The sequence below is a fragment of the Pseudomonas sp. FW305-70 genome (assembly GCF_058783925.1).
This window is the reverse complement of the sequence record NZ_JBYSYZ010000002.1, coordinates 229554-287224: the sequence shown is the minus strand read 5'-3', so window position 1 is coordinate 287224 and position 57671 is coordinate 229554. Positions and strand designations below refer to the sequence as shown.

At 61.7% G+C, this 57671-nt stretch carries 48 protein-coding genes (1 of these 48 only partly in view); 18 read left to right on the top strand and 30 right to left on the bottom strand.

Annotated elements, in window-relative coordinates:
- The 4 genes from hslV to AC3WN7_RS02740 all read right to left on the bottom strand — a co-directional run.
- Positions 1-12 carry the 5' portion of an ATP-dependent protease subunit HslV gene (gene hslV, locus AC3WN7_RS02755; RefSeq protein ID WP_007975582.1) on the bottom strand. Its footprint begins 519 nt before the window's first position, so the window shows 12 of its 531 coding nt (coding positions 1-12); the start codon lies at positions 10-12; its stop codon lies off the left edge, out of view.
- Between the two features lie 247 nt (positions 13-259).
- Positions 260-967 (bottom strand): SPOR domain-containing protein, encoded by a 708-nt coding sequence (locus AC3WN7_RS02750; protein ID WP_095964609.1) that lies wholly within the window; start codon positions 965-967, stop codon positions 260-262.
- Position 968: 1 nt separating this feature from the next.
- On the bottom strand, positions 969-2705 hold the full coding sequence (gene argS, locus AC3WN7_RS02745) for an arginine--tRNA ligase (RefSeq protein WP_102673221.1): 1737 nt from the start codon (positions 2703-2705) through the stop codon (positions 969-971).
- Between the two features lie 238 nt (positions 2706-2943).
- Complete coding sequence (locus tag AC3WN7_RS02740; protein ID WP_102673220.1) at positions 2944-5163, bottom strand: primosomal protein N'; 2220 nt, start codon at positions 5161-5163, stop codon at positions 2944-2946.
- A gap of 280 nt (positions 5164-5443) precedes the next feature.
- Here AC3WN7_RS02740 and rpmE point away from each other — a divergent pair, with 280 nt between their 5' ends.
- The 3 genes from rpmE (at position 5444) to AC3WN7_RS02725 (ending at position 7938) form a co-directional block, all read left to right on the top strand.
- Positions 5444-5662 (top strand): 50S ribosomal protein L31, encoded by a 219-nt coding sequence (gene rpmE, locus AC3WN7_RS02735; protein ID WP_008047849.1) that lies wholly within the window; start codon positions 5444-5446, stop codon positions 5660-5662.
- 35 nt (positions 5663-5697) lie between these two features.
- Positions 5698-6489: a thermonuclease family protein gene (locus tag AC3WN7_RS02730; protein WP_102673219.1), complete on the top strand. Its 792-nt coding sequence runs from the start codon at positions 5698-5700 to the stop codon at positions 6487-6489.
- A 180-nt stretch (positions 6490-6669) separates the two neighbouring features.
- A complete protein-coding gene (locus AC3WN7_RS02725; protein ID WP_008047852.1) occupies positions 6670-7938 on the top strand; it encodes a malic enzyme-like NAD(P)-binding protein in 1269 nt (422 codons plus the stop codon).
- 265 nt (positions 7939-8203) lie between these two features.
- Here AC3WN7_RS02725 and AC3WN7_RS02720 read toward each other — a convergent pair whose 3' ends face one another.
- Positions 8204-10642 (bottom strand): penicillin-binding protein 1A, encoded by a 2439-nt coding sequence (locus tag AC3WN7_RS02720; RefSeq protein ID WP_409077337.1) that lies wholly within the window; start codon positions 10640-10642, stop codon positions 8204-8206.
- Between the two features lie 217 nt (positions 10643-10859).
- On the opposite strand from AC3WN7_RS02720, the gene AC3WN7_RS02715 reads away from it, so the two are divergent.
- The 11 genes from AC3WN7_RS02715 (at position 10860) to hemE (ending at position 26759) form a co-directional block, all read left to right on the top strand.
- Positions 10860-11924, top strand: a complete 1065-nt coding sequence (locus AC3WN7_RS02715) for a pilus assembly protein PilM (RefSeq protein WP_102673217.1) — start codon at positions 10860-10862, stop codon at positions 11922-11924.
- Positions 11924-12490 carry a PilN domain-containing protein gene (locus AC3WN7_RS02710; RefSeq protein ID WP_102673216.1) on the top strand — a complete coding sequence of 189 codons (567 nt, stop codon included), beginning with the start codon at positions 11924-11926 and terminating at the stop codon, positions 12488-12490. Before AC3WN7_RS02715 ends, AC3WN7_RS02710 begins: the two co-directional genes overlap by 1 nt.
- Positions 12487-13110, top strand: coding sequence for a type IV pilus inner membrane component PilO (locus AC3WN7_RS02705; protein ID WP_102673215.1), 624 nt, complete (start codon positions 12487-12489; stop codon positions 13108-13110). The genes AC3WN7_RS02710 and AC3WN7_RS02705 overlap by 4 nt, the downstream gene beginning before the upstream one ends.
- Entirely contained in the window at positions 13107-13634 is a 528-nt protein-coding gene (locus AC3WN7_RS02700) for a pilus assembly protein PilP (RefSeq protein ID WP_102673214.1), read from the top strand. Before AC3WN7_RS02705 ends, AC3WN7_RS02700 begins: the two co-directional genes overlap by 4 nt.
- Positions 13635-13647: 13 nt before the next feature.
- Entirely contained in the window at positions 13648-15711 is a 2064-nt protein-coding gene (locus tag AC3WN7_RS02695) for a type IV pilus secretin PilQ (RefSeq protein ID WP_102673213.1), read from the top strand.
- Between the two features lie 4 nt (positions 15712-15715).
- A complete protein-coding gene (aroK, locus tag AC3WN7_RS02690) occupies positions 15716-16234 on the top strand; it encodes a shikimate kinase AroK (protein WP_015093141.1) in 519 nt (172 codons plus the stop codon).
- A gap of 150 nt (positions 16235-16384) precedes the next feature.
- Positions 16385-17485, top strand: coding sequence for a 3-dehydroquinate synthase (gene aroB, locus AC3WN7_RS02685; RefSeq protein ID WP_095964619.1), 1101 nt, complete (start codon positions 16385-16387; stop codon positions 17483-17485).
- Between the two features lie 10 nt (positions 17486-17495).
- On the top strand, positions 17496-19097 hold the full coding sequence (locus tag AC3WN7_RS02680; RefSeq protein ID WP_102673212.1) for an AAA family ATPase: 1602 nt from the start codon (positions 17496-17498) through the stop codon (positions 19095-19097).
- Between the two features lie 349 nt (positions 19098-19446).
- Positions 19447-23892, top strand: coding sequence for a glutamate synthase large subunit (gene gltB / locus AC3WN7_RS02675; protein WP_102673211.1), 4446 nt, complete (start codon positions 19447-19449; stop codon positions 23890-23892).
- A 125-nt stretch (positions 23893-24017) separates the two neighbouring features.
- Positions 24018-25436 carry an FAD-dependent oxidoreductase gene (locus AC3WN7_RS02670; RefSeq protein ID WP_095964622.1) on the top strand — a complete coding sequence of 473 codons (1419 nt, stop codon included), beginning with the start codon at positions 24018-24020 and terminating at the stop codon, positions 25434-25436.
- A gap of 255 nt (positions 25437-25691) precedes the next feature.
- On the top strand, positions 25692-26759 hold the full coding sequence (hemE, locus tag AC3WN7_RS02665; RefSeq protein WP_095964623.1) for a uroporphyrinogen decarboxylase: 1068 nt from the start codon (positions 25692-25694) through the stop codon (positions 26757-26759).
- A 149-nt stretch (positions 26760-26908) separates the two neighbouring features.
- On the opposite strand, the gene AC3WN7_RS02660 is transcribed toward hemE, so the two are convergent.
- The gene (locus AC3WN7_RS02660) at positions 26909-28213 is read right to left on the bottom strand and encodes an MFS transporter (RefSeq protein WP_219735700.1); all 1305 of its coding nucleotides are present in this window, start codon (positions 28211-28213) and stop codon (positions 26909-26911) included.
- Positions 28214-28302: 89 nt separating this feature from the next.
- Between AC3WN7_RS02660 and AC3WN7_RS02655 the strand changes: the two genes are divergently transcribed.
- From AC3WN7_RS02655 to AC3WN7_RS02645, 3 genes are all read left to right on the top strand, one after another.
- Positions 28303-29205, top strand: a complete 903-nt coding sequence (locus tag AC3WN7_RS02655; protein ID WP_102673209.1) for a LysR family transcriptional regulator — start codon at positions 28303-28305, stop codon at positions 29203-29205.
- 98 nt (positions 29206-29303) lie between these two features.
- A complete protein-coding gene (locus AC3WN7_RS02650; RefSeq protein ID WP_102673208.1) occupies positions 29304-29687 on the top strand; it encodes a type II toxin-antitoxin system PemK/MazF family toxin in 384 nt (127 codons plus the stop codon).
- A 747-nt stretch (positions 29688-30434) separates the two neighbouring features.
- Positions 30435-30650 carry a DUF6124 family protein gene (locus AC3WN7_RS02645; protein WP_015093148.1) on the top strand — a complete coding sequence of 72 codons (216 nt, stop codon included), beginning with the start codon at positions 30435-30437 and terminating at the stop codon, positions 30648-30650.
- A 139-nt stretch (positions 30651-30789) separates the two neighbouring features.
- Here AC3WN7_RS02645 and AC3WN7_RS02640 read toward each other — a convergent pair whose 3' ends face one another.
- From AC3WN7_RS02640 to AC3WN7_RS02545, 20 genes are all read right to left on the bottom strand, one after another.
- A complete protein-coding gene (locus AC3WN7_RS02640; RefSeq protein WP_102673206.1) occupies positions 30790-32016 on the bottom strand; it encodes a beta-ketoacyl-ACP synthase in 1227 nt (408 codons plus the stop codon).
- On the bottom strand, positions 32016-32744 hold the full coding sequence (fabG, locus tag AC3WN7_RS02635; RefSeq protein ID WP_095964628.1) for a 3-oxoacyl-ACP reductase FabG: 729 nt from the start codon (positions 32742-32744) through the stop codon (positions 32016-32018). Before fabG ends, AC3WN7_RS02640 begins: the two co-directional genes overlap by 1 nt.
- Positions 32741-33202: a hotdog family protein gene (locus AC3WN7_RS02630; RefSeq protein WP_095964629.1), complete on the bottom strand. Its 462-nt coding sequence runs from the start codon at positions 33200-33202 to the stop codon at positions 32741-32743. The genes fabG and AC3WN7_RS02630 overlap by 4 nt, the downstream gene beginning before the upstream one ends.
- Positions 33199-34395, bottom strand: coding sequence for a beta-ketoacyl-[acyl-carrier-protein] synthase family protein (locus tag AC3WN7_RS02625; protein ID WP_102673205.1), 1197 nt, complete (start codon positions 34393-34395; stop codon positions 33199-33201). Before AC3WN7_RS02625 ends, AC3WN7_RS02630 begins: the two co-directional genes overlap by 4 nt.
- Positions 34392-35009, bottom strand: coding sequence for a hypothetical protein (locus AC3WN7_RS02620; RefSeq protein ID WP_095964631.1), 618 nt, complete (start codon positions 35007-35009; stop codon positions 34392-34394). Before AC3WN7_RS02620 ends, AC3WN7_RS02625 begins: the two co-directional genes overlap by 4 nt.
- Positions 35009-35734, bottom strand: coding sequence for a class I SAM-dependent methyltransferase (locus AC3WN7_RS02615; RefSeq protein WP_102673204.1), 726 nt, complete (start codon positions 35732-35734; stop codon positions 35009-35011). Before AC3WN7_RS02615 ends, AC3WN7_RS02620 begins: the two co-directional genes overlap by 1 nt.
- Positions 35731-36978: an NAD(P)/FAD-dependent oxidoreductase gene (locus AC3WN7_RS02610; RefSeq protein WP_095964633.1), complete on the bottom strand. Its 1248-nt coding sequence runs from the start codon at positions 36976-36978 to the stop codon at positions 35731-35733. Before AC3WN7_RS02610 ends, AC3WN7_RS02615 begins: the two co-directional genes overlap by 4 nt.
- Positions 36965-38122: a sodium:proton antiporter gene (locus tag AC3WN7_RS02605; RefSeq protein WP_102673203.1), complete on the bottom strand. Its 1158-nt coding sequence runs from the start codon at positions 38120-38122 to the stop codon at positions 36965-36967. The genes AC3WN7_RS02610 and AC3WN7_RS02605 overlap by 14 nt, the downstream gene beginning before the upstream one ends.
- Positions 38122-40461, bottom strand: coding sequence for an MMPL family transporter (locus AC3WN7_RS02600; protein ID WP_102673202.1), 2340 nt, complete (start codon positions 40459-40461; stop codon positions 38122-38124). Before AC3WN7_RS02600 ends, AC3WN7_RS02605 begins: the two co-directional genes overlap by 1 nt.
- Positions 40445-41149 carry an outer membrane lipoprotein carrier protein LolA gene (locus AC3WN7_RS02595; RefSeq protein ID WP_102673201.1) on the bottom strand — a complete coding sequence of 235 codons (705 nt, stop codon included), beginning with the start codon at positions 41147-41149 and terminating at the stop codon, positions 40445-40447. Before AC3WN7_RS02595 ends, AC3WN7_RS02600 begins: the two co-directional genes overlap by 17 nt.
- Positions 41146-41571: an acyl-CoA thioesterase gene (locus AC3WN7_RS02590; protein ID WP_095964637.1), complete on the bottom strand. Its 426-nt coding sequence runs from the start codon at positions 41569-41571 to the stop codon at positions 41146-41148. Before AC3WN7_RS02590 ends, AC3WN7_RS02595 begins: the two co-directional genes overlap by 4 nt.
- Positions 41564-43108, bottom strand: a complete 1545-nt coding sequence (locus AC3WN7_RS02585) for an HAL/PAL/TAL family ammonia-lyase (protein WP_102673200.1) — start codon at positions 43106-43108, stop codon at positions 41564-41566. The genes AC3WN7_RS02590 and AC3WN7_RS02585 overlap by 8 nt, the downstream gene beginning before the upstream one ends.
- Positions 43089-44030: a lysophospholipid acyltransferase family protein gene (locus tag AC3WN7_RS02580; RefSeq protein ID WP_095964639.1), complete on the bottom strand. Its 942-nt coding sequence runs from the start codon at positions 44028-44030 to the stop codon at positions 43089-43091. Before AC3WN7_RS02580 ends, AC3WN7_RS02585 begins: the two co-directional genes overlap by 20 nt.
- Positions 44027-44761, bottom strand: a complete 735-nt coding sequence (locus tag AC3WN7_RS02575; protein WP_102673199.1) for a glycosyltransferase family 2 protein — start codon at positions 44759-44761, stop codon at positions 44027-44029. Before AC3WN7_RS02575 ends, AC3WN7_RS02580 begins: the two co-directional genes overlap by 4 nt.
- A gap of 149 nt (positions 44762-44910) precedes the next feature.
- On the bottom strand, positions 44911-46590 hold the full coding sequence (locus AC3WN7_RS02570; RefSeq protein ID WP_102673198.1) for an acyl-CoA synthetase family protein: 1680 nt from the start codon (positions 46588-46590) through the stop codon (positions 44911-44913).
- On the bottom strand, positions 46587-47132 hold the full coding sequence (locus AC3WN7_RS02565; RefSeq protein ID WP_102673197.1) for a COG4648 family protein: 546 nt from the start codon (positions 47130-47132) through the stop codon (positions 46587-46589). The genes AC3WN7_RS02570 and AC3WN7_RS02565 overlap by 4 nt, the downstream gene beginning before the upstream one ends.
- On the bottom strand, positions 47129-47383 hold the full coding sequence (locus AC3WN7_RS02560; RefSeq protein ID WP_007972204.1) for an acyl carrier protein: 255 nt from the start codon (positions 47381-47383) through the stop codon (positions 47129-47131). Before AC3WN7_RS02560 ends, AC3WN7_RS02565 begins: the two co-directional genes overlap by 4 nt.
- Positions 47384-47392: 9 nt before the next feature.
- A complete protein-coding gene (locus AC3WN7_RS02555; RefSeq protein WP_095964643.1) occupies positions 47393-47668 on the bottom strand; it encodes a phosphopantetheine-binding protein in 276 nt (91 codons plus the stop codon).
- Positions 47646-48458 carry a lysophospholipid acyltransferase family protein gene (locus tag AC3WN7_RS02550; RefSeq protein ID WP_095964644.1) on the bottom strand — a complete coding sequence of 271 codons (813 nt, stop codon included), beginning with the start codon at positions 48456-48458 and terminating at the stop codon, positions 47646-47648. The genes AC3WN7_RS02555 and AC3WN7_RS02550 overlap by 23 nt, the downstream gene beginning before the upstream one ends.
- Positions 48434-49159: a beta-ketoacyl synthase chain length factor gene (locus AC3WN7_RS02545; RefSeq protein WP_102673196.1), complete on the bottom strand. Its 726-nt coding sequence runs from the start codon at positions 49157-49159 to the stop codon at positions 48434-48436. The genes AC3WN7_RS02550 and AC3WN7_RS02545 overlap by 25 nt, the downstream gene beginning before the upstream one ends.
- A 355-nt stretch (positions 49160-49514) precedes the next feature.
- On the opposite strand from AC3WN7_RS02545, the gene AC3WN7_RS02540 reads away from it, so the two are divergent.
- A complete protein-coding gene (locus AC3WN7_RS02540; RefSeq protein ID WP_007972195.1) occupies positions 49515-50285 on the top strand; it encodes a ParA family protein in 771 nt (256 codons plus the stop codon).
- Positions 50286-50414: 129 nt separating this feature from the next.
- Here the strand turns inward: AC3WN7_RS02540 and trxC are convergent, their stop codons facing one another.
- From trxC to AC3WN7_RS02520, 4 genes are all read right to left on the bottom strand, one after another.
- Positions 50415-50849 carry a thioredoxin TrxC gene (gene trxC / locus AC3WN7_RS02535; RefSeq protein ID WP_102673195.1) on the bottom strand — a complete coding sequence of 145 codons (435 nt, stop codon included), beginning with the start codon at positions 50847-50849 and terminating at the stop codon, positions 50415-50417.
- A gap of 72 nt (positions 50850-50921) precedes the next feature.
- Positions 50922-52385, bottom strand: coding sequence for a protein adenylyltransferase SelO (gene selO / locus AC3WN7_RS02530; protein WP_095964647.1), 1464 nt, complete (start codon positions 52383-52385; stop codon positions 50922-50924).
- A gap of 48 nt (positions 52386-52433) precedes the next feature.
- Positions 52434-55802 (bottom strand): mechanosensitive channel MscK, encoded by a 3369-nt coding sequence (mscK, locus tag AC3WN7_RS02525; RefSeq protein WP_095964648.1) that lies wholly within the window; start codon positions 55800-55802, stop codon positions 52434-52436.
- 34 nt (positions 55803-55836) lie between these two features.
- The gene (locus AC3WN7_RS02520) at positions 55837-57579 is read right to left on the bottom strand and encodes a potassium/proton antiporter (protein ID WP_102673194.1); all 1743 of its coding nucleotides are present in this window, start codon (positions 57577-57579) and stop codon (positions 55837-55839) included.
- Positions 57580-57671: the final 92 nt, after the last annotated feature.

The following is a 57671-nucleotide window of genomic DNA, read 5'->3' as shown; positions in this document are numbered from 1 at the left end:
GATGGTGGTCAAGGGGAGAGTCTCCACGCAGCGGGGCGAAAATGCCTTATGCCCATTCATATGGGGGTGGTGGAGGGTTTTTCAACTGTAAGGCGAGAGAGGGGACGAGTGGTGTGAGCCAGATGGGAGCGCTGGTGTTTGCCAAGGCCCCTTCGCGAGCAAGCCCGCTCCCACATTGGATCGCGGTCGAATGTGGGAGCGGGCTTGCTCCGGGCGGCGTTCCGACGAAGAACGATGACACGGTGCCTGTGGCAGTCGATCAGCGGTTCTGGCGTTGTTGTAACAACAGATTGCTGAAGCCGGCGCCGGCCAGTTGTTTCTGTGCCGTGGTCAGTTGCTCACGGTTGCTGAACGGACCCACTAATACCCGATACCAGGTTTCGTCCTTCACCGTACCGGACTCAACCGAAACGGCTTGGCCCAGCAGGATGATCTGCGCCCGAACCTTGTCCGCATCGGTCTCTTTGCGGAACGAGCCCGCCTGCAGGAAAAACTTCGTCACAGGCGCAGCCTTGACCGGTGGCGCTGGTGGCGGCGTGATCCCGGCCAATGCAGCCTGGGCGCGAGCCGTGTCGATCTTCGCCGCTTCGGCCGGGGTGACCGGCGTTGTCGGGATGGCCGGCACTTGCGGCGTTGGCAGGGTTTTTTCCGGCACGGCATCCGGCGGCACGATGACTTCCGATTCCGGCAGCAAGGTGTAGAAGTCGTACTTCGGCTTCACCGGTTGCGTCGGGCTCGGCGGGGTCTTGTTGGCCTCGGCGATCTTGCTGGCTTTCTGCTGTTGCTCGACCTTTTCACGCTTGACCGTGTCGCTGCCCTTGCCCGGTTCCAGCTTCATCAGGAACACGATGAACGCGCCGACCGTCAGGCCGATGACCATCCACAGCCAGCCCGGGATCGGTTGCTTTGCAGGAGCTTGGTAACGGCTGGCGCCACGCTTGGGTGCAGGTTTTTTCTTGGCAGCCAACTTACATACGCTCCAGAGTTTCCAGGCCCAAGAGTTCCAGGCCTTGCTTGAGGGTGCGTCCGGTCAGCGCGGCCAGGCGCAGGCGGCTCTGCATTTGTGCCGGGGTGTCGGCGGCAAGGATCGGGCAGTTCTCGTAGAAGCTGGAGAACAGGCCGGCGACGTCGTACAGGTAAGTGCAGAGGATGTGCGGGGTGCCTTTTTCGGACACGTTGTTCAGGATTTCACCGAACTGCGCGAGCTTCGCTGCCAGTTCGTGTTCGTGCGTCGCTTCGAGCACGATCTGGCCGTCGACTTCGCTGAAGTCCTTGCCGAGTTTGCGGAACACGCCGGCCACGCGGGTGTAGGCGTACAGCAGGTAGGGCGCGGTGTTGCCTTCGAAGTTGAGCATCAGGTCGAAGTTGAAGCTGTAGTCGCTGGTGCGGTGCTTGGACAGGTCGGCGTATTTCACTGCGCCGATGCCCACGACCTTGGCGATGTTGCGCAACTCGGCCTCGGCCAGCTCCGGGTTCTTGTCCTTGACCAGGGTGTAGGCACGCTCCTGGGCTTCGGTCAGCAGGTCGATCAGCTTCACGGTGCCGCCGTCACGGGTCTTGAACGGACGGCCGTCAGCGCCGTTCATGGTGCCGAAGCCCATGTGTTCCATTTCCATCGGATGGGTCACGAAACCGGCTTTGCGCGCCACGGCGAACACCTGCTGGAAGTGCAGGGCCTGACGCTGGTCGACGAAGTACAGCGCACGATCGGCCTTGAGCTTGCCACTGCGGTAACGCACGGCCGCCAGGTCGGTGGTGGCGTAGAGATAGCCTCCGTCAGCCTTGACGATGATCACCGGCAGCGGGTCGCCGTCGGCGTTCTTGAACTCGTCGAGGAACACGCACTGGGCGCCGTTGCTCTCGACCAGCAGGCCAGCGGCCTTCAAATCGTTGACCACGTTGATCAGGTCGTCGTTGTAGGCACTTTCGCCCATCACGTCGGCCATGGTCAGTTTGACGTTGAGCAGTTCGTAGATCTTCTGGCAGTGCGACAGCGAGATGTCCTTGAACTTGGTCCACAGTGCCAGGCAGTCGGCATCGCCGGCCTGCAGCTTGACCACCAGGCCACGGGCGCGGTCGGCAAACTCTTCGGATTCGTCGAAGCGTTGCTTGGCGGCGCGGTAGAAGTTCTCCAGGTCCGACAGCTCGTCGCTGGTGATCGGGTTTTCCTGCAGGTAAGCCATCAGCATGCCGAACTGGGTGCCCCAGTCGCCGACGTGGTTCTGACGGATCACGGTGTCGCCGAGGAATTCGAGAACGCGGGCCACGCCGTCGCCGATGATGGTCGAGCGCAGGTGGCCGACGTGCATCTCCTTGGCCAGGTTCGGTGCCGACAGGTCAACCACGGTGCGCTGTACCGGGCCGGCCTTGCGCACGCCGATGTGGTCATCGGCCAGGGCAGCGTCCAGGCGGGTCGCCAGGGCGTCGGTGTTCTGGAAGAAGTTCAGGAAGCCGGGACCTGCGATTTCGGTCTTGGAAACGTTTTCGTCAGCCGGCAGCGCGGCGATGATTTTTTCCGCCAGATCGCGGGGCTTCATGCCGGCCGGTTTGGCCAGCATCATGGCAATGTTGCTGGCGAAGTCGCCGTTCTTCTTGTCGCGGGAGTTTTCCACCTGGATCGCCGGCGACAGGCCTTCAGGCAACACACCTTCGTTGACGAGTTGGGTGATGGCTTGTTGGATCAGCTGGCGAATGGTGTCTTTCATGGTCTTCTCTTTCGACCGCAGGCGCGGCGGCGCATCATGCGCTGGTGGAAAAACTGGGCATTATCCGTTGCGAAGACGGGCTTGCCAACCTTAGCAGGCAGGTTGTGGATGTGTGGTGACAATTAGGGCCTCTTCGCGAGCAAGCCCGCTCCCACAGGTTTCGAGGTGGATACAAAATGTAGTTCCCCCCCGGAGATCCACTGTGGGAGCGGGCTTGCTCGCGAAGGCAGTCCCAAAATTAATACAAATCGACCGGGTCAACATCGAGCGACCAACGCACCGCTCGACCGCTCGGCATCTGCTCCAGCACCAACAACCAACCGGCCAGCAACCGATGCAACGGCGCCCGCGCCGTAGCCTGCAACAACAGCTGGGCCCGATAACGCCCTGCCCGTCGCTCCATCGGCGCCGGCACCGGCCCCAACAGTTCGATCCCGGTCAAGCCCTGTTCAGCCAGCAAACGCTCGGCCTCGCTGCACGCCTCATCGAGAAAACCTTCGGCCTGGCCCGGTTTATGCGCCTCGGCCCGCAACAACGCCAAATGGGCAAACGGCGGCAAGCCAGCCGCACGGCGTTCGCTCAGGGCCTGTTCCGCGAAAGCGAAATAGCCTTGCTCGGTCAGTTGCACCAGCAGCGGGTGGTCGGCCAGGTGCGTCTGGATAATCACCTTGCCCGGCTCTTCGGCGCGGCCTGCGCGGCCGGCGACCTGGACGATCAACTGCGCCATGCGCTCGCTGGCGCGGAAGTCGCCGGAGAACAGGCCGCCGTCGGCGTCGAGGATCGACACCAGCGTCACCCGGGGGAAGTGGTGGCCTTTGGCAAGCATTTGCGTGCCGATCAGAATGCACGGCTGGCCTTTCTGAATGGTCGCGAACAGCTGGTTCATCGCGTCCTTGCGCGATGTGCTGTCGCGGTCGACCCGCAGCACCGGATAGTCCGGGAACAGAATCGCCAGGCGCTCCTCGGCCCGCTCGGTGCCGGCGCCGACGGGGCGCAGATCGACCTTGTTGCATTTCGGGCACTGGCGCGGCACGCGTTCGACGTAGCCGCAGTGGTGGCAGCGCAGCTCGCCGTAACGCTGATGGACGGTCATTCGCGCATCGCAGCGCTGGCACTCGGACATCCAGCCGCAATCGTGACACAGCAGGGTCGGGGCGAAACCGCGGCGGTTGAGGAACACCAGTACCTGCTGCCCGGCAGCCAGGGTCTGGCCGATGGCCTGTTGCATCGGCCCGGAAATGCCGCTGTCCAGCGGGCGGCTTTTCACGTCCAGGCGCAGGAAGCGCGGCTGTTTGGCCCCACCGGCCCGCTCATTCAGGCGCAGCAGTCCGTAGCGGCCGGTGTAGGCGTTGTGCAGGCTTTCCAGGGAGGGCGTGGCGGAGCCGAGGACGATCGGGATGTTTTCCTGTCGCGCCCGCACCAGCGCCAGATCGCGGGCGTGGTAGCGCAAGCCTTCCTGCTGTTTATAGGAACCGTCGTGCTCTTCGTCGATGATGATCAGGCCGGGGTTCTTCATCGGCGTGAACAGGGCCGAACGGGTGCCGATAATGATGTCGGCCTCACCGTCCCGGGCGGCCAGCCAGGCATCGAGGCGTTCGCGGTCATTGACCGCCGAATGGATCAGCGCGATGCGGGCATTGAAGCGCTGTTCGAAGCGCGCCAGGGTCTGCGGGCCGAGGTTGATTTCCGGGATCAGCACCAGTGCCTGCTTGCCGGCCTCGAGGGTTTCGCGGATCAACTGCAGATAGACTTCGGTCTTGCCGCTGCCGGTGACGCCGGCCAGCAGGAACGCGTGGTAACTGTCGAAGCCGGCTCGAATGGCCTCATAGGCGGCGCGCTGCTCCGGGTTCAGTGGCAGTTCCGGTTGCGCCAGCCAGTGTTCGTGGCGTGCACCGGGGGCGTGGCGACGGATCTCGACCTGCACCAGCTCCTTGGCCAGCAGCAAGTCCAGGCTGTCCTTGCTCAGCATCAGTTTGCTCAGCAACTGATGGGCGACGCCGTGGGGATGCTGGGCCAGCGTGGCCAGGGCTTCACGCTGGCGCGGGGCGCGGGCGATGCGCGGATCATCGAGGCTGGCGCCTGGCGTGGCAGACCAGAAGCGTTCCTGTCGCGCTTCTGCCAGCTCACCTTGGCGCAGCAGCACCGGCAATGCCCAGCTCAAGGTGTCGCCGAGGCTGTGCTGGTAATACTGGGAGGTCCACAGGCACAGCTTGAACAGCGCAGGCGGCAGCGGTGGCGTAGCGTCGAGCAAGGCCAGGGCCGGCTTGAGTTTCTCGGCCGGCACTTCGCTGGTATCGGTGACTTCCACCAGAATTCCGATCATCTCGCGCCGGCCGAACGGTACCCGCAGGCGCATGCCGGGGTGCAGTTGGGCACGCAGGACGCCGGCCGGAGCGCGGTAGTCGAACAGGCGGCGCAGCGGCGAAGGCAGGGCGAGGCGCAGAATGGCGTCGGGCACGCGGGGATCTCGATCAGCGGAATAAACAGCAGGGCTACGACCTGTGGGAGCGGGCTTGCTCGCGAAGACGGGGTGTCAGTCAGCATTAAGTAGCCTGACACACCGCTTTCGCGAGCAAGCCCGCTCCCACAGGGGCGGCGATTTGGCCGGGAGCCTAGCAGACGACTGGTTTGAGCGACAGCTTGCGTGAACAGGATTGTCTGGTAGAATCCGCGGCCTAATTACGTGCGGTATTCAACAATAGTGTTGGGTGGCGGCACGCTAGCCCGAGGAAAACACCATGAAAGCTGATATCCATCCAGAATACCCGGCAGTTGCTGTTACCTGCAGCTGCGGCAACAAGTTCGAAACCCGTTCGACCTTCGGCAAAGCCCTGGCGATCGACGTTTGCAACGAATGCCACCCGTTCTACACCGGTAAGCAGAAGACTCTGGACACTGGCGGCCGCGTTCAGCGTTTCGCAGACCGTTTCGGTGCTTTCGGCGCGAAAAAGGCCTAAGGCCGATCAACTTGGGAAGCCGCTGCGGTTTTTCCATGCTGATGAAAAAGGCGTCCCTCGCGGGCGCCTTTTTTGTGTCCGCGATTTGGCTGCCTGGCGCGCAGGCCATTTGTCCGACACCAGGCGGCCTGACGTCCGTCGCGGTGCAGCGGGTGGTGGATGGCGACACCCTGCGTCTGAGCGATGGCCGCAATGTGCGCATGATCGGCTTGAACACGCCGGAGCTGGGCAAGCAGGGCCGTTCCGACGAACCCTTCGCCGTGGCCGCACGCAAACGCCTTGAAGCATTGGTGGCGGCGAGTGACGGGCGAGTCGGGTTGGTGCCCGGCAAAGAAAGCAAGGATCATTACGGCCGCACGCTGGCCCATGTCTATGGCGCGGATGGCGCCAACCTGGAAGCGCAAATGCTCGCCGAAGGCTTGGGTTTCCAGGTGGCCGTGGCGCCGAATGTCGATCTGGTCGCCTGTCAGCAAGCTGCAGAGCGCAACGCTCGACAGGCGGGGCTCGGTGTGTGGCGCCAGTCGCCTGTACTGAAAGCGGAGCAGATCGTCACTTCCGGTTTTGCCGTGCTCAGCGGTCGTGTGAGCAAGGTGCAGCGCAATCGGGGTGGGGTTTGGATCGAGTTGCAGGACTCGGTTGTATTGCGCGTTGCACCCAATCTGCTGGCGCGTTTCGATGTGAATTCGCTGGAAAGCCTCAAGGGCAAGCAGATCGAGGCGCGCGGCTGGGTGCTGGATCGTTCGCGACGTGGCGGACTGAAAGAAGGGCAGGCGCGCTGGATGTTGCCCTTGACCGACCCGGCGATGCTTCAAGTGGTGCAGCGATAAAAAATTGTAGACATTTTTTAAGTCGATTGTGAACAGTCTAGCCCTTGTGAGCCGTGGCTCTTGGCCCAAAGTCGTAAGGGCGGGCGCTTGACAGGGGTGACCAGTCAGTCTTGTGGGGACTTTGCGAGGCGCGTATCCTCGCTGACCAGTCTGTCCAACAGTAAAAAGCGGAATGCCAAAATGTCTGATCTGAAAACTGCCGCTCTCGAATATCACGCCAATCCTCGTCCAGGGAAGCTGAGTGTCGAGCTCACCAAGGCCACTGCTACCGCTCGCGACCTGTCGCTGGCCTACAGCCCGGGCGTAGCCGAGCCAGTACGCGAGATCGCCCGCGATCCCGAGCTGGCCTACAAGTACACCGGCAAAGGCAACCTGGTTGCAGTCATTTCCGATGGCACCGCGATTCTCGGCCTGGGTAACCTCGGCCCATTGGCCTCCAAGCCAGTGATGGAAGGTAAAGGCGTACTGTTCAAGCGCTTCGCCGGCATCGACGTTTTCGACATCGAAGTCGACTCCGAAAGCCCGCAGGCCTTCATCGACACCGTCAAGCGCATCTCCATCACCTTCGGTGGCATCAACCTGGAAGACATCAAGGCACCCGAGTGCTTTGAAATCGAACGCGCTCTGATCGAGCAGTGCGATATTCCGGTATTCCACGATGACCAGCACGGCACCGCTATCGTGACCGCGGCCGGCATGATCAACGCCCTGGAAATCGCTGGCAAAACCCTGCCGGAAGCCAAGATCGTCTGCCTGGGTGCCGGCGCCGCCGCCATCTCCTGCATGAAGTTGCTGGTGAGCATGGGCGCCAACATCGAAAACATCTACATGGTCGACCGTACCGGTGTGATCCACTCCGGCCGTGACGACCTGAACCAGTACAAGGCTGTGTTCGCTCACGCGACCGACAAACGCACCCTGGCTGACGCCCTGCAAGGCGCTGACGTGTTCGTAGGCCTGTCCGGCCCGAACCTGTTGAGTGCTGAAGGCCTGCTGTCGATGGCGCCGAACCCGATCGTGTTCGCGTGCTCCAACCCTGATCCGGAAATCTCCCCGGAGCTGGCACACGCCACCCGTAGCGACGTGATCATGGCGACCGGTCGTTCCGACTACCCGAACCAGGTCAACAACGTACTGGGCTTCCCGTTCATCTTCCGTGGTGCCCTGGACGTTCGCGCCAAGCGCATCAACGAAGAAATGAAAGTGGCTGCGGCCAACGCCCTGCGTGAACTGGCCAAGCTGCCAGTGCCTCAGGAAGTGTGCGACGCCTATGGCGGCATCAAGCTGGAATTCGGTCGTGAGTACATCATTCCGAAGCCAATGGATGCCCGTCTGATCACCCTGATCTCCGATGCCGTGGCTAAAGCCGCCATCGAGACCGGCGTGGCAACCCTGCCGTATCCGAAGAACTACCCGCTGAAAAGCGTGGATGACGTGTTCAACGGCTAAGCCGTTGTAGTGCTTCAACCGATAGCCCCGGCTCATTTGAGTCGGGGCTTTTTATTGCCTGCTGCTTATGTGTTGTCTGTACAGGCCTCTTCGCGGGCAAGCCCGCTCCCACAGGGTCGGAGGCGTACATAAAACCTGTGTTCACCATCGCCCACTGTGGGAGCGGGCTTGCCCGCGAAGAGGCCGTACCAGACAACATCAAAACCGGCAGGCAAAAAAAGCCCCGCTCTTCTTTCGAAGGCGGGGCTTTTCATCATTGCTGTAATCAGAACAAATCGATCGGCGCAGCCTCATCCGCTGGCAATGGACTGCCCGGCGCATTGCCGTTACCGAGCTCGTTGCCCGACGGCGGCGTATCTTCGGCCTTGAACAGCTCGAAGTAGGCGCCTGGCGTGCCCGGGCTGGCCGCGCGGCCGCTGACCGGGTCGACCCGCAGGCTCAGAAGGCCTTCCGGCTCCGCTTGCGTATGCGGCGGCTTGTCTTTGAGTGCTGCGCCCATGTAGTTCATCCAGATCGGCAGCGCGACGGTGCCGCCGAATTCCTTGCGGCCCAGGCTTTCCGGCTGGTCGAAACCGGTCCATACGGTGGTCACGTAATCGGCGTTGTAACCGGAGAACCAGGCGTCCTTGGATTCGTTGGTCGTACCGGTCTTGCCGGCGATGTCCGGGCGGCCCAGGGCCAGTGCGCGGCGACCGGTGCCGAGCTTGATCACGTCCTCAAGCATGCTGTTGAGGATGTACGTGGTGCGCCCGTCAACGATGCGTTCGGCCACGGCGGGTGCCTGTGGCGTCGGTGCAGCGCCCGGGGTCTCGCCCGGCGTTGCATTGACCGTGAAGGCTTGAGGTGCCGGTGCGGCAATGCCATCGCTGGCAGCGCCGCCCTGAGGCACGCTCGGCGGATTGGCGACGAACAGCGTGTCGCCGTTGCGGCTTTCAATCCTGTCGATGATGTACGGGGTGATCTTGTAGCCGCCGTTGGCGAAGGTGCTCCAGCCGGTGGCGATCTCCATTGGCGTCAGGGTCGCGGTGCCCAGCGCCAGGGACAGGTTGGGTGGCAGGTCCTGTTTGTTGAAGCCGAAGCGAGCGATGTAGTCGATGGTCTTGCCAACGCCCATCGCTTGCAGCAAGCGGATCGACACCAGGTTGCGCGACTTGTACAGCGCTTCACGCAGGCGGATCGGGCCGAGGAACGTGTTGGTGTCGTTTTTCGGCCGCCAGACTTTGTCCAGATACTCGTCGACGAACACGATCGGGGCATCGTTCACCAGGCTGGAGGCCGTGTAGCCGTTATCCAGTGCGGCGGCGTAGACGAACGGTTTGAAGCTCGAACCCGGCTGGCGCTTGGCCTGCAATGCGCGGTTGTAGTTGCTCTGCTCGAAGGCGAAACCGCCGACCAGGGCGCGAATGGCACCGTTCTGTGGGTCCAGGGACACCAGCGCGCCTTGGGCCTGCGGGATCTGGCTGAACTTCAGCGAGTTGTCCGGCTGACGCTGAACGCGAATCAGGTCGCCGACCTGGGCCACGTCCGAAGGCTGCTTCGGGTTGGCGCCCATGCTGTTGGTGTTCAGGAACGGACGGGCCCACTTCATGGTGTCCCAGCTGACGTGTTCCTGGCCGGTGCGGGTCAGCACCTGCAGGCCGCTCTTGTCGACCTGGGTCACGATGGCCGGTTCCAGGCCGCTGATGGTGCGTTGCTTGGTCAACTCGGTTACCCAGGCTTCACGCGTCTTGCCCGGAAGCCGCGACTCGGGGCCGCGATAGCCGTGGCGCTGATCGTAGGTCATCAGGCCTTCGTGGACGGCGGTGTTGGCCAGTTCCTGAAGGTCGCTCGGCACCGTGGTGGTGACGCGGAAGCCTTCGGTATACGCGTCGCTGCCATAACGCCCGACCATTTCGGCACGGGCCATTTCGGCGATGTACGGCGCGTTCACTTCCGGAGTCGGTACGTGATAGCTGGCGTTCAGCGGCTCGTTGATCGCGGCGGTGTAGTCGGCCTCGCTGATTTTGCCGAGTTTGTACATGCGCCCCAGGATCCAGTCGCGACGCTCCTTGCTGCGCGCCGGGTTGGCCAGCGGGTTGAAGCGCGATGGTGCCTTCGGCAGGCCGGCAATCATTGCCATCTGCGCCAGGCTGACATCGCGGATCGATTTGCCGTAATAGACCTGCGCCGCCGCCTCGATGCCGTACGCACGGTTACCCAGGTAGATCTTGTTGACGTACAGCTCGAGGATCTCGTCCTTGGTCAGCTGTCGTTCGATCTGCAGGGCCAGCAGGATCTCGGTGGTCTTGCGCGAAAAGCTGCGTTCGCTGGTCAGGAAGAAGTTCTTCGCCACCTGCATGGTGATCGTGCTGCCACCGGACTGGATGTGTCCGCTTTTGATCAGTTGGGTCGCGGCACGCATCAGGCTGCTGGGATCGACGCCATAGTGGTTGGCGAAATTGTCGTCCTCAGCACTTAGTAACGCATTAATGAAATTGGGGGGAATATCGGCGAAACGGATCGGTGTGCGGCGCATTTCGCCGAACTCTGCAATCAACTTGTTATCGCTGCTGTAGACCCGCAAAGGAATCTGCAACTGGATGCTTCTCAGCGCCTCCACGGACGGCAGCCCGGGACTAAGGTAGAGGTACGCCCCGCTCAGACCCAGAAGGAGTCCGCAGAAAACCGCGACGATGGACCAACCGAAAAACTTCAGCAGACGAATCAAGGCTTTTGGATATCCAGGGTAAAAATGAATTGGGCAACAGGGTTCAGGCTAAATGAGAACGACCCGCGCTTGAGCAAATGCGGAAAAAAAACGCTGGGCATTATAAGCATTTTTCTGATCGGGAGCGCGGTTGGCGCTGCTGTCAAGACGGGCGGATTGAACGCAATGGACATTGCAGAGTCCGTAACTCACGGAAAGTCATAGGGAATTGGTAGTGCCAGGACTCTTCAACAAAAAATCCAGTACGCTCCTCGGAATCGATATCAGCTCTACCTCGGTAAAGCTTCTGGAATTGAGCCGTCAGGGCGAACGCTTCCGGGTCGAGGCTTATGCGGTCGAGCCTTTGCCCGTCGGCGCGGTGATCGAAAAGAACATCGCTGACCTCGAGGGCGTGGGGCTGGCCCTCGCGCGCGCGCTGACCAGGGCCAGAACCGGCCTCAAGGGTGTGGCCGTGGCTGTGGCAGGCTCGGCGGTGATCACCAAGATCATCGAGATGGATGCCGCTCTTTCCGAAGACGAAATGGAAAGCCAGCTGAAGATCGAGGCGGATCAATACATTCCTTATCCCCTGGATGAAGTCGCGATCGACTTTGAAGTCCAGGGCACCTGCGCGCGCAACCCGGAGCGGGTCAACGTGCTGCTCGCGGCTTGCCGCAAGGAAAACGTCGAGGTCCGCGAGGCAGCCCTGGCTCTGGCCGGACTGACCGCTCGCGTAGTCGATGTCGAGGCCTATGCACTGGAGCGTTCATTTGGGTTGCTGGCCAGTCGGCTTGCGGTTTCCGAGGAACCTTTGACGGTCGCAGTGGTGGATATCGGCGCCACCATGACCACCCTGAGCGTGCTGCACAACGGGCGGATTATCTACACCCGTGAGCAACTGTTCGGCGGTCGGCAGTTGACCGGGGAAATCCAGCGTCGCTATGGCCTGACGCTGGAGCAGGCGAGTCTGGCGCAAAGGAAGGGCGGCCTGCCGGAAGACTATACCGGCGAGGTCTTGCAGCCCTTTCAACAGGCACTGGTGCAGCAGGTGTCGCGCTCGTTGCAGTTCTTCTTTGCCGCCGGCCAGTACAGCGCCGTCGACCATATCCTGCTGGCCGGCGGTACCGCGTCGGTTCCGGGGCTGGACCGTTTGATCGAGCAGCAATTGGGCGCGCCGACCCTGATCGCGAACCCTTTTTCCGACATGACGCTGGGCAGCAAGGTCAATGGTGCCGCCCTGACGAGTGATGCCCCGGCGTTGATGATCGCCTGTGGTCTTGCCCTCAGGAGCTTCGACTGATGGCACGGATCAACCTTTTACCCTGGCGAGAGGAGCGGCGTGAAGTTCGCCGCAAACGCTTCCTGCTGGTCCTGGTGGCCGCTATGGCGGGTACGATGGGTGCGGTGCTGGTTGCCAACCAGGCCATCAGCCGTGCCATCGACCGGCAAATCGCCCGTAACGATTACATCGGCAGGCAAATCGCCGTGGTCGATGAGCGGATCACGCAGATCAATGATCTCAAGGAGCGCCGCCAGCAACTGATCGAGCGCATGCGCATCATTCAGGGCCTGCAGGACAACCGCCAAATCAGCGGGCGAATATTTGACCAGTTGGCGCAGGCACTGCCTGACGGTGTGTATTTCACCGAAGTGAGAATGACCGGAAAAACCTTGTCCATCACCGGTGCTGCGCAATCCAACAACCGTGTTTCAGACTTGATGCGCAACCTCGAGGCATCAGACTGGTTTGATGCGCCAAGCCTGACCGAAGTCAAGGCCGCAGCTGCCGGTCAGGTGGAGCAGGCCAACGTCTTCCAGTTGACCGTTCGCCAGACTCAACCCGCAGCCCCGGAGGGAGGCAAATGAGCCTGTCCGAATGGTTCGAAGGGCTGCGCAAGATCGACATCAATGAGCTGGACACCAGCAACATGGGAGCCTGGCCGCCGGCGATCAAGTGTCTGGTGGCCGGTTTGCTGATGCTTGTGGTGCTGGCCTTGGGCTACAACTTTTCCACTCGCGACCTCGAGAGCCAGCTCGATCTGAAGCGTGAGGAAGAGTCGACGCTCAAGGAGCAGTTCGCCGGTAAAGCGCGCATGGCGGCGAATCTCGATCTCTACACCCAGCAGCTCAAAGAGATGGAGAACGCTTTCGGCGTGCTGTTGCGGCAACTGCCCGGCGACACCGAAGTGCCCGGCTTGCTGGAAGACATCACGCGTACAGGTCTGGGCAGTGGCCTGGAGTTCGAGGAGATCAAGCTGCTGCCGGAGGTCGTCCAGCCGTTCTACATCGAGTTGCCGATCCAGATCACGGTCACCGGGGGGTACCACGACCTGGCCACCTTCGTCAGTGGCGTGGCCGGGTTGCCGCGAATCGTCACCTTGCACGATTTTGACCTTGTCCCCGTCAGTCCCCAGGGGGCTCCGAAACTGCGCTTGAGCATCCTCGCCAAGACCTACCGCTACAACGAAATGGGGCGGCATCCATGAATCCGGCACGTTGTTTTCCGATGGTGCTGTTGCTGTCTGTTCTGTCCGGTTGCGGCGCTGGCGATGACTACAGCGATCTGGACGCTTACCTGAGCGAAATACGCCTGCGCGGGCCGGGCAGTATTGAACCAACGCCGGTATTCCGGTCTTACCCGGCATTCACCTACGACGCAGCGGACCTGCGCAGTCCGTTTTCACCACAGATCAGTGCTGATCTGGCGGCCCATCGGCGGGGTTCGCGCAACGTCAAACCCGACCCTGACCGGGTCAGGCAATACCTCGAAGGTTTCAACATCGAGCAGTTTGAAATGGTCGGCACCCTTTCCAATGCGACAGGTTCCTTTGCCCTGTTGCGCGGGGCGGGTGGCGTTCACCGCCTGAAGGTCGGTGATTACCTGGGGCGTAACGACGGACGAATCGTTGCGATCAGTGGTTCGCAAGTCGATGTGGTTGAAATTGTCCCTGATGGTCAGGGTGCGTGGCTGGAGCGTCCCCGGACCATCCCTTTGAAAGAGCACTCATAGTGGAACCCGAATAATGAACAGGATTTTTTCCGCCTTCGGCCTTTCGCTATGGATAGCGATGTTGTCGCCGATGGTACAAGCGGCCAATCTCAAGGCGCTGGATGTCGCCGCACTGCCGGGAGACCGGGTCGAGTTGAAGTTGTCGTTCGATGCACCGCCCCCGCTGCCTCAGGGTTACATGACGGAGTCGCCGGCCCGGATTGCGCTGGATTTGCCAGGTGTCGCCAGTCAACTGGCCAGCAAGACTCGCGATCTCGGTAGTGGAAATGCCCGTAGTGCAACGGTGGTGGAGGCCGGGGGACGTACGCGATTGATCATTAACCTGGCTCAGTCGGCCCCGTACGACTCGCGAATTGAAGGCAACAATTTGCTGGTGGTTGTCGGGCAGGGCGTCAAACCGTCGACACCCAGGCCGACGGCCCCGGCAATGCCGGCACGCGCCGCTGCGACGCCAGGCAAGGCCATTCGGGGTGTGGATTTTCAGCGAGGGACGCAGGGCGAGGGCAACGTGGTGATCGACTTGTCGGACCCATCGATTGCGCCCGACATACAACAGCGCGAGGGCAAGATTATTGTCGGGTTTGCCAAAACCCGATTGCCCGAGCCGTTGCGCGTGCGTCTGGATGTGAAGGATTTCGCCACCCCCGTGCAGTTCGTCAAGGCCAGCGCGAGCGGCGATCGAGCCATCATCAGCATCGAGCCCGGTGGTGCGTTCGATTACTCGACCTATCAGACCGACAGCAAGCTCACGGTCAGCGTTCGCCCGGCGACGGTCGACGACCTGCAAAAGCGCAATGCCGGGCCACAGGCTTACAGCGGCGAGAAGCTTTCGCTGAACTTCCAGGACATCGATGTGCGGTCGGTGCTGCAATTGATCGCCGATTTCACCAACCTCAATCTGGTGGCCAGCGACACGGTGCAGGGTGGCATCACGTTGCGTCTGCAGAACGTGCCGTGGGATCAGGCGCTGGATCTGGTGCTGAAAACCAAGGGGCTGGACAAGCGCAAGGTCGGTAATGTCCTGCTTGTTGCGCCGGCCGATGAAATTGCTGCCCGTGAGCGACAGGAACTGGAATCACAAAAGCAGATTGCCGATCTGGCGCCGTTGCGCCGGGAACTGTTGCAGGTGAATTACGCCAAGGCGGCGGACATCGCCAAGCTCTTCCAGTCGGTGACCAGTGCCGAAGCGAAACCCGACGAGCGGGGGTCGATCACTGTCGACGAGCGCACCAACAACATCATTGCCTACCAGACCCAGGACCGGCTTGATGAGCTGCGCAGGATCGTCACGCAGCTGGATATCCCTGTGCGTCAGGTCATGATCGAGGCGCGCATTGTCGAAGCCAACGTCGACTATGACAAAAGCCTCGGGGTGCGTTGGGGCGGATCGATACAGAACCGGGGAAACTGGAACACCTCCGGTGTCAGCAATGGACTCAACGGGTCGTCGACCATTGGCACGCCCGGCAGTACCAGCACCAACTCGCCGTTCGTCGACATGGGCGTAGCCAACAACACCTCGGGAATCGGCATCGCGTTCATCACCGATAACGTCTTGCTGGACCTGGAACTGACGGCCATGGAGAAAACCGGCAACGGGGAAATCGTCTCGCAACCCAAGGTGGTCACGTCCGACAAGGAAACCGCCAAGATCCTCAAGGGCACCGAGATTCCCTATCAGGAGGCCAGTTCCAGTGGCGCGACTTCGGTGTCGTTCAAGGAGGCTTCGCTGTCGCTGGAGGTGACGCCGCAGATCACGCCCGACAACCGGATCATCATGGAGGTCAAGGTGACCAAGGACGAGCCGGACTACCTGAACAAGGTCCAGGATGTACCACCGATCAAGAAAAACGAGGTCAACGCCAAGGTCCTGGTCAACGATGGCGAGACCATCGTCATTGGCGGCGTTTTCTCAAATACTCAGAGCAAGGTCGTAGATAAGGTGCCATTTCTTGGCGATGTGCCGTATCTTGGCCGCCTTTTCCGGCGTGATGTGGTTTCGGAGAAAAAATCCGAGCTGCTGGTATTCCTCACTCCGCGTATCATGAACAATCAGGCGATTGCTGTGAGTCATTGATTCTGTGCGAAATTTGATTCTTGTAGGACCGATGGGTGCTGGAAAAAGCACCATCGGCCGGTTGCTGGCCAAAGAGCTGCGCCTGCCATTCAAAGATTCCGATAAGGAAATTGAATTGCGCACGGGCGCCAATATCCCTTGGATCTTCGATAAAGAAGGCGAACCGGGCTTTCGTGATCGCGAGCAGGCAATGATTGCCGAGCTGTGCGATTACGACGGAGTGGTGCTGGCGACAGGTGGTGGCGCGGTCATGCGCGAAGCCAATCGTCGGGCACTGCATGCCGGTGGGCGGGTGGTTTATCTGCATGCGTCGGTCGAGCAGCAGGTCGGCCGCACGGCCCGTGACCGCAATCGACCATTGTTGCGAACTGCCGATCCGGCCAAGACCCTTCGGGATCTGTTGGCGATCCGCGATCCGCTTTACCGGGAAATTGCCGACCTGGTGGTCGAAACCGATGAGCGACCACCACGAATGGTCGTACTCGACATTCTAGAGCGCCTGCAGCAGTTGCCACCCCGTTAAAGCGCCGCGCGAAATGCGCTATCCTCGGCGTTTGGCCATGACCGCTCAAGGTTGTGGCAGATGGCTACCGAACGGCGTCACACCAGCAGATGCCGTGGATATTCGTTAACTCAAGGCAGGACGCCTGATTCATCTTCACTGTGGGGACACATGCAGACACTCAAGGTTGATCTAGGCGAGCGCAGCTACCCGATTCATATTGGCGAAGGTTTGTTGGATCAGCCCGAGCTGCTGGCCCCGCACATTCGCGGACGGCAAGTGGCGATCGTCTCCAACGAGACTGTTGCACCGCTCTATCTTGAGCGTCTGACCCGCAGCCTGGCGCAGTACTCGGTGATTTCCGTGGTGCTGCCCGACGGTGAAGCCTTCAAGACCTGGGAAACCCTGCAGCTGATTTTCGACGGTCTGCTGACCGCGCGACATGACCGCCGCACCACGGTGATCGCCCTCGGTGGCGGTGTGATCGGTGACATGGCCGGCTTTGCCGCCGCCTGCTACCAGCGCGGCGTCGATTTCATCCAGGTTCCGACCACGCTGCTGTCGCAGGTCGACTCCTCGGTGGGCGGCAAGACCGGGATCAACCATCCGCTGGGCAAGAACATGGTCGGCGCCTTCTATCAGCCGAACGTGGTGCTGATCGATACCGCCAGCCTCAATACCCTGCCGGCGCGCGAACTGTCCGCCGGTCTGGCTGAAGTCATCAAGTACGGGCTGATCTGTGATGAGCCGTTCCTGACCTGGCTCGAAGACAACGTCGACCGCCTGCGCAACCTGGATCAGCAAGCCCTGACCTATGCCATCGAGCGCTCTTGCGCAGCCAAGGCCGCGGTGGTCGGTGCCGATGAGAAAGAGACGGGCGTTCGTGCCACGTTGAACCTGGGCCACACGTTTGGCCACGCCATCGAAACCCACATGGGCTATGGTGTCTGGCTACATGGAGAGGCGGTGGCTGCCGGCACCGTGATGGCGCTGGAAATGTCCGCGCGACTGGGCTGGATCAGCGAGCAGGAGCGTGATCGCGGCATTCGTCTGTTCCAGCGTGCAGGGCTGCCTGTCATCCCGCCAGAAGAGATGACAGAAGCCGATTTCCTCGAACATATGTCCATTGATAAAAAAGTGATCGACGGTCGTTTGCGCCTGGTGCTGCTGCGCCGCATGGGTGAAGCGGTGGTGACCGACGATTATCCGAAAGAGGTTCTACAGGCCACGCTGGGGGCAGACTACCGCGCCCTGGCTCAGCTTAAAGGTTAATAAGAACACGATGACTAGTTTGCATGCCGACGAGGCTTTCCTCGGCCATTACCAGTTGAGTCATGACCCTTTTGCTCCACGGGTGCCTGGCTTCAAATTTTTCCCGGCCCAGCGCAAACCCGTGCTGGGGCAGTTGCATCACCTGGCCCGCTACAGTCAGCTGTTGCTGGTGGTCACCGGTCCCGAGGGCAGTGGCAAGACCCTGCTGCGTCAGGCCCTGGTCGCCAGCACCAACAAGCAGTCGGTACAAAGCGTGGTGGTGTCCGCCCGTGGCGCCGGCGATGCGGCCGGCGTGCTGCGTCAGGTGGCCCAGGCGCTGAATGTCGCCCAGGCGGATGCCGACGCTATTCTGGCCCAGGTGGTGCAGCTTGCACTCACCGGCCAGGAAGTCTATTTGCTGGTCGATGATGCCGAACAGCTCGATGAGTCCGGCCTTGAAGTTCTGATGGTCCTGGCGGCCGGTGCGCCTGAAGGTCGCCCGCATGTGTTCCTGTTCGGCGAGACCTCGCTGATCGCTCAGCTTGAGGCTTTGCATCTCGAGGAAGAGCGATTCCACGTCATCGAACTGCAGCCCTATACCGAGGACGAAACCCGCGAGTATCTGGAGCAGCGGCTCGAGGGCGCTGGCCGCGGCATCGAACTTTTCACCGCGAATCAGATCTCTGATATTCACGAAAGCTCCGAAGGTTGGCCTGGCAGCATCAATCAGGTCGCCCGCGATGCGATGATCGAAGCCATGATCGCCAGCCGCTCTGCGGTCAAGCGTCCAAAAATGGGGTTCAATATGCCGAAGAAACACGTATTGGCGATTTCCGCCGTAGTCGTGGTTGCGGTAGCTGCCGCCTGGATGATGCCGGGTCGCAACAAGGCACCGACCACCGGTGCGCCCGCCAATGAACAGGCGCAACTGCCGCTTGGCCAGGGCCAGCCAACCGCGAATGGCGGTGCTCCGGCCGTCGAATTCGCCGGCAACACGCAGCCGATGCCGTTGCCGTTGGTCGGCAACTCGCAACCGGTCATGCGCGCCCCGCTGGCTGAGGCCGCAGGCGGCATTACCGAAGGCGACGACGGCGTTCCGGTTGAAGGCTCCAGCGCCACACCGCCGACGGTGACCACCACCGCGCCGCCTGTGGGCGTTCCTGCCGGCCCTGCGCCGACGCCGGCTGCCAAACCGACACCTGCGCCGGCACCTGCGCCGACTCAGGTCGCCACCGCCAAGCCAGCCCCTGCTCCAGTGGCCAAGCCTGCTCCAGCGCCAGCCAAGCCAGCCGTTGCTGCGGCGGCCAAGCCTGCCGAGAAACCGGCTCCGGCGGCCAAAGCGGCTGGTGGCACCTGGTACGCCGGTCAGGCACCGGGCAACTACGTGGTGCAAATCCTCGGCACCAGCTCCGAAACGGCCGCGCAAAGCTTCGTCAAGGAGCAGGGCGGCGAGTACCGCTATTTCAAGAAAGTCCTCAATGGCAAGCCGCTCTACGTGATCACCTACGGCAACTTCGCCAATCGTGATGCAGCCGTTTCCGCCATCAAGGCCTTGCCAGCGAAGGTTCAGGCTGGTAAACCTTGGCCTCGCACTGTCGCCAGCGTCCAACAGGAACTGGCAACAACTCGCTGAAGATTCGGCGGCCTTACCCAGGCCGCCTCTCCAAGCACCTCAAAATTTCTACAAGTGCGCGCTGCCTTCCAGGCCGCGTGCCTTGTGGTGTCTGCGTCACAGTAGTCTTTGAGTCGTTGCGGTCAAAATTAAAAAAGTTTTGACTAGCACAGCAGATCGCTTTAAACCTTTCACAAATGCGACATGGATTTGCGACATTTCGTCGTCAAATTTGTGAGGCCAAGTGTCGGTGTGTACAATGACCTCCCTTTTGTCCCCGCAAAGCTGGCGTACGTTCGGCGCGGATGGCAAGTGGTTGAATTGAAAAGAAATTTGCCTCGATCAGAGGCAGCCTGGTGAGAAAGTGTCTATGAAAGCAGGTCTGTACCAACCAGATGAATTCAAGGATAACTGTGGTTTCGGCCTGATAGCCCATATGCAGGGCGAGCCCAGTCATACCCTTTTGCAAACGGCCATCGAGGCCCTGACCTGCATGACCCACCGCGGTGGGATTAATGCCGACGGCAAGACCGGTGACGGTTGCGGTCTGCTGATTCAAAAGCCGGACGTGTTCCTGCGAGCCATCGCCCAGGAAACCTTCGGCGTCGAAATGCCCAAGCAATATGCGGTGGGCATGGTCTTCTTCAACCAGGACCCGGTCAAAGCCGAAGCCGCTCGCGAGAACATGAACCGCGAGATCCTGGCCGCTGGCCTGCAACTGGTCGGCTGGCGCAAAGTGCCGATCGACACCAGCGTCCTCGGCCGCCTGGCCCTTGAGCGCCTGCCACAGATCGAGCAAGTGTTCATCGGTGGTGAAGGCCTGAGCGACCAGGACATGGCCGTCAAGCTGTTCACCTCCCGTCGTCGCTCGTCCGTGGCCAACGCCGCCGACACCGACCACTACGTCTGCAGCTTTTCGCACAAGACCATCATTTACAAAGGCCTGATGATGCCGGCGGACTTGACCGCCTTCTATCCGGACCTGAGCGATGAGCGCCTGCAAACGTCGATTTGCGTGTTCCACCAGCGCTTCTCCACCAACACCCTGCCCAAATGGCCGCTGGCTCAACCGTTCCGCTTCCTGGCGCACAACGGCGAGATCAACACCATCACCGGCAACCGCAACTGGGCCGTGGCCCGTCGCACCAAGTTCACCAACGACCTGATGGACCTGGAAGAGCTCGGCCCGCTGGTCAACCGCGTGGGTTCGGACTCCTCGAGCATGGACAACATGCTGGAGCTGATGGTCACCGGTGGCATCGACCTGTTCCGTGGCGTGCGGATGATCATTCCGCCAGCGTGGCAGAACGTCGAGACCATGGACCCGGATCTGCGTGCGTTCTACGAATACAACTCGATGCACATGGAACCGTGGGACGGCCCGGCTGGCGTGGTAATGACCGACGGTCGCTACGCGGTGTGCCTGCTCGACCGTAACGGTCTGCGTCCGGCGCGTTGGGTCACCACCAAGAACGGTTTCATCACCCTGGCTTCGGAAATCGGTGTCTGGAACTACCAGCCTGAAGATGTGATCGCCAAGGGTCGTGTGGGCCCGGGCCAGATCTTTGCCGTGGACACCGAAACCGGTCAGATCCTCGACACCGATGCGATCGACAACCGCCTGAAGTCCCGTCATCCGTACAAGCAATGGCTGCGCAAGAATGCCCTGCGCATCCAGGCGACCATGGAAGACAATGACCACGGTTCGGCGTTCTACGACGTCGATCAGCTCAAACAGTACATGAAGATGTACCAGGTCACGTTCGAAGAGCGCGACCAGGTGCTGCGTCCACTCGGCGAACAGGGCTACGAAGCCGTGGGCTCGATGGGCGACGATACGCCGATGGCCGTGCTGTCCCAGCGCGTGCGCACGCCGTACGACTATTTCCGCCAGCAGTTCGCGCAGGTCACCAACCCGCCGATCGACCCGCTGCGTGAAGCCATCGTCATGTCGCTGGAAATCTGCCTCGGTGCCGAGCGCAACATTTTCCAGGAGTCGCCGGAACACGCCTCGCGCGTGATCCTCAGCTCGCCGGTCATTTCCCCAGCCAAGTGGCGCTCGCTGATGAACCTCGATCGTCCGGGCTTCGAGCGCGCGATCATCGATCTGAACTACGACGAAAGCGTCGGCCTCGAAGCGGCCATCCGCAACGTCGCCGATCAGGCCGAAGAAGCCGTGCGCGCCGGTCGTACCCAGGTTGTGCTGAGTGACCGTCACATTGCCCCGGGCAAGTTGCCGATCCACGCTTCGCTCGCCACCGGCGCGGTGCACCACCGCCTGACCGAAAAAGGCCTGCGCTGCGACTCCAACATCCTGGTGGAAACCGCGACCGCTCGTGACCCGCATCACTTCGCCGTGTTGATCGGTTTCGGTGCCTCTGCCGTTTATCCGTTCCTGGCTTATGAAGTGCTGGGTGACCTGATCCGTACCGGTGAAGTACTGGGCGACCTCTATGAGGTGTTCAAGAACTACCGTAAAGGCATCACCAAGGGCCTGCTGAAGATCCTGTCGAAGATGGGCATCTCGACCATCACTTCGTACCGCGGTGCGCAGTTGTTCGAGGCCATCGGCCTGTCCGAGGAGGTCTGCAACCTGAGCTTCCGTGGCGTGCCGAGCCGTATCAAGGGTGCGCGTTTCGTCGACATCGAAGCCGAGCAGAAAGCCCTGGCCACCGAAGCCTGGAGTCCGCGCAAGCCGATCCAGCAAGGCGGCCTGCTGAAGTTCGTCCACGGTGGCGAATATCACGCGTACAACCCGGACGTGGTCAACACCCTGCAGGCGGCTGTGCAGCAGGGCGACTACAGCAAGTTCAAGGAATACACCTCGCTGGTGGACAACCGCCCGGTGTCGATGATCCGCGACCTGCTGAAAGTCAAAACCCTCGACACTCCGTTGGATATGAGCGAGATCGAACCGCTGGAATCGGTGCTCAAACGCTTCGACTCCGCTGGTATCTCCCTGGGCGCCCTGTCGCCGGAAGCTCACGAAGCCCTGGCCGAAGCCATGAACCGCCTCGGTGCGCGTTCCAACTCCGGCGAAGGCGGCGAAGACCCGGCACGCTACGGCACCATCAAGAGCTCGAAAATCAAGCAGGTTGCCACTGGCCGCTTCGGTGTGACTCCGGAATACCTGGTCAACGCTGAAGTGCTGCAGATCAAGGTCGCCCAGGGCGCCAAGCCGGGCGAGGGTGGTCAACTGCCGGGCGGTAAAGTGAACGGTCTGATCGCCAAGCTGCGTTACGCAGTGCCAGGCGTGACCCTGATCTCGCCTCCACCGCACCACGACATCTACTCGATCGAAGACTTGTCGCAGCTGATTTTCGACCTGAAACAAGTCAACCCGAAAGCGCTGGTCTCGGTGAAGCTGGTAGCGGAAGCGGGCGTCGGCACCATCGCCGCCGGTGTGGCCAAGGCCTACGCGGACCTGATCACCATCTCCGGCTACGACGGTGGCACCGGTGCATCGCCGCTGACCTCGATCAAATACGCGGGCGCGCCGTGGGAACTCGGCCTGGCCGAAACCCACCAGACCCTGCGCGGCAACGACCTGCGCGGCAAGGTCCGGGTACAGACCGACGGCGGCCTGAAAACCGGCCTCGACGTGATCAAGGCGGCCATCCTCGGCGCTGAAAGCTTCGGCTTCGGCACCGCGCCGATGATCGCCCTGGGCTGCAAATACCTGCGCATCTGCCACCTGAACAACTGCGCCACCGGCGTCGCGACCCAGAACGAGAAGCTGCGCAAGGACCACTACATCGGTACCGTCGACATGGTGGTGAACTTCTTCACCTACGTCGCCGAAGAAACCCGTGAGTGGCTGGCCAAGCTGGGCGTGCGTTCCCTCGAGGAGCTGATCGGCCGTACCGATCTGCTGGAAGTCCTCGAAGGCCAGACCGCCAAGCAGCATCACCTCGACCTGACTCCGTTGCTGGGCAGCGACCACGTGCCGGCGGACAAACCGCAGTTCTGTGGCGTGGACCGCAACCCGCCGTTCGACAAAGGCCTGCTGGCCGAGAAAATGGTCGACATGGCCACCTCGGCGATCAACGACCTGAGCGGCGCTGAATTCGCCCTGGATATCTGCAACTGCGACCGTTCCATTGGTGCACGGATCTCCGGCGAAATCGCGCGCAAGCACGGCAACCAGGGCATGGCCAATGCGCCAATCACCTTCCGCTTCAAGGGCACTGCGGGCCAGAGTTTCGGTGTGTGGAACGCCGGCGGCCTGAACATGTACCTGGAAGGCGACGCCAACGACTACGTCGGCAAGGGCATGACCGGCGGCAAGCTGGTGATCGTGCCGCCGAAGGGTAGCGTCTACCGCACCCAGGACAGTGCCATCATCGGCAACACCTGCCTGTACGGCGCTACCGGCGGCAAGCTGTTCGCCGCTGGCACCGCGGGCGAGCGCTTCGCCGTGCGTAACTCCGGTGCCCACACCGTGGTGGAAGGCACTGGCGATCACTGCTGCGAGTACATGACCGGTGGTTTCGTCTGCGTGTTGGGCAAGACCGGTTATAACTTCGGCTCTGGCATGACCGGTGGTTTCGCCTATGTGCTCGACCAGGACAACAGTTTCGTTGACCGGGTCAACCACGAACTGGTGGAAATCCAGCGGATCAGCGGCGAGGCGATGGAAGCCTACCGTAGCCACCTGCAACGCGTGCTGAACGAGTACGTCGAGGAGACCGACAGCGAGTGGGGTCGTGAACTCGCCGAGAACCTCGATGATTACTTGCGTCGTTTCTGGCTGGTCAAACCTAAGGCGGCGAGCTTGAAATCTCTGCTCTCCAGTACTCGTGCGAATCCGCAGTAACGACGCAGCTGCAAGCGGCAAGCTTCAAGCCGCAAGTTAACAGCAGAGCGCGTTGTGCCTGCCATCGTGATTGTCTTGCAGCTTGAAGCTTGTAGCTTGAAGCTGTCGTGTAAGAGGTTTTGAAGATGGGCGAACGTCTCAGCAACGACTTCCAATTCATCGAGGTCGGGCGCAAGGATCCGAAGAAGAAACTGTTGCGTCAACGCAAGAAAGAGTTCGTGGAAATCTACGAACCCTTCAAACCCCAGCAGTCGGCCGACCAGGCCCACCGCTGCCTGGGTTGCGGTAACCCGTATTGCGAATGGAAGTGCCCGGTGCACAACTTCATTCCCAACTGGCTGAAGCTGGTGGCCGAGGGCAACATCCTCCAGGCCGCCGAGTTGTCGCACCAGACCAACACCCTGCCGGAAGTCTGCGGCCGGGTGTGCCCGCAAGACCGTCTGTGCGAGGGTGCCTGCACCCTCAACGACGGCTTTGGCGCGGTGACCATCGGTTCGGTGGAGAAGTACATCACCGACACCGCGTTCGCCATGGGCTGGCGTCCGGACATGTCCAAGGTCAAGCCGACCGGCAAGCGTGTCGCGATCATCGGTGCCGGGCCTGCGGGCCTGGGTTGCGCCGACGTGTTGGTGCGTGGCGGCGTGACCCCGGTGGTGTTCGACAAGAACCCGGAAATCGGCGGTCTGCTGACCTTCGGCATCCCCGAGTTCAAGCTGGAAAAGACCGTGTTGAGCAATCGCCGCGAAGTCTTCACCGGCATGGGCATCGAGTTCCGCCTCAACACCGAGGTGGGCAAGGACGTGACCATGGAGCAACTGCTCGAAGAATACGATGCCGTATTCATGGGCATGGGCACCTACACCTACATGAAGGGCGGTTTTGCCGGTGAAGACCTGCCAGGCGTGTACGACGCGCTGGACTTCCTGATCGCCAACGTCAACCGCAACCTGGGCTTTGAAAAGTCGCCGGAAGATTTCGTCGACATGAAAGGCAAGAAGGTCGTGGTCCTGGGCGGTGGCGACACGGCGATGGACTGCAACCGTACGTCGATCCGCCAGGGCGCCAAGTCGGTGACCTGCGCCTATCGTCGTGACGAAGCGAACATGCCGGGCTCGCGCAAAGAGGTGAAGAACGCCAAGGAAGAAGGCGTGAAGTTCCTCTACAACCGCCAGCCGATCGCGATTGTCGGCGAAGACAAGGTCGAAGGCGTGAAGGTGGTTGAGACCCGTCTCGGCGAGCCCGACGCCCGTGGCCGTCGCAGCCCCGAGCCGATCCCGGGTTCCGAAGAGATCATCCCGGCCGACGCCGTGGTCATCGCCTTCGGTTTCCGCCCTAGCCCGGCGCCGTGGTTCGAGCAGTTCGAGATCCAGACCGACAGCCAGGGCCGCGTTGTGGCACCGGAGCAAGGCCAGTACAAGCACCAGACCAGCAACCCGAAAATCTTCGCCGGTGGCGACATGGTGCGCGGTTCTGACCTGGTGGTGACGGCGATCTTCGAAGGCCGTAATGCTGCTGAAGGGATCCTGGATTACCTGGGCGTCTAAGCACCCGATCCAGACTTGAAATGCAGTAAACATGTGGGAGCGGGCTTGCTCGCGAAGAGGGAGTGTCAGTCGACAGTTTTGTTGCCTGACAAACCGCATTCGCGAGCAAGCCCGCTCCCACAGTTGTTTCGCGGTGTTGCTAAACTCTTTATTTCATTGCGACAAATTGACCCGATAGACAAAAGCCTCCGCTCTTGCCGTGCCTTTTGCGCCCGGCTCTGAGAAAATGCCCGCACTTTTTTTCCGGATGCCGACATGACTGCCCTGAAGAACGACCGTTTCCTGCGCGCCCTGCTCAAGCAACCCGTAGACGTCACTCCCGTGTGGATGATGCGTCAGGCCGGTCGCTACCTGCCTGAATACCGCGCCAGCCGCGCCAAGGCCGGCGATTTCATGAGCCTGTGCATGAACCCGGCGTTCGCTTGCGAAGTCACGATGCAACCGCTCGACCGTTATCCGCAACTGGACGCGGCGATCCTCTTCTCCGACATCCTGACCATCCCCGATGCCATGGGCCAGGGCCTGTACTTCGAAACCGGCGAAGGTCCGCGCTTCAAGAAGGTCGTCAGCACCCTGGCCGACATCGAAGCCCTGCCGATTCCCGATCCGCAGAAAGACCTCGGCTACGTGATGGATGCGGTCAGCACCATCCGTCGTGAACTGAACGGACGTGTACCGTTGATCGGCTTCTCCGGCAGCCCATGGACCCTGGCGACCTACATGGTCGAAGGCGGCTCGTCGAAAGACTTCCGCAAGACCAAGGCCATGCTCTACGACAACCCGCAAGCCATGCACCTGTTGCTGGACAAGCTTGCGCAATCGGTCACCAGCTACCTCAACGGCCAGATCATGGCCGGTGCGCAAGCGGTGCAGATCTTCGATACCTGGGGCGGCAACCTGTCGGCAGCGGCGTACCAGGAGTTCTCCCTGGCCTACATGCGCAAAATCGTCAGCGGCCTGATCCGCGAGCACGAAGGTCGCAAGGTGCCGGTCATCCTGTTCACCAAGAACGGCGGCCTGTGGCTGGAAAGCATCGCCGATGCCGGTGCTGATGCATTGGGCCTGGACTGGACCTGCGACATCGGCAACGCCCGTGCCCGTGTTGGCGACAAGGTCGCGCTGCAAGGCAACATGGACCCGACCGTGCTCTACGCCAAACCGGAAGCCATTCGCGCTGAAGTCGGACGCATTCTCGCCAGCTACGGCAAAGGTAGTGGCCACGTGTTCAACCTTGGTCATGGCATTACGCCGGAAGTCGATCCGGAACACGCCGGTGCATTCCTGCGTGCCGTGCATGAATTGTCGGCGCAATATCACGAGTGATCGTGATCTGACAAAACCCTCGGCTTTTCTGTGGGAGCGAGCTTGCTCGCGATAGCGGTCGATCAGTCAACAGAAATGTTGAGTGTAAAGCCCTTATCGCGAGCAAGCTCGCTCCCACAGTTACATGTGGATAGCAGGAAAAAGTGGCTTCAAGCTTTTACACCGCCTAATGGCAGCAACTTCGCCAGCTTCAGCGCGATCAGCAGCGCAATCACCAGCAGCGTGCCGATAAACAGCCCGATCCCGTTCCAGCCACCCAGGTGCCAGAACACGCCACCCGCCGTACCGGCAATGCTCGACCCGACGTAGTAGCTGAACAGGTACAGCGATGACGCCTGGCCCTTGGCCTTGGTGGCGCGGCGGCCGATCCAGCTGCTGGCCACCGAATGGGCACCGAAGAAACCAAAGGTGAACACCAGCATGCCGATGATCACCAGCGACAGCGGTGTGAACATTGTCAGCGCCAGGCCGGCGATCATCAGCGCGATGGTGCTCCAGAGCATTTTGCGTCGACCGAGCTTGTCGGCCAGGGCGCCGATTTTCGCCGAGCTGTAGATACCCGACAGGTACACCACCGAGAGCATCCCGACGAACGCCTGTTCCATGTGATACGGCTCGGCCAGCAGGCGATAGCCGATGTAGTTGAACAGCGTGACGAACGCCCCCATCAGCACAAAGGCCTCGAGGAACAGCAGCGGCAAGCCGGCATCGCGAAAGTGCATGGTGAAGCCGTCGAGCAGGCTGCGCGGGTGCAGCGAGCGGGAACGGAAGTTGCGCGATTCGGGGAGGATTTTCCAGAACACCGCCGCCGCAATCAGGGCCAAGCCGCCGATCACCAGCATTGCCGTGTGCCAACTGACGAAGTCGATCAGTACCCCGGTGATCAAGCGCCCGCTCATCCCGCCAATCGCGTTGCCGCCGATGTACAGGCCCATCGCCAGGCCGATGTGTTGCGGATGGATCTCTTCGCTCAAGTAAGTCATGGCGACCGCCGCCAGCCCGCTCAATGACAGGCCCACCAGCGCCCGCATCGCCAGCACCGCGTGCCAGCTCGGCAGCATCGCGCTGGCAAGGGTGCACAGGGCGGCGGCGAACAGCGCGGCAACCATCACCGGTTTGCGCCCGACGCGGTCGGAGATGGGGCCCGTGATCAGCAGGCCGAAAGCGAGCATGCCGGTGGCGACAGAGAGGATCAGGCTGCTTTGCGCCGCGTTGATGGAATATTCGTCGGACAGCAGCGGCATCATCGGTTGCACGCAATACAGCAGGGCGAAGGTCGCGAAGCCGCCGCAGAACAGCGCCAGCACCGTGCGCATGAACGCTGGCGTGCCTTTTTCGATGTAGATCTCCGCCAGCTCAACGGCGATAGCGTCCGTCGCTAAGGGAGGCACTTCATGGGCGAGTGGGGCGACAGCAGTTTTCACGGTGGGACCTCGGAGGACGCAGCCGGTCAGGCAATGAAAAAAGCATATAGCTGGCTAATGATTCAATCCAATATATTGTTCGACCTGTTTGATAGCTTTTACGACCTAATGGGGTTTCCATGGAATTGCGTCATCTGCGCTACTTCATCGCCGTCGCCGAAGAACTGCACTTCGGCCGCGCCGCACAGGTGCTGGGCATCTCCCAGCCGCCGCTGAGCCAGCAAATCCAGGCACTGGAACAGGAAGTCGGCGCGCGGCTGTTCGAGCGTACCAATCGTCGGGTCGAGCTGAGCGAGGCCGGTCGGCTGTTCCTGGAAGAGGCGCGGCTGGTGCTGGCGCAGGTTGATAAAGCGGCGGATGTCGCGCGACGGGCGCAACTGGGTGAGTTGGGTGAATTGAAGATTGGCTTCACCTCATCCGCCCCGTTCAACTCGACCATTCCCCAGGCGATTTTCTCTTTCCGTCAGCGTTTCCCGGCGGTGCATCTGAATCTGCGGGAAATGAGCAGTACCCAGGTGGCCGATGCGCTGGTGGACGAGTCGATTGAGGTCGGCATCATGCGCCCGCTCGGGCTGCCGGACTGCCTCAGCGTAGTCGAGCTGATGCGTGAGCCGCTGGTCGCGGTGCTCAGTTCCAAGCACCCGTTGGTAGAGGGGAGCGAAGAGGGCCTGTTTCTGTCAGCCCTGGCCCTTGAGCCTTTCGTGTTCTTTCCACGCAGCTATGGCAGTGGTCTGTATGCACAACTGCTCAGCCTGGCCCGGGACGCAGGCTTCAGCCCGCACTTTGCCCAGGAGGCCGGAGAGGCGATGACCATCATCGGGCTGGTGGCGGCGGGGCTCGGCGTTTCGGTGTTGCCGGCGTCTTATCAGCGGATGCGTATTGATGGCGTGGTTTATCGCCCGTTGCTTGATCCGGCGGCGGTGTCGGCGGTTTGGTTGGTGCAGCGCAAGGACCAGAAGTCGGCGATGGCCAAGGCGTTTGTTGAACTGCTGACGCGTAAGGTTGAAGGAGTGAAGTCGTAAGTAAGTCGTTGCACTCGGGACATTTTAAGTAATGGATTGAACTTAGTGGTTTTCCCGATTCTTGCGCAGAATCGATTTCTTTAGCTGAGTGCCATTGGATGCCACTTCAATATCAACCCAAGGAAGGCAGTGTGCTGATATGCGACTTCAGGGGCTATGAAGTTCCGGAGATGGTCAAGGTCCGACCTGTTGTCGTGATACGAAAGCACAGGAGCAACCGCTTGTTGGTAACAGTTGTTCCGCTGAGTACAACCGCTCCGGACTGTATGCTTGAACACCATCTGGAGCTAGCCAGTCATTTGCAGGGAGCGAGCCCGACCTGTTGGGCGAAATGCGATATGGTCGCGACAGTAAGTCTCTCCAGACTAGATCGAATCAAGAGTCGTGATCGCCAAGGAAATCGTGTGTACGTCATTTCACAACTTGAAACAGATGAGTTCCATGCCATCAAAGTCGCGGTGCGCAGGGCGTTGGGCTTGTGATTTCGCCGAGCTTGTCGAAAATAGGTGAGTTGCCATCTGTTGTCCGAGACTCCATTTCGGGCAATACTGATCGTGTTCCCGAAAGGGGCTTGTGAGACTCTGAGGATCCTGGTCAACCAGCAGTCGCAGAGCCGGACAGATAAGGGCGATGACAAGCCGATCTGTCTGTGAAGGGGCGCCGAAAGGCGCCCTTTGTCGTTTCTGGTGTTAGGGCCAACGCCTGAAAATCAGCGAAGTATTCACCCCGCCAAACGCAAAATTATTGTTCATCACGTATCGATTACTCATCTGCCGAAACTCGCCAGGTAGGTAGTCGAGCCTGCTCGCGAAAGCGTTTGCAAAAAACCCTAAAAAAACCAGCTATCTGGAACGAGGATGTATCGCTCCCTTCGGAAGGCTTGACCATCCGCTGTGGGACATTTCCGAAATCCATCGAAGAGGCTACAGCGCCTTGCGGCCTTGCCTACAACTACTCCAGAATCCGCCGGCTTGTGCGCTTTGAGGGCCATCGCTAACTTGATTCGCGTCACTGATTGTCAGTGATCGGGTTTAGCAGCCCGTATCGAAGTAAGCGCATTTGCGCTCCTGATAGGCAGGTATGTCCATACCTGCCCTTGACGGTGGCTGTGCGCAGGGCGCCTTAGGGCGCGCCGGTTTACTTCGTCCGGTCTGCTAACCTGCGTACAGCTGCCACCCTTATGATCTGCAACGATTCGGCGTGGCCGCCCATTTTCAGGACGCTGAATCATGACCAGTACAATCTTCCTCATCGCCCCCGACATCGACAACCGCACCCTGCTGGAATACGCCTGCGTGTCGCTGGCCTCGGCAAGCGTCATGGCGAGTGACTTCGCCAGAGACTTGAAGGGATCGCAGGGCCACACCCTGCTGGGGATTCAGCAATCGATCATGCTGGGGGAAATGGCGGTGAATCGGGTACTGGATAACCTTGATCCACCGTGATCGTCCGGGGAGGCGAGAACCCTTGTGGGAGCGAGCCTGCTCGCGAAAAACGTCCAGACAACGCGGTCATTCAGGCACCGCGCGTTATCGTTGACGTCCATCGCGAGCAAGCTCGCTCCCACAGGGAAAATATTCCAGGTTACGACCAGCGCTTGAAAATCAGCGAAGTATTTACCCCGCCAAACGCAAAGTTGTTGTTCATCACGTACCGGTTACTCATCTGCCGAAACTCGCCGCGCAGGTAGTCGAGCTTGCCGCAATGCGGGTCGACTTCGTTGAGGTTGAAGGTGTGGGCGTAGAGGTCGCGGTTCATCATTTCGATGCTGAACCAGGACTCCAGTGCACCGCAGGCGCCGAGGGTGTGGCCGAGGAAGCTCTTCTGCGAGCTGATCGGCATGTGTTCGCCGAACAGGCTGCTGGTGGCCAGGGTTTCGGCGATGTCGCCCTGTTCGGTGGCGGTGCCGTGGCCGTTGACGTAGCCGATGTCCGAAGGTGTCAGCCCGGCGTCTTCCAGGGCCAGTTCCATGGCCCGGCGCATGGTGACTTGCTCCGGACGGGTGGTGTGCTGGCCGTCGGCGTTGCTGCCGAATCCGACGATCTCGGCATGGATGTGCGCGCCACGGGCCAGGGCGTGTTCCAGTTCTTCGAGCACCAGCATGCCGCCGCCTTCGCCGATCACCAGGCCGTCGCGAGCGGTGTCGTAAGGGCGCGGGCTGCGTTGTGGGGTGTCGTTTTTCAGGCTGGTGGCGTAGAGCGCGTCGAAGACCATGGCTTCAGTCGGGCACAGTTCCTCGGCGCCGCCGGCGAGCATCAGCGGCAGGCGGCCGAACTTGATCGCCTCGTAGGCATAGCCGATGCCCTGGCTGCCGCTGGTGCAGGCGCTGGAGGTGGGAATCAGGCGGCCGGTGAGACCGAAGAAGATGCTGATGTTCGCCGCTGTGGTGTGCGGCATCATGCGCACGTAGGAATTGGCGTTCAGGCCTTCGGCCACCGAGTTGAGCAGCATGTTGCCGAACGCCTTGATCTCGTCGGTGCTGCCGGTCGAGGAACCGCAGGCGACGCCCATGCGCCCGTCCTTGATCGATTCGTCGCCCAACAGGCCGGCATCGGCCAGCGCCATCTCCGCCGCGCCCACCGCCAGCCGCGAGACCCGGCCCATGCTGCGCAGTTGCTTGCGGGTCCAGTGGCTCGGCACCTTGAAGTCATCGATGGGGGCTGCCAGGCGTGTGTTGAGTTCGGTAAAGCGATCCCACTCGTCCATCCGGCGGATGCCGCTGCGGTTGGCCGCGAAGTTGCCGGCGATGGTGTCCCAGTCGCTGCCCAGTGAGGTGATGCCGGCCATGCCGGTGACGACGACGCGCTTCATCAGCACAGGCCTCCGTTGACGGCCAGAACCTGCCGGGTGATGTACGAGGCTTCCGCCGACATCAGGAAATTCACCGCGCCGGCCACCTCTTCAGGGGTGCCCATGCGTTGTGCGGGGATCATTTTCATCAGTTCTTCCACCGGCACGTTTTCATCGAGCATGGCCGTGTCGATCAGGCCGGGGGCGACACAGTTAACGGTGATTTTGCGCTTGCCCAGCTCGATCGCCAATGCCTTGGCCGCGCCGATCAGCCCGGCCTTGGAAGCGCTGTAGTTGACCTGGCCACGGTTGCCGATCAGCCCGGACACCGAGGTGATGCAGACAATCCGCCCGGCGGCGCGACGCCGGATCATCGGCATCATGACCGGGTGCAGCACGTTGTAGAAACCGTCGAGATTGGTGCGCATCACCACATCCCAATCGTCCTCGCTCAGGGCCGGAAAGGCACCGTCGCGGGTCAGGCCGGCATTGAGCACCACACCGTAATAGGCGCCGTGGGTTTCCACGTCGGCTTCGAGAATTTCCTTGCAACGGGCGCGGTCGGCCACGTCGAACTGCAGGATGCGCGCACGACGGCCCAAGGCCTCGACTTCGGTCTTGACGGCTTCGGCGTCCGTCAGGCCGCTACGGCAATGCAGCACGATATCGTGCCCGGCCCGGGCCAGGCGCAAGGCGATGGCGCGGCCGATGCCACGGCTGGAACCGGTGACCAGTACGGATTCAGTCATGACTGGACTCCTTCGGGTTCATGAAGATATTGAGCGGCCTGGGGTGGGCGGTACACGTTCAGACGGGCGGTGGCGTGAATGCCGGGGGCGTTGATGTGGCACTCGAACACGCCCATGCCGTTGTCGTCCTCCAGGGAGCGAATCCCGTGGAGGGTCAACTCGGTGCCCGCCGGGAAGCTTTCAACGTTGCATTCGAATTTGCGGCTGCCGAGCAGGAAGCCCAACTCCACCGCATCGCCGCGCTGACGCGCATGGCAACCGGCAAAGGCGGCAACACTTTGCGCCATCAGTTCGATGCCGACCCAGGCCGGCAGGCTGCCGTCGGGGAGGTTGAACAGGCCATCGGGCTTGACGGTCAGGCGGGTGTGAATCTGCTCTTCATCGAACGCCAGGACCTGATCGATCAGGATCATGTCGCCGGCGTGGGGCAGCAGTTCGGCGAGCGGCCAGTCAATCATGGGGCGTCTCCGATAATCAGGCTGACGTTATTGCCACCGAAGGCAAAGGAATTGCTCATCAGGTAACGGGGTGCAATGGACGTCAGGCGAGTGGCCGGGGTCACCCATTGCAGCGGCGGCAATTCGGGATCGGGCTGTCCGTCCCAGACGTGCGGCGGCAGGGCATGCTCGCGATTGTCGGCGCTCAGGCTCAACCAGCAGAATGCCGCTTCCAGCGCCCCGGCTGCACCGAGGGTGTGGCCGGTCATGGGTTTGCTCGACGAACAGGGCACGCCGGCCGGGAACAGCGTTGCCACGGCCAGGCTTTCCATGGCGTCGTTGTGCTGGGTGGCAGTCCCGTGCAGGTTCAGATAAGCGATCTGCTCCGGTTGCAGGTTGGCGCGGCTCAAGGCTTTGCGCATGGCTTGCAGGGCGCCTCGACCCGTCGGCTCGGGGGCGGAAATGTGATGAGCATCGGAGCTGGCGCCGCTGCCGAGCAAGGCAATCGGCGGGCTGTCGCCTACGTGTCTGGTCATCAGGAACAGCACCGCCGCTTCGCCAATGTTGATGCCGTTGCGGTTCAGCGAGAACGGATTGCAACGTTGTTCCGAGACCGCTTCCAGCGCCGAGAAACCGTTGAGGGTCAACTTGCACAAGGTATCGACACCGCCACACAGCACCGCGTCGCAGACGCCCAGGTCCAACAGGCGCTGGGCACTCATCAGGGCTCGGGCACTGGAGGTGCAAGCCGTGGAAATGACATAGGCCGGCCCGCTCAATTGCAGCCATTCGGCGAGGAAGTTTGCCGGCGCACCCAGTTCCTGTTGCTGGTAGTCGTACTCGGGCGGGAACTGCTTTTCGCGCAGGTAGTGCGCCAGGCCCTGGCTGGCCTCGTCGATACCCGAAGTACTGGTGCCGAGCACGACACCGATGCGATCGCGGCCGTAAGTCTGGATCGCGCTGTCGATGTCCGGGCGGATTTGCAGCGTGGCTTCCAGTAACAGCTGATTGTTGCGACTGTGATGGCGCGACATGTCGGCTGGAAGGGTTGCCAGGTTGCCCTGGACCGCGCCGACCGGCAGCGTGCGTTGCGGCACCCAGCCGGCTTGTTCGTGCATGCCGCCGCAGTCGCCGGCAAACAGGTGGCGGGCAACCTCCTGCTTGTCGCGGCCCAGCGCGCAGACCAGTCCGAGGGCATTGAGGTAAGCCGTCATGGTGTTTCACCGCTCAGGGGCGTGACTTGATAGGTCGCACCGTTCGCAGTCATCAATTCAAAATTCTGCGGTTGTGCGTAGCGGACGTCCCAGCGCTCGGGCAGGGACCGTTGTCTGCCGTGCTGCCAGGCGCCGGGATAGTTGGCCGCCAGTTCATCATTTGGCGTCAGTGCAAACAGCAGCGCCGCGAACAGTTCCCGGGCTTGCGGGTTGGGTGGCAACAGGCCGTCGGCGTGCCAGGTTTTATCGTTCAATAGCTGGCGGGCCTGGGGAATGCCCAGCAGGTCCATCATCGACCAGCGAATGCCCGTCTCTTCGCGCTGGATCACCACTATCCAGTCCAGGCGGTCGTCGGGCTTCAATAGCTGGATATGCAATTGCAGCGGCAACGGCAGCTCCGGATTTTTTTCGGGCAATGGCGCCCGGCTGGTGCAGGCGCTCAGAAGCAGTGCCGCGGCGACCAACAGAAATCGCAACACACTGGCGACCCCTGTGGGAGCGGGCTTGCTCGCGAAGGCGGTAGTGCTTTCAACACTGATGTCGGCTGACCCACCGCTTTCGCGAGCAAGCCCGCTCCCACAGGTTGGGTATTTCAAGCGGTTGGCAATGAACATCACATAGTTCCTTCAAAAGGTTTGCGCGCCACCACATTGACCAGGGTTTCTTCCCGTTGGCCAAAGGGTTTTGGCTTGCACACACCCAAGTATTCGAGCAGGCCGAAATCCTTGGCGCGACTCCACCACAGGTACGGATAAGACACGTTTTGCGCGGTAAATTCGAAACCCTGTTGTCGGATCATGTGCAGATACTGCGCCGCGCTTTTCTGCACGTGCATCGGGTGGCGAAACAACCAGCGAATCACCCAGGTATCAATGTAGGCCTCGGTGGACTCGGCGAACAGCAGATAACCGCCCGGCTTGAGCACGCGGTAAAACTCGGCCAGGGCCTGTTCCTGCTGCACCAGGTGATGGAACGTCTGGTGACAGAACAGCAGGTCGATACTGGCGTCCGCCAGCTTGAGGTTCGCGCAGTCGCTGCCGATCAACTCCACGTCCATGCCCTGGCGGGTTGCTTCTTCGGCGCTCTGGGTGAGGCTCTGCGGGTCGGCATCGATGCCGATCAGGCGAGCGGGCGCAAAGGCCTGGCGCAGCAGCGCGAATGACTTGCCCTGACCACAGCCGGCATCCAGCAGTACCGGGTCGGCAGGCGGCGCTTCGCTGAACAGGCCGCGCAAATCGTTCACCGCCAGCCGCAGCACATAGTGTTGCCAGATCCGGCTGCGCAGGAACCACAAACCGAAACGGGTTTCTTCGACGTAGTGGTCGCTCAAGTGGTTCATGACGCATCCCTTGCGCAGAACTCCGATATCACCTTCAACCGGCGCCGGGCTTCGCTGACGAACGGGTTGCGTGGGTCCCAGGCATACCCTGCAAGGATGGAGCTGATCATTCCGCGAATTTCCGGCGAGCTGCTCTCATGGAAAATCACATCCTGGAAGGTTCCGGCGTACCAGCCTTCGACGTAGCAACGGAAGGTGTCGACGCCGCGCTTGAGCGGCTCGGCGAACTCGGTTTGCCAGTCGACGGCTTCGCCCTGCAACTGGCGGTGCAACACCCCGGCCGCCATGCTCGCCGAACGCATGGCGATGGTCACTCCGGAGGAAAACACCGGGTCGAGGAATTCCGCGGCATTGCCCAGCAGCGCGAAGCCCGGACCGTGCAAGGTTTTGACGTTGGCCGAGTAACCGCCGATGGTTCGGGCTGCGGTATCCCAGCGCGCGTTGGTCAACACGCTGGCCAGGCTTGGCGTCTCGCCGATAAAGCCGCGCAGGCATTCGTCCAGATTGTCGCTGCGGCCGGCGAAACGTTCCTCGGCGGCGACCACGCCGACCGAGCAGCGCCCGTTGCTGAACGGAATGGTCCAGAACCACACGTCTCGTTGGGTCGGATGAGTGGTCACCAGGATCTTGCTGCGGTCGAAGGCCGGGTGGTCGATACGGTCTTCGACGTGGGTGAACACGGCCTGGCGCACCGGGAAGTTCGACGGCGCCTCGAGGTCGAGCAATCGCGGCAGCACGCGACCGTAGCCACTGGCATCGAGCAGGAAGCCAGCCTCGATGCGGTACTCGCTGCCGTCTTCGCGGCGCACGCCGAGCTGCGGTTTTTCCGGGTCGATGTCGACGCTGACGATGGTTTCGCCATAGCGGATCTCCACGCCTTGCAGCGTGGCCTGATCGGCCAGCAGCTTATCGAAATCGGCGCGCTGGACCTGAAATGTCGTTGATTTGCCGTGGCTGAACGTCTCGCCGAAATCGAACGCGCTGTAACGCTCACCCCAGGCAAAGGCGGCGCCGGTTTTCACCTGGAAGCCGGCCGCATTGACGGCGTCGAGCATGCCCGCTTCTTCGACGAAATCCAGGCAATGGGCCAACAGGCTTTCACCAATGGAAAAACGTGGAAAATGCTGACGCTCGATCACCAGCACATCGTGTCCCTTGCGCTTGAGCAACGCGGCGGCGATGGCACCCGAAGGACCGGCACCGATGACCACGACCTGGCGGCATTCCATTTCAACGGTTGGCATGAGGGCTCCTTGCCGGGACAGCGGCTTTCAGGGGGATTCGGTGCATACCGGTCAGGGCTGGCAGCAGTGTAGCGATCAGGCCCATCAGCATCAGCGCAAAGTACAGCGGCGGGCTGATGAGTTGCTGTTGCAGCAACAGGTTGAGAAAGACGATCTCGCTCAAGCCGCGGATGTTCAGCAGCACACTTTCCCGCCAGCGGCTGGCGCCCTTGAACGAGGCCCCGGCCCAGCCGAGGCCGAGCCAGTTGCCCAGCAGTTTGCTCAGCATCGGCAACAGCAGCAGGGCCACCAGTTGCACCCAGCCGAGGCTGTCCATCGCGCTGTGCACGTTGATCTGCACGATGCCGAACGTGAGGATCAAGGGGATGGCGATGTACGTCTGCAAACGGCTCATCCAGATGGCCGGCAACGGCAGCACCAACGGCGCTTTCAACGCGGCCATGATCAATACATAGCCGATGCCGAAAATCAGCGCATTGAGCTTGTAGTGCTCGGCGACGATCAGCAGGGCGAAAAAACACAGGCTGTAGAGCCACGCCTGGCGCAAGCCAAGCAGCCGCAGCAGCACCGGCAGGCAGGCGCCGGCCAGTGGCAGCAACAGGCTGCTCAGGTACAGGCTGCCTTGGGCGAGGCCGAACAATGTCCAGCAGGCGAGGTCGATGAGGATCGCGGTTTGCACCAGGCGCCGGGTGGCAGCGGGCGGGTAATCGATGTGCCGCAGGTACAGGTACAGCACCGGAATCGCGGTGATGGCGAACAACAGGCCGACGGCCAGCGAGCTGATCCAGGGTTGCGCCGGCAATAACCAGACGGCCGTGGCCAGGCCACAGGCAAACGGAATGCAAAAGCTCGGCAGGGCGATTTTCAGGCTCTGGCGATCCAGTTGCAGGTCGATCACATCGCTGAGGATGTAGCCCAGCAACAGGGCAAAGCTCAGGCTGTAGAGGTGCTTCAGCCAGCCCGGCGACACCAGCTGCGCACCGCTCAGCTGCCATTGCGGCTCGATCCAGAAATACATCAGCAGCGGCAAACCGAGGGTTGCCAGCAACAACTGGCTGACGATGGGAATCAGGCCAAAATGCCGGCCGACACGGGTCGCCAGTGCGAACAGCGCCAGGGCCATCGCCCAGAACACAACGATCATCACGCTGCACGCTCCGCGGCCGTGGACTCATGCACCTGTCGACCGGCCCAGGGTGCCAGCAGGAAGCTGAAGACCAGGCCGAGGCTCACCGACAATCCGAAGTTGCTCACCGCCGGGGTGCTCGACACCGCCAGCAGACCGAACGACAACCAGGTGGTCAACGCCGCCAGCAGGGTGCCCAACAGGCTCACGGCCGCACCGCCGACCTGTTCGCGCATCAGGATCGCGTAATCGACGCTGATCGCCGTCACCAGCAGCAGGCCGAACAGGCTGAACAGGGTCAACGGCTGCCCCAGCCAGCCGAGGCTGGCCAGGCTGCACAACGCCGCCAGCAGCGGCAGGGAAACGATGCGCAACGCACCGCCGAGGCCGAACGGCAGGATCAGCACCAGCACGATCAGCACGCAGGAGGCGAGTTTCAGTTCGGCGGCACTGATTTGGGTGGCGGCGAAGACGGTGTTCAGTTCACCCAGTCGATCCACCAGTGTCACGCCGGGTAAGTCCTCGCCCTGGAGCCGCAGCAGGGCCGGGTTGCTGATGCCTTGCAGGCTGACTATCGCCGCCACGCCGTCTTCGGTAGGCCCCAGCCACAGGGGGCGGTAGGGCTCTGCCAGCGGGCCGCTGAGCGCTGCGTCGATGTCCACGGCCGGCAGTGCCTGTAGCTTCGTCAGCTCGGCTTGCAACGCCTCGCCCGGTACGCCGATGTCGAGCAACGGTTGCCAGAACGCCGGCAGTTTGTTCAACGCTTCGCGCACCTGCTGCTGTTGGTTCGGCGGGCTGACCAGTTGATTGAGCGACAGATAACCCTGGAGCTTTTCCAGGCCAATCAATTGATCCAGTCGTTCGCTCAGGGCGGTCTGGCGTTCAAGCAGTTGCTGCTGGTTGGCGGCGCGTATCAGGAAGAACTGGCTGGTGGGTTGATAGCCGGTGATCCGTGCAATGGTCCGGGCTTCGTCGGTCAATTGTTGCGGTGCGCTGATCCACTGGCGGATGTCGTTTTTGCTGCTCAGCTGCAACAGCCCGCCCACGCAAAAGGCGATCAGCAGCGCCAGCAGGACTGGCGTTTTCACCTGATTGAGCAGCGCTTCACGACAGCTCAGCAAAAGCGTGCAAACACGCAATGGCCACTGCGCCGGACGCAGCTCCACGCCCTTGAGCAAGGCCGGCAGCAGGCACACGGCGGACAAATAAGCGCCGAGCAGACCGGCGGCAGAGAACACGGCAATCTGGGTCAGCGCCGGGAAGGGCGTCCAGGCCAGGGCCAGGTAGCCGATACCGCTGGTGATCAGGCTCAGGGTCAACCCTGGCAGGGTCAGGCGCAGGGCAGGCCAGCTGTGCCAGGGTTTCAGGCTCCAGCTTTTGGACAGGTAGTGCAGCGGGTAGTCGACCGCCACACCGATCAGGCTCGAACCCAGTACCAGCGTCATCACATGCATATGGCCGAACAACGCCACGCAGGCCACCGCACCGAAGAGCATGCCCACCAGCACCGGCACGAACGCCAGCAACACGCGCCAGCGCCGGAAGGCCAACAGCAGCAGCAACAGAATCCCGACGGTGGCACCGCCGCCGACCCAGGTCATCTCCCGGGCGGCCTGTTGTTGCCCGCTGGCTGCGTACAACAGGCCGCTGGCGGCGAGCAGTTGCACGTCGTGCTGCGCAGCTTGTTCGCGGCTGTGCTCGAGCAGGTCGGCCACTTGCAGCGGCAGGTTCATGTCGAAGGCGTTGCCGGTGGTGCGTGCGCGCAGCAGGACCCAGCTCTTGCCATCGACATCGGCGACCAAGGTGCCGCTGCCGATGTCCAGTTGCACCGAACCGCGTTGCGGCTGGCTGTTCTGGATGCGCCCGGTCAGGCCCAACCAGTCATCCTGGCTCGGCACCAGGCTGTAACCGTTGAACGGGTCGAACAAGGCTTGCACCCGTTGCTGGATAAAGGTGTCGGGGTGTTCGATCAGCAGTTGTCGGTCCACTGCCGAGAGCATCGCCAGGCGACCTTGCAGCAATTGCGTGCGCAGCGCCGGCAAGTCGGCTTGCAGGGTCCACTGGACCTTTTCGAACAGTCCGCTGGCCTGCCATTGCTCGCCGAGGGTTTGCGCCATGGCGACGGCTTGCTGGCGATCGGTGTGGCCCACCAGCACCAGCATTTCGCGGTTCAGCGGTTCTTGCATGCGTTGTTCGGCGCGCAGCTCCAGGGCATCGGGCGCCGTGCCGGGCACCAGTTCCATCAGGTTCGCCGACAGTGGCGCGCCGTCACGCCATTGCCAACCGGCGAGCGCCAGTACGGCCAGCAGCAGGATCAGAAACAGCCGCGGCAGTAACCGTTCACTCGGCAAAGTCATGTTGCTCCGCGTCGCTCAACGGTTGGGCGCTGGTGCTGTCCTGCATGCGCAACAACGTACTGTCGCCCTGGGTTTCGAGCAGTTCGATGCTCTGCACCAATGCTGCGCCGGTAATGTTGATCTGGTTGAACACCTGCTTGAGCAGCATCGAACGCGGCACCAGCGTGAGCTTCCAGTTCTGTGCATCGCCGCTCAGGGACAATTCGAAATCCCTTTGCAGCCCGCTGCTGTCGCCTTGCAGCACGGCGAGGAACAAACGGTTCTGCTCGGCACCGGCGCTTTTGCCCGGCAGCATTTGCCAGACACTGCCGTCTCGCCGGGCAATGCCTTTGGCGGTGATGCGATAGTCCTGTTGCAACGGCGTTTTGAGCAGCCACAACAAGCCGTGGTTTTTTGCCAGCACGAACGAGCCCTTGCTGGTCAGCGGTTGGGGCAGGGCGCGCAGGTGTTTCTCCTGGATGAAGTTGCCGTGGATCACCTCGGGTTTGGCCAGTTGCTCGCTGAGTTGTTGCAGGTCGAAGGCCTGGGCCAGTCCAGGAATACCCAGTAGCACGCAGAACACTGTAGGAGCGAGCTTGCTCGCGAAAAGCCTGAGAGCACCGCGGGGTGTCAGGTGCCCGGTGTCATCGTTAACGACCATCGCGGGCAAGCCCGCTCCCACAGGGGAACATGGGTGGCAGAAAATCATGGCAGGGCCCTCTCTACCGCGTCGGTGAAGACCTTCGGGGAGGCCAATTGCATCTCGCGGCTGGCTAGGTCGACGGCGACCTGTACCGTCATGGCCCGGGTCAGGCGTTCACCGGTTTGCAGATCGCTGATCAGGTAGTTGATCTTCAAACGGTTCTCCCACTCCACCAGGTTGGCGCGCACGTTGAGTTTCTGGCCGAACACCGCGCCGCGCACGTAGCGCAATTGCAGGTCGATCACCGGCCAGGCGTAGCCGGATTCGTTCATCGCCGTGTAGTTGTGGCCGATCTGGTCCAGCAGCGCGCAGCGGGCGACTTCCAGGTATTTGACGTAATGGCCGTGCCAGACCACGTGCATGCTGTCGACGTCAAAGAAGGGCACGACGATTTCCGTGTCGGTGTGCAGATGTCCCTTGCTACGCATGCAGCCTCCAGTGTTGTTCGGCGATGCGCTGCAGGCACAGGCGCAACTCGCCTTCCAGTGCGCGGTCTTCGATGACCGGTGGGAAGTCCCCGGCCAAGGCTTCGTGCATGGCGGCCAGTGCGGGTGGCAGTGGGCGCGCATCTTCGGCCTGGCCGCGCAGCCAGACGCCCTGATTGGCCGCCAGCAGCGTGGCGGCTGCCACTTGTTCGGTGAGTTCCAATACGCGGATCGCATCCCGGGCGGCGATGGTGCCCATGCTCACTTTGTCCTGGTTGTGGCATTCGGTGGAGCGCGAGAAGACGCTGGCCGGCATGGTGTTTTTCAGCGCTTCGGCGGTCCAGGCGCTGGTGCCGATCTGCACGGCCTTGAAGCCGTGGTTGAGCATGGCGCGGTCAGCCGTAGCGCCGGACAGGTTGCTCGGCAAACCATGGTTGTAGCGCTCGTCCACGAGCAGCGCGAGTTGCCGGTCCAGCAGGTCGGCGACGTTGGCCACGAGGTTTTTCAGGCTGTCCATGGCGAACGCGATGTGCCCGCCGTAGAAGTGCCCGCCGTGCAGCACGCGCTCGGCTTCGGCATCGATGATCGGGTTGTCGTTGGCGCTGTTGAGCTCAATCTCGATGAACGAACGCAGCCAGTTCAGGCTGTCGGCCAGTACGCCCAGCACATGGGGCGCGCAGCGCAGGGAATAGCGGTCTTGCAGGCGATGCAAGGGGGCGGTCGGCGCGTCGATGGCCAGGTCCTTGCGCAGCCACGCGGCGACCTGCATCTGCCCCGGATGTGGCTTGGCGGCGAACAGGCGCTCGTCGAAGTGCTCCGGATTGCCCTGCAGGGCGACCACGTTCAGCGCGGTGATGCGCGTGGCCAGTTGCAGCAGGTAATCGGCACGGGCGAATGCCAGGCAGGCGAGGCCGGTCATTACGGCAGTGCCGTTCATCAGTGCCAGGGCTTCTTTCGGCCGCAGCACCAGCGGCTGCCAGCCGAGTTCGCGGTGCACATCGGCAGCTTGCCGGCGTTCGCCGCGGAACATCACTTCGCGTTCGCCGGACAGCGTGGCGGCAACGTACGAAAGCGGCGTCAGGTCACCGCTGGCGCCGACCGAACCTTCCTCCGGAATCAGCGGCAGGATGTCGTGTTCAAGGAACGCCTGCAGGCGTTCCAGCAACTCCACGCGCACCCCGGAAACACCGTGGCACAGCGACTGCAGACGCGCCGCCAATACCGCGCGGGTGGCCTGGGCGTCGAGCAGTTTGCCCAGCCCGCAGCCGTGGAAGGTGTACAGATGCTGCGGCAGCGCTTCGACGTGATGCAGCGGCACCGCGACCACGCAGGAATCGCCATAACCGGTGGTCACGCCGTAGATCACGCCTTCCTTGTCCAGCAGCGAGTCCAGAAAACGCGCGCCCTTGGCGATGCGCTCGCGGTAGGCGGGATCGCTTTGCAACTGCGCCGGCACCTTGCGGTTGGCCAGTGCCAGCACATCTTCAATCCGCAGAGGGCGTTCGCCGAAGGTTACCGGCTCAAGCGTTGGCGTCGTCATCGGTCTTCCAGAAAGGGTAAAAGTTGAACCATTGTTGGGGCGCTTCGAGGCAATAGTGACTCAGGCGCTCGGCGTAGCGGGACGCCCACTGATGAATGACCTGTTCACGGTCGCTGCGTATCCAGGTGATTGCCTCAGCGAAGGGTTCAATGGTCAGTCGGTAGTCGCCGTCGGGCTTTTTCAGGCACAGCAGCAGATTGATCGGGCATTTCAGCAGGCCGGCCAACAGCCACGGGCCTTGAGGGAATCTGGCCGGATGGCCGAGAAAATCCACGGTCACGCTGCGCCCGCCATGCAGCGGCACGCGGTCGCCGGCAATCGCCAGCCACTCGCCACGCTCCAGGCGTTCGCTCAGTTGCAGCATGATCCCCGGGTCGAGCTCGCTGACCTGAATCAGGCGCAAGTTGGTCGCCCCGGCTTCGCCCAGCAAACGGTTGAACTGTTCGGCGTGTTTGGTGTGCACCAGCACGTTCATCGTGACCTTTTCACCGATTTCCGCCAGTGCGCGGCAGACTTCCAGATTGCCCAGGTGTGCGCCCACCAGCATCTGGCCGCGGTTAGCGCGCAATTGGTCGCGCAGCAGCGCCGGGTCGATGATTTCGATTTGTTCGATGCTCAGCCTGCCGTTCCAGACATCGAGTTTGTCGAGCATGGAGTCGGCGAACGCCATGAACTGGCCGAACACCCGCCAATGGCTCGGGCGCAGTTCGTTGCGACCGCTCCAGTCGGCCAGGCGTTGCTGGTATTGCCAGGCACTGTGTCGGGCACTGCGCCCGAACAGGAAGAAGTACAGGACGATGCCGTACAACACCGGGCTCAGTACTCGACGGCCCAGCACTTTGGCGCCGAATGCGGTGAGCTTCATCAGCCAGAAACTGCCGCGCTCCTCGCGGTCGGCCCAGTGTTGTTTGTCGGCACTCATGTCCGCCACCGTCGCCAGAGGATCATGGGTGAGCGCAGCAACATGCCGAAGAACAGCCGCGTGTGCATGCTGGAAATCAGCGCGTTGTCGTGGAACATCCGAAAATGCGAAACGCCGTCCAGCGGGTAACGGACTTTGGTTTGCAGCCATTGCATCGGCTGATTGCGCCAGGCCAGGCGCACCAGGATGTCCGAGTCGAAGTCCATGCGCTTACCGATTTTCGCTGACTCGATCAACGCCAGAACCGGTGGCAACGGGTAGACCCGGAAACCGCACATGGAGTCGCGAATCTGCAACGACAGGGTGTTGATCCAGACCATGACGTGGGTGAGGTAGCGCGCATACAAACGGCCTTTCGGCACGCTGGCGTCATATTGCGGATAACCGCAGATCACCGCCCGTGGGTGGCGGCGTGATTGTTCGATGAAGCGTTTGACGTCCTGCAGGTCGTGCTGGCCATCGGCATCCACCTGCAAGGCATGGCTGAAACCCAGGCGTGAAGCTTCGCGCAAGCCGGTCATGACCGCGCCGCCCTTGCCCTGGTTTTCGGCGAGGCGGATCAGGTAAACCATTTCACGTTGGGCCAGTCGGTCCAGTACCCGGGCGCAGCGCGGGCTGCTGGCATCGTCCACCAGAATGCACGGCAGATGGCTGGCGATCAGCGCATCGACCACTGTGGTGATGGCGCCTTCGTGGTTGTACACCGGGACAATGGCGCAGGGGCTATGCATGTTGGTGTACACCTGAAAGACCGAGGTGTCTGTTTCGCGAGCAAGCCCGCTCCCACATTGGAGCGCATCCGAACTCGAAATTTGTACTTGACACAAATCCAGTGTGGGAGCGGGCTTGCTCGCGAATGAGTGCGCAGCACTCTCCAAACTTACACATGCGCCACCTCCAGCAAGATCCGCCCGCTGGAGCAGGTGGCAGTTTCGTTGCGGTAGGCGAAATAGAGTTTGCCGCGGGCCGGGTCGAAGCGCAGGTGCAGCTGGATTTCATCGCCCGGGCGCACCAGTTGCTGGAACTTCAAGACTTCCATGCCGGCGAATTTTTCCGGCAGGTTCATCAGTTGCCGGCCCAGGCTCAGCGCCCAGTCCACCTGCACCACGCCAGGCAATACCGGCGCCTTGGGGAAATGACCGCTGAAATAGGCCAGGTCCGGTGGCACGGCCAGTTGCAGGCTCCACTCGCCATCGCTTTCGACTTGCTCCAGCACCTCCGGGGCTTTGGGGCGCGGCGCCAGCAGCAGGGCGTCGACGTCGGCCTGGGGCAGCTTGCCCTGAGCGTTCAACGGCAGTTGTCGCAGCAGGCGCCAGCGCCTTGGCAGGGCCAGGGTTTCGCAGTGTTGGCTCAGGTGTTGGCGCAAGTGCTCGGTGAGGTTGCGTCGGCCCAGATTACGCAGAGCATGCAAACCGGCTTCGCTCGGGACCACCAACGCCCCCAGGGACGCGCGGTTTTCCCGAACCACGCCGAGCCGCGCCTCGCTGACCCAGTCATGGGCCATCAGCGCCTGTTCCAGCATCGGCAGCGAGATGCGTTTTTCTTCCAGTTTGACGATCCGGTCCAGGCGCCCGAGCAATTCGAAGCGACCATCGACGGCGATGCGTGCTGAGTCGGCAGTCTGTTCGACATGACCGTCAGGCAAGTAGGGCGAAGCGATCAGCAGCGCGCCCACACTGTCTTGAGTCAGTGTGACATCGGCAAAGGGTTGCCAGAGTTCAGCGCCCTGACGCCAGGCGATGCCGCCGGTTTCCGAGCTGCCGAAAATTTCCGTTGGCCATTGCCCGAGACGTTCATGCAGGCTCTGTGCGGCCTCGACCGGCAATGCGCCGCCGGAGGAAAACACCCGGCGAACGCAGCTCAAGGCTGGCCAGTCGAGGTTGTCGCCCATGCGCTTGAGCAGCGCCGGGCTGGCCACCCAGGCGAAAGCCGGGTGCTCGCGGCTTGCACGTTGCAGGTCTTCCGGGAACGCCAGTTGCTTGCGTACGAACGGACGCCCGGCGCACAACGGCCACAGTACCCGAAACAACAAACCGTAGATGTGCTGGGTGGCGACGCTGCCAATGATGCACGCCGGGCCCAGGCCAGGACCCCACAGCTGTTCCAGGGCTTCGACTTCATTGGCCAGTTGGCGCAGGTTTTTTTCGATGCGCTTGGGCTCGCCACTGGAACCGGACGTGCACAGGCTGAGTCGGCAGTTATCCAGGTCCAGCGCGGCGGCGCTGAGCGGTGGCTGTTGGAGGTCGCCAAGGTGCGTGTCGCCGGGCTGATCGGTCAGCCATAGATCGACGTCATTCGACCAGCGTTGGCGGGTCTGCGGCTGCAGGTCGGACGGCAGCAGCACACTGACCCCGGCACGCCAGGCGCCGAGCAGGGCAATCGCCAGGTCGGCGGCATCCTCAAGGTGCACGGCCATCTGCCGGACACCCCGGGCTTGCAGGCCGGCGGCCAGGCTCAGCGCCAGTTCGCACAGTCGGGCGTGATCCAGTGCCGGACCGGTCGTGATGGCGCGGTCCGGCTGAGCCTTGAGCAGCAAGTGCTCAAGTTTTATCCAATTCATGGGTGGCCTCGTACCCTAAGTCGTATCAGCCATTCAATGGCAAACATCAGGCCTATCAATCCGTAGGAGATCAGGCCGGTGTACAGCGTCCACCAGCTCAGCGGCGCCCAGAGGGTCAGGGCGGCGGCACACACACCGTTGCATAGAAAAAAGACGCTCCAGGCGACGGTCACCTGACGGGTATAGCGAATGCCCTCGGCCGGCAATTGCGGCTCGCGCACCCGGGCCAGGCGTTCGACGATCGGTGGGCCGAATGTCAGGCTCGAGCCGAACAGCACCAACATGAAGGCGCTGATCAACACCGGATACCAGCGCAACAGCGCCGGGCTGTCGAACAGTGCCAGCAACAGGCAGAACACCATGGCCACCGTCGCCATCCACAGGCTGCCGGGCCGACGTTTGCCGGTCAGCGCCCGGGCCAGCCACAGTCCGCCCAGCAGCAGGCCGAACTGCCAAGGGGCGAAGTGCTCCATGCCGAAATACACCGCAAAGGGATACAAAAGGCCTGCCAGCAGCAGGCCGAGGCCGATCAGTCGACTCATGCGGCCGGTTGAACCAGACGGTAGACCGCCTCGACCACGTCACTGACGGTACGCACCGATTTGAATTCTTCGGCGGCGATTTTCTTGCCCGTCTGGCGTTTGATGTGATCGATCAGGTCGACCGCGTCGATGCTGTCGATTTCCAGGTCCTGATACAGGTTGGATTCCAGGCTCACACGCCCGGGGTCCAGTTCGAATAGCTCGACCAGGGCATCGCGCAGGGTGTTGAAGATGTCGTCACGAGTTTGCATGGTCCGGTCTCAAGCTGCCTGTTTTGCAGTGACGAACGCCGCAAGGCTCGCCACGTTACTGAAGTGGTTACGGGTGTCTTTGGCATCGGCATCGATTTTGATGCCGTACTTTTTCTGGATGGCCAGGCCCAGTTCCAGGGCGTCCACCGAGTCCAGGCCCAGGCCTTCGCCGAACAGCGTCTGCTCGTTGCCGATGTCTTCGGCGCTGATGTCCTCGAGGCCCAGGGCGTCGATGATCAGCTCTTTGATTTCCAGCACCAGGCTATGGGTGTTCCGATCGCTCATCTTCGGCGAGCTCCTTGATAAAGTAAGAATGTAGATAATCGTTGAGCTTGCGCGAGGCTTGCGGAGCCGGCCCCAGCGAGGCGAAGGCCTGTGGGTCTATATCGGCCCCGACCCGGAAACTGAAGTGCACGCGGCGCTTGGGGATGCGGTACCAGGGCTCGGCCTTGGTCAATGTGGTCGGGTTGACCTTGATAATGACCGGGGTGAGGATTTTCGCACCCCGCAGGGCGATTGCCGCGCCGCCCCGATGAAAGGCCGGTGGCTGGCCGGGTTGGGTGCGCGTACCTTCGGGGAAAATGATCAGGGTCTGGCCGTCTTTCAGCGCGTCGGCCGCCGCGTCGAGCATGTCCATGCTGCCGTCGTTGCTGATGTATTCGGTGCAGCGCAGCGGTCCGCGGGTGAACGGGTTTTCCCAGAGACTTTGCTTGACCACGCAGTTGGCGTGACGCACCAGGCCGATCAGAAACACCACGTCGATCAGCGAGGGGTGATTGGCAAGGATCATTTGCCCGGGACGACCGAGCTTTTCCGCGCCTTCAATGTCGTAGGTCAGCACCCCGGTACGGGCCATGAAGCGCACAAAAATCCAGAAACAGCGGCTGACCGTTTGCCGGGCCCGCAGCCGATGGGTCCGGGCGTCGCCGGGCAGGCAGTTCAGCACAGGGAAAATCACCAGGCGCAGGCACAGGCCGCCCAACCCGAACAGGGCAAAGCTCGCGGCGGTGGCCAGCAAGCGCCAGTAATAGGCGTCGCGGTTTTTCTCGGTCACGGGTTGCGTTGCCAGGTCCATACACGATTTTTCCAGGCATGTTGGCAGGTGGTTTGCTGGCCGAGCAGCATACGCAACAGATTCAGCGCGTGAGGCCAGCGGGATTTGGACAACGCATCCGAGGGGCTGTTCAGGGACAACTGCCAGTCGGTACCGGGTGTGATCAGCAGGCCGACGGCATAAGGGAACGGCACGTCGTCGATCCAGGTCGAGTAAGCCTCGGGCGGGCGCTCTTCGGTGACCACCAGCAGTACCGCGCCAGCGCCTTCGGCCAGCAGCGCGGCAGCTTCGAGCATGCCGTGCTCCAGGCCGTCGCCTGCGGCGGCCAGGGCCGTCATTTCGCTGGTTTCACCGCGCATGATCGACCACAAACCAATAATCGCGTTATGTACAGACAAGCTGAACCGGGTCGGCGACAGCGGCTGGTCGGCGGCCAGATCACTCAGAATGTCGACAGTGCGCGGCGTTTCGCCGTGACGGGAAACAAAGACCAATGGCAGATCCTGCCGGCCTTCGGCCAATGGCCAGCCGACACTGAATGCCATCCGTGCCAGGCGGCTGAGCCTGCGGCGCTGCATGGCCGGCAGAAAGGAAACGTCGGGAGCGGCATCGCTGTCCGGCAGCACGACGGGTTGCCGGCTCCAGGCCTGCCAATCGTTCACGCTTTCAAGCCCCGGGGCCCAGGCGCGCCATTGGGCGATGTTGAAGTTGATCACAGACATTCATCCCGCCCTCACAGGCTTACTTGACGCGGGGAGTGGCCGAGAGCCGAGACTCACCCTGCGCGGCGTTTGCCGCCGAGTGGCGCGCATTATCCCGGTGCCGGGAACCTGTAGCAAATGCTGGTTACATTTTGCTCAACAAGATGCAGCGACTGGCTCGCAAAAACTGAGCGATTGGTAATTATTCACACAATCACTGCTCCGTCTGTCGGTTCCTGCATCAAACCATCGGGCCGTTCACGGCTTTTCATGCAAGAGAAGGCAACTGACTGTGCAGTCCCTGTGCCGACAAGGTAGCGAAGCAACGCCGTGCACCACTACACTCGGTCATTCTTTGATACACGGGGGTTTTGACATGCGGCGCGTGGTGTTCAATCAGAAGGGTGGTGTTGGCAAGTCCAGCATTGCCTGCAATCTGGCGGCGGTCAGTGCCAGCGAGGGTTTTCGCACCTTATTGGTGGATCTCGATGCCCAGGCCAACTCCACCCAGTACCTGACGGGGCTCACGGGTAGCGACATCCCGATGGGCATCGCCGATTTCTTCAAGCAGACGCTGTCTTCCGGGCCGTTCTCCAAAAAGAATCAGGTCGACATCTACGAAACTCCCTTCGATAACCTCCACGTCATTACCGCCACCGCCGAACTGGCGGACTTGCAGCCAAAACTTGAAGCCAAGCACAAGATCAACAAGCTGCGTAAGTTGCTTGAGGAGCTGAGCGAAGATTACGACCGGATTTACCTCGATACCCCGCCAGCGCTGAATTTCTATGCGGTTTCTGCATTGATTGCCGCCGATCGTGTATTGATTCCCTTCGATTGCGACAGTTTTTCACGCCAGGCACTCTACGGGCTGATGGCGGAAATCGAAGAGTTGAAGGACGACCATAACGAAGGCCTGGAAGTCGAAGGCATCGTCGTCAACCAGTTCCAGGCCCGCGCCAGCCTGCCCCAGCAAATCCTCGACGAACTGATCGCCGAAGGCCTGCCGGTGCTGCCGGTGTACCTCGCCAGCTCGGTACGCATGCGCGAATCCCACCAGGCCAACACGCCGCTGATCCATCTTGACCCACGGCACAAGCTGACCCAGCAGTTTGTCGAATTGCACAGCCTGCTGGAAAACGCCTGACCAAGGCTGATAACACAAAACCCCTGTGGGAGCGGGCTTGCTCGCGAAAGCGTCGTGTCAGTCAACATAGAAGTTGAAGGTAACGGCCTCTTCGCGAGCAAGCCCGCTCCCACAGGGTTGCGTGGTGTTTCAGATGCCCTGGCTACGCAGCCAGGCGATCAACTGCGGTAACGGGAAAGCCCCGCTCTGCCGGGCGACTTCCCGGCCGTTCTTGAACAGGATCAGGCTCGGGATCGAGCGAATCCCCAACTGCGCCGACAACTGCTGGTTCGCCTCGCTGTCCAGCTTGGCCAACCGGCACTTGCCCTCCAGTTGCCCGGCCGCCTGCTCGAACACCGGTGCAAACGACTTGCACGGCCCGCACCAGTCCGCCCACACGTCCACCAGCAGCGGCAGATCGCCTTTGATCTGGTTGGCGTAATCGCCTTGTTTCAATTCAAACGGCTTGTTCAGCAGGACTTCGGCCTTGCAGCGTCCACATTTCGGGTGGTCGTTGAGACGCTCGGCGGGGATGCGGTTGAGGCCGTTGCAGTGGGGGCAGGGAATGAGGAGTGGGTCGGTCATGACAAGTCGTCCAGTCGAAAGCGAATGATCCTTATCTGGAGACAGGTCTCCAGATTTTCAATTGTGTGCGCCTCACGACGAACAACTGATCTCCAGATGCTTGCCCCATTCCGGTGGCCTCTCGGCGTAGCTTTCCATCCCCGGTTGTTCCTCGAACGGATTGCTCAGCACTGCGTGCAGTCGTCGAACTTCTGAATAGTCGCCGCTCTCTGCCGCATCGATGGCCTTTTGTGCCAGGTAATTGCGCAGGATGTACAGGGGGTTGACCGCGTGCATCCGCTGGCGGCGCAGCTCCTGATCAAGTGCGCCTTCACGGGCGACCCGGGCGACATAGAGTTCGCCCCAGGCATCAAAGCCCTTGAGGTCGACGAAGTCGTCGCGCAAGCGGGTGATGGCCTGTTCCGGTGCTTCATCACCCAAACGGCGGAAAAACAGGCTGTAGTCGACGCCGCTGTTTTGCATCAGTTGCAGCAGGTTCTCCAGCAGTTTCTGGTCGTCATCCTCCGCCCTGGTCAGGCCGAGACGGCGGCGCATCAGGTCCAGGTAATGGGCCTGGAACAGCGGCAGGTAGAGGCCCAGGGTTTCGCGCAGGGCTTCGACGCTGATGAATGGCGTCAGGGCCTGAGCCAAGGCGCTGAGGTTCCACTGGCCCACCGGCACCTGGTTGCTGAAGGAGTAACGGCCCTGGTCGTCGGAGTGGTTGCAGATGAAGTTGGCGTCGAAGTCGTCGAGGAAGGCGAAAGGGCCGAAATCAAAGGTGATGCCCAGGATCGACATGTTGTCGGTGTTCATCACCCCGTGGCAGAAGCCATAGGCCTGCCATTTGGCGATCAGTTCGGCATTGCGCTCCACTATTTCGCGGAACATCGCCAGGTAGGGTTCCGGTTGTTCCAGGCACTCTGGGAAGTGCATGGCCAGCACGTGATCACCCAGCACTTTCTGCTGCTCGGGGCGTTTGGTGTAGTAGAAGTATTCGAAGTGGCCGAAGCGCACATGGCTTGGCGCCAGGCGCAGGACCATGGCCGCGCGCTCCTGCTTTTCGCGCCACACCGGGGTGTCGGAACCGATCACGCACAGGGCACGTGTGGTTGGGATGTTCAGGGCATTCAGGGCTTCGGAAGCGAGGAATTCGCGGATCGATGAACGCAGTACCGCCCGGCCATCGCCCATGCGTGAAAACGGCGTCTGGCCGGCGCCCTTGAGGTGCAGGTCCCAATGTTCGCCGGCCTCGTTGTACACCTCGCCGAGCAACAGGCCGCGACCGTCGCCCAGTTGCGGGTTGTAGGAACCGAACTGATGCCCGGAATAGACCATCGCCCTCGGAATCGCATCGGCCCAGAGCTTGTGGCCGCTGAACAGTTCGGCGAACTCCGGGGTTTCGGCCTCGGCCGGGTCGAGGTCCAGCAGGGCCATGGCGGCGGGGCTGGCCACGACCAGGCGCGGATTGTCGATGGGCTCTGGCAGCACATGGGCGGAAAACGCGTCGCCCAGGCGGTCGAAGCGATTATCGAAGGTGAGTTCGTCGAGGGCTTTCAAGGGCCGGCTCCAGCAGAATGTCCGAGCATTCTGCTGGGGAAAGGCCGGTTAGTCGAGTTTGGCGGCGGGCGGTTCTTGCGCCGGCCTGCCGTCGACGATCGGCACGATGGTTTTCGCTTCCGGCTCGATGGGCACCATCTTGTATTCCTGGCCGTGCAGGTTCTTGAGGTAGACCTCCATCTGCCGGAACGAGATGTTGATGTGCTGCTTCTTGAACTCGCGGTTGATGAAGCGGTTGACCTCGTCGAGCACCGGGTTGCGGTCGCCGAGGTCGCGCACGTGCATGCGCAACTCGTGGTCGAGGGTGCTTTCGCCGAAATTCAGGAAGTACACATGCGGCTCCGGGTCTTTCAGGACGCGCGGGTTATCCCGTGCTGCCTTGAGCAGCAACTCTTTCACCAGGTCCAGGTCCGAGCCGTAGTCGACGCCGAGCTTGAGGGTCACCCGGGTGATGGTGTCGGTCAGCGACCAGTTGATCAGTTGCCCGGTGATGAACGTCTTGTTCGGGACGATGATGTCCTTGCGGTCGAAGTCGGTGATGGTCGTGGCACGGATGCGGATCTTGCTCACCGTACCCGACAGGTTGCCGATGGTGATGGTGTCACCGATCCGCACCGGACGTTCGAACAGGATCATGATGCCGGAAATGAAGTTGGCGAAGATTTCCTGCATGCCGAAACCGAGGCCGACCGACAGCGCCGCCACCAGCCATTGCAACTTGTCCCAGCTCACGCCCAGGGTCGACAGGGTCGAGACGAAACCGACGCCGGCGATCACGTACGAGAGCAACGTGGTGGTCGCGTAGGCGCTGCCCTGGGCCAGGTTGAGCTTGGACAGCACGAAGACTTCCAGCAGGCCGGGCAAGTTGCGCGCCAGGGCGAAGGTGATGCCGATGATGATCAGCGCACCGAGCATGTCGCCGATGCTGATCGGCACCATGCTCATGTTGGCGCCGGTACCGCTGGTGTATTCGTAGAGGGTGATGTTGTCCAGGTACGAGAACACGGTGATCAGGTCGGCCCAGACCCAATACAGCGCCGCCATGAAACCGCCGAGCAGTGCCAGGCGGATCAGGCGCAGAGACTGTTCGTTGACCTTCTCGATGTCCATGGTCGGCTCTTCGATCACCGTTTCGCCATCGCCGGCCTCTTTGGCGGCCAGGCGCTTGGTCAGGGCGCGCTGGTAGGCCAGCCGCCGGGCCGCCACGCTGAGGCCGCGCACGAAGGTGGCTTCGATCACCAGCCAGAACATCAGCAGGTACAGGGTATTGATCAAGCGGTCGCTGAGCTTCAGCGCGGTGTAGTAGTAGCCGAAGCACACCGCCACGAACAGCGCGACAGGCAGGGCGGTGAACAGGATCCCCACCAGTTTGCGGAACAGCGAGGCGTTCTCGTGGGTCGGGCTGCTGATGAGCAGGCGGCTGAGCAGCAAGGTCATCAAGGCGTAGCAGGTGAGCACCACCGGCATGCCGAGCACGTCATCGGCCAGCGCCGCCGGTTGCAGTTCGGCAACGGCCACTACGGTCACCAGTGCCATCACCACGATGCCGAGGCGGCGGATCCATCTGCGCAGGAATTCCACCTGGGGCTTTTCCCAGCGGAAATGCAGTTCTGCCACGCCACCCGGCGCGAGGATCCGGTAGGCGGTGTAGAACACCAGCCAGGCCCCGGCCATTTGCAGCAGCGCCGCGCCCATATTGGCGTTCTGCCCGCGGGCGTCGATTTGCAGGGCCAGCCCGCACAGGGCGAGGCCCAGGGAAACCGGCATCGCCAGCAGGATGTTGATCAGAATCGCCTGCGGGGTGTGCCACTGGCTATCGCGTTTGAAGTGACCGATGTCCTGGTGAACCTTGTTCAGCCGTGCGTACAGACTCTTGCGTCGCCACAGCAGCGCACCGATCAGTAGCGCCAATGGCAGGAACAGCAGAGGGCGTTGGGTCAAGCCGTCGGCCAGTTCGCTCAGGCTTGACAGTACCGGGAGTGAATCGAGTTGACGCTGGAGGCGATCTGGCACGCTGTGAATCCACTCCAGGTCCAGCGGCTTGTTGCTGGGAATCCAGAACATCTGCTCATCGAGCGTCGCCCGCAGGCTTTGTGCGGTGCTGAGCAGCTGTTTCTGGTTCAGTTGCAGGGTGATGGATTCATTGAGCACTGCGCTCAGTTCGCGATTGAGCCGCTCGAGCAGGTCGGCGCGGGTGGTGGCCAGTTCCATCAGGCTTTTGCGCAACTGCGGCGTGACTTGCTCGGGGGGCTGGGTCGACAGCAGGTTTTCAACGTAGGTGGTCGGATTGCTCAGCAGTTCCCGTTGCTGGCTGACTTCGAACTGATACAGGCGAATGTCAGCGATCTGGTCGGCCAGGTTGCGGTCGAGCCGCAGGCGCGGCAACGCCTGTTTCTGTTTGTAGAGAATCTTCGAGAGCAGCAGACTGCCTTTGAGTACGTTGATTTGCTCGTCCAGCGCCGAATCGCTCTGGGTCAGGCTGTCCAGTTGTTGCTTGGTCTGCAGGTTCTGCTGGGTGACTTCGTTGAGGCGGTCGGTGCTTTTGAGCAGATAGTCCGAGAGCTTCAGGTTGGCCGCGCTTTCGGTGGCCAACAGGCTGCTGCCGCCGGCCTTCTGCGCTTCGATGGATTGTTGGGTGACCGTTTCCTGGGACAACGCCAGACGCTTCTGGTTGATCAGGGTTTGCAGTTCCTGGATTTCCTTGTCCAGGCGGTCGGATCGCTCCGACAACAGGTCATGCTGGCTGTTGCCGAGGTCTTGCAATTGGGTATTGCCGGCCAGTTCCTGGCGGCGTAGCGGGATCAGGGCGTTCAGTGCCGCCAGTTCGGCATTGAGCTGGTCGCGCTGCTCGGCGCTCAGGGTCTTGCCGGCGTCCTTGCCGTTCTTGAGGGTATTGTTGATCTGCTGGATGCGCGTCTGACTGGCGGATATCTCCGCCTGGGCACGCTCGGGGCGGGTCTGGGCAGTGATGATCAGGCTGTTGGCATCGCCCAGGGCTTTTTGCAGGTCGCTTTGCTGGGTGGAGCGCTCAGTGAGCATTTGCTCCAGCTGCTGGATCGACTCTTTGGCGAAGCGCTGCGCCACCGGCACCACGGCGCTGGCCTTGAGGCGGGTCAGTTCGCGCTGGTTCTCGATCGTCTGCTTGGGGGCAGAACTCAACGTTTGCTTGAGATCGGTCAGCTTCTGCTCGTAATCACGCTTGTTGTTGAGCTGGTTGAGCGTGCCTTGCAGGACGGATTGCAAAGCCTTCTGATCGGCTTCCGGCAGTTTGCGGTCGGCAATCTTGTCCAGGCTCGCTTGCACAGCTTCGCTGGAGGGCGGTTCGGCCGCTTGTGCCGCTTGTGAAAAACCAAGGGGGCCGACAGAGAGACTCAAACCCAGAAGGGCAATGGCGAAAAAGGAGCGCAGGTTAGGCATAAAGACCGGTCAAGCAAGTGAGAGTGGAAGCAGTTTAGAGGAAGAGTCCGGGGCCCGGGCGACTTCCTTCGGGGAATCTGACGCCCACTTTGCCGATCTTGTTCCCGTCCATGACCGCCACGGTCCAGATGGTGTTGTTCCATTCCACCTGGTCACCCACTACCGGCGCGCCGCCGACTTTCTGGGCAATGAAGCGGCCCAGGGACATGTCCGGATCGATGCCTTCGACCTTCAGCCCATACAGGGCCGCAACCGCGGCCAGCTGGGCGTCTCCTTCGAGTACGAAGTCGCCGAAGAAGCGCAGATCGAGGCCCCGTTGGGGGGCCTGGCTGAAGAGTTTTCCGAGGGCCGGCAGGTTGTGTTCATGGCCGATAACACACAGCAAATCATCGACTTCCAGCACCGTACTACCCGACGGATGGAGCAATTGTTGACCACGAAACAGGGCTGCGATACGGGTGCCTTCGGGCATTTTCAGCTCACGCAGGGGTGAACCGATGCACCATTTTTCCGCGCCGAGGCGATAAATGAACAGCTCCCACTCGCTGGTAACGTGCACTTCCAGGGCCGAGCGCGAGATGGGGGCAGGCTCCGGAGGCACCGTCACCTTGAGCAGCTTGGCGACCCACGGCAGGCTCGTGCCCTGAACCAGCAGCGACACCAACACGATAAAGAAGGCGAGGTTGAAGTACAGCTGGGCGTTGGGCAGGCCGGCCATCAGCGGGAACACCGCGAGAATGATCGGGACCGCGCCGCGCAGGCCGACCCAGGAAATGAACACTTTCTCACGACCATGGAATGCCTTGAACGGCAGCAGGCCGACCACCACCGACAGTGGCCGGGCAAACAGAATCATCCACAGCGCCAGTGCCAGTGCCGGCAAGGCGATTGGCAGCAGGTCGTGAGGTGTCACCAACAGCCCCAGCACCAGGAACATGCCGATCTGCGCCAGCCAGGCCATGCCGTCGAGCATGTGCAAAATACCGTGGCGGCTGCGCACCGGACGGTTGCCGATCACCAGGCCGCACAGGTACACGGCAAGGAAGCCGCTGCCGTGCAGGGCGTTGGTCAGGGCAAACACCGCTAGGCCGCCGGCGATGACCAGGATCGGATAAAGACCGGTGGCCAGGTTGATGCGGTTGACCAGTTGCAGCATGAGCCAGCCACCGCCCAGGCCAATGACGCCACCGATGCCGAACTCGCGGATCAGGTGGGTCAGCAGGCTCCAGTGCAGGCCGGTCTGGCCGCTGGCGAGCATGTCGATCAGGGTGACGGTGAGGAACACCGCCATCGGGTCGTTGCTGCCGGATTCGATTTCAAGGCTGGCGGTTACCCGTTCGTTCAGGCCTTTGCCACCCAACAGCGAGAACACCGCCGCGGCGTCGGTGGAGCCGACAATAGCCCCGATCAGCAGGCCCTGGATCAGATTCAGGTCGAACAGCCAGGCGGCCGCCATGCCGGTCAGCCCGGTGGTAATCAGCACTCCGATCGTGGCCAAAGAGAGCGCCGGCCATAACGCCACGCGGAAACTCGAGACCCGGGTACGCAAGCCGCCGTCGAGCAGGATCACCGCCAGTGCGAGGTTGCCGACCAGATAAGCCGTGGGGTAGTTGTCGAAGATAATGCCGCCGCCATCGACGCCGGCCGCCATGCCGACGGCCAGGATGATCACCAGAATCGGGATGCCGAGGCGGGACGAAAGGGAGCTCACCAGAATGCTCGCACCTACCAGCAACGCGCCGATCAAGAACAGGCTGTTGATGGTCGTCGCATTCAAAGGCAGTACTCCAGAAAGCTGAAAGGCGGGCACAAACTGACCATGCAGTCTGCGTGCCAGCGATTCTAACCTGTTGAAATGTGATGCTGTCA

What these genes read in the sequence shown, in the direction of transcription:
- argS (WP_102673221.1), bottom strand. Translation starts at nt 2,705, where the DNA reads ATGAAAGACACCATTCGCCAGCTGATCCAACAAGCCATCACCCAACTC.
- rpmE (WP_008047849.1), top strand. Translation starts at nt 5,444, where the DNA reads ATGAAAGCTGATATCCATCCAGAATACCCGGCAGTTGCTGTTACCTGC.
- AC3WN7_RS02730 (WP_102673219.1), top strand. Translation starts at nt 5,698, where the DNA reads ATGCTGATGAAAAAGGCGTCCCTCGCGGGCGCCTTTTTTGTGTCCGCG.
- AC3WN7_RS02725 (WP_008047852.1), top strand. Translation starts at nt 6,670, where the DNA reads ATGTCTGATCTGAAAACTGCCGCTCTCGAATATCACGCCAATCCTCGT.
- AC3WN7_RS02710 (WP_102673216.1), top strand. Translation starts at nt 11,924, where the DNA reads ATGGCACGGATCAACCTTTTACCCTGGCGAGAGGAGCGGCGTGAAGTT.
- AC3WN7_RS02705 (WP_102673215.1), top strand. Translation starts at nt 12,487, where the DNA reads ATGAGCCTGTCCGAATGGTTCGAAGGGCTGCGCAAGATCGACATCAAT.
- AC3WN7_RS02700 (WP_102673214.1), top strand. Translation starts at nt 13,107, where the DNA reads ATGAATCCGGCACGTTGTTTTCCGATGGTGCTGTTGCTGTCTGTTCTG.
- AC3WN7_RS02695 (WP_102673213.1), top strand. Translation starts at nt 13,648, where the DNA reads ATGAACAGGATTTTTTCCGCCTTCGGCCTTTCGCTATGGATAGCGATG.
- aroB (WP_095964619.1), top strand. Translation starts at nt 16,385, where the DNA reads ATGCAGACACTCAAGGTTGATCTAGGCGAGCGCAGCTACCCGATTCAT.
- AC3WN7_RS02680 (WP_102673212.1), top strand. Translation starts at nt 17,496, where the DNA reads ATGACTAGTTTGCATGCCGACGAGGCTTTCCTCGGCCATTACCAGTTG.
- gltB (WP_102673211.1), top strand. Translation starts at nt 19,447, where the DNA reads ATGAAAGCAGGTCTGTACCAACCAGATGAATTCAAGGATAACTGTGGT.
- AC3WN7_RS02670 (WP_095964622.1), top strand. Translation starts at nt 24,018, where the DNA reads ATGGGCGAACGTCTCAGCAACGACTTCCAATTCATCGAGGTCGGGCGC.
- hemE (WP_095964623.1), top strand. Translation starts at nt 25,692, where the DNA reads ATGACTGCCCTGAAGAACGACCGTTTCCTGCGCGCCCTGCTCAAGCAA.
- AC3WN7_RS02655 (WP_102673209.1), top strand. Translation starts at nt 28,303, where the DNA reads ATGGAATTGCGTCATCTGCGCTACTTCATCGCCGTCGCCGAAGAACTG.
- AC3WN7_RS02650 (WP_102673208.1), top strand. Translation starts at nt 29,304, where the DNA reads ATGCCACTTCAATATCAACCCAAGGAAGGCAGTGTGCTGATATGCGAC.
- AC3WN7_RS02645 (WP_015093148.1), top strand. Translation starts at nt 30,435, where the DNA reads ATGACCAGTACAATCTTCCTCATCGCCCCCGACATCGACAACCGCACC.
- AC3WN7_RS02640 (WP_102673206.1), bottom strand. Translation starts at nt 32,016, where the DNA reads ATGAAGCGCGTCGTCGTCACCGGCATGGCCGGCATCACCTCACTGGGC.
- fabG (WP_095964628.1), bottom strand. Translation starts at nt 32,744, where the DNA reads ATGACTGAATCCGTACTGGTCACCGGTTCCAGCCGTGGCATCGGCCGC.
- AC3WN7_RS02630 (WP_095964629.1), bottom strand. Translation starts at nt 33,202, where the DNA reads ATGATTGACTGGCCGCTCGCCGAACTGCTGCCCCACGCCGGCGACATG.
- AC3WN7_RS02625 (WP_102673205.1), bottom strand. Translation starts at nt 34,395, where the DNA reads ATGACGGCTTACCTCAATGCCCTCGGACTGGTCTGCGCGCTGGGCCGC.
- AC3WN7_RS02620 (WP_095964631.1), bottom strand. Translation starts at nt 35,009, where the DNA reads ATGTTCATTGCCAACCGCTTGAAATACCCAACCTGTGGGAGCGGGCTT.
- AC3WN7_RS02615 (WP_102673204.1), bottom strand. Translation starts at nt 35,734, where the DNA reads ATGAACCACTTGAGCGACCACTACGTCGAAGAAACCCGTTTCGGTTTG.
- AC3WN7_RS02610 (WP_095964633.1), bottom strand. Translation starts at nt 36,978, where the DNA reads ATGCCAACCGTTGAAATGGAATGCCGCCAGGTCGTGGTCATCGGTGCC.
- AC3WN7_RS02605 (WP_102673203.1), bottom strand. Translation starts at nt 38,122, where the DNA reads ATGATCGTTGTGTTCTGGGCGATGGCCCTGGCGCTGTTCGCACTGGCG.
- AC3WN7_RS02600 (WP_102673202.1), bottom strand. Translation starts at nt 40,461, where the DNA reads ATGACTTTGCCGAGTGAACGGTTACTGCCGCGGCTGTTTCTGATCCTG.
- AC3WN7_RS02595 (WP_102673201.1), bottom strand. Translation starts at nt 41,149, where the DNA reads ATGATTTTCTGCCACCCATGTTCCCCTGTGGGAGCGGGCTTGCCCGCG.
- AC3WN7_RS02590 (WP_095964637.1), bottom strand. Translation starts at nt 41,571, where the DNA reads ATGCGTAGCAAGGGACATCTGCACACCGACACGGAAATCGTCGTGCCC.
- AC3WN7_RS02585 (WP_102673200.1), bottom strand. Translation starts at nt 43,108, where the DNA reads ATGACGACGCCAACGCTTGAGCCGGTAACCTTCGGCGAACGCCCTCTG.
- AC3WN7_RS02580 (WP_095964639.1), bottom strand. Translation starts at nt 44,030, where the DNA reads ATGAGTGCCGACAAACAACACTGGGCCGACCGCGAGGAGCGCGGCAGT.
- AC3WN7_RS02575 (WP_102673199.1), bottom strand. Translation starts at nt 44,761, where the DNA reads ATGCATAGCCCCTGCGCCATTGTCCCGGTGTACAACCACGAAGGCGCC.
- AC3WN7_RS02570 (WP_102673198.1), bottom strand. Translation starts at nt 46,590, where the DNA reads ATGAATTGGATAAAACTTGAGCACTTGCTGCTCAAGGCTCAGCCGGAC.
- AC3WN7_RS02565 (WP_102673197.1), bottom strand. Translation starts at nt 47,132, where the DNA reads ATGAGTCGACTGATCGGCCTCGGCCTGCTGCTGGCAGGCCTTTTGTAT.
- AC3WN7_RS02560 (WP_007972204.1), bottom strand. Translation starts at nt 47,383, where the DNA reads ATGCAAACTCGTGACGACATCTTCAACACCCTGCGCGATGCCCTGGTC.
- AC3WN7_RS02555 (WP_095964643.1), bottom strand. Translation starts at nt 47,668, where the DNA reads ATGAGCGATCGGAACACCCATAGCCTGGTGCTGGAAATCAAAGAGCTG.
- AC3WN7_RS02550 (WP_095964644.1), bottom strand. Translation starts at nt 48,458, where the DNA reads ATGGACCTGGCAACGCAACCCGTGACCGAGAAAAACCGCGACGCCTAT.
- AC3WN7_RS02545 (WP_102673196.1), bottom strand. Translation starts at nt 49,159, where the DNA reads ATGTCTGTGATCAACTTCAACATCGCCCAATGGCGCGCCTGGGCCCCG.
- AC3WN7_RS02540 (WP_007972195.1), top strand. Translation starts at nt 49,515, where the DNA reads ATGCGGCGCGTGGTGTTCAATCAGAAGGGTGGTGTTGGCAAGTCCAGC.
- trxC (WP_102673195.1), bottom strand. Translation starts at nt 50,849, where the DNA reads ATGACCGACCCACTCCTCATTCCCTGCCCCCACTGCAACGGCCTCAAC.
- mscK (WP_095964648.1), bottom strand. Translation starts at nt 55,802, where the DNA reads ATGCCTAACCTGCGCTCCTTTTTCGCCATTGCCCTTCTGGGTTTGAGT.